General features: G+C 41.5%; 53 protein-coding genes, 1 other RNA gene and 2 pseudogenes (1 of these 56 running past the window's edge). 12 read left to right on the top strand and 44 right to left on the bottom strand.

Annotated elements, in window-relative coordinates; all coding sequences use genetic code 11:
- Positions 1-113: 113 nt before the first annotated feature.
- The 5 genes from K1I56_RS07240 to K1I56_RS07260 form a co-directional block, all read right to left on the bottom strand.
- Positions 114-1,538 carry a cell division site-positioning protein MapZ family protein gene (locus tag K1I56_RS07240; protein ID WP_195623620.1) on the bottom strand — a complete coding sequence of 475 codons (1,425 nt, stop codon included), beginning with the start codon at positions 1,536-1,538 and terminating at the stop codon, positions 114-116.
- An 11-nt stretch (positions 1,539-1,549) separates the two neighbouring features.
- Positions 1,550-2,707 carry a THUMP domain-containing class I SAM-dependent RNA methyltransferase gene (locus K1I56_RS07245; RefSeq protein ID WP_223325628.1) on the bottom strand — a complete coding sequence of 386 codons (1,158 nt, stop codon included), beginning with the start codon at positions 2,705-2,707 and terminating at the stop codon, positions 1,550-1,552.
- A gap of 66 nt (positions 2,708-2,773) precedes the next feature.
- An RNA gene (rnpB, locus tag K1I56_RS07250) (RNase P RNA component class B) lies at positions 2,774-3,139 on the bottom strand.
- Between the two features lie 16 nt (positions 3,140-3,155).
- Positions 3,156-3,497, bottom strand: coding sequence for a cell division regulator GpsB (gene gpsB, locus K1I56_RS07255; RefSeq protein WP_049496141.1), 342 nt, complete (start codon positions 3,495-3,497; stop codon positions 3,156-3,158).
- A gap of 69 nt (positions 3,498-3,566) precedes the next feature.
- Positions 3,567-4,094, bottom strand: a complete 528-nt coding sequence (locus K1I56_RS07260) for an SLOG family protein (protein WP_023920293.1) — start codon at positions 4,092-4,094, stop codon at positions 3,567-3,569.
- Between the two features lie 64 nt (positions 4,095-4,158).
- On the opposite strand from K1I56_RS07260, the gene recU reads away from it, so the two are divergent.
- Positions 4,159-4,752: a Holliday junction resolvase RecU gene (recU, locus tag K1I56_RS07265; RefSeq protein WP_003010355.1), complete on the top strand. Its 594-nt coding sequence runs from the start codon at positions 4,159-4,161 to the stop codon at positions 4,750-4,752.
- The gene (gene pbp1a / locus K1I56_RS07270) at positions 4,753-6,867 is read left to right on the top strand and encodes a penicillin-binding protein PBP1A (protein WP_021154545.1); all 2,115 of its coding nucleotides are present in this window, start codon (positions 4,753-4,755) and stop codon (positions 6,865-6,867) included.
- A 432-nt stretch (positions 6,868-7,299) separates the two neighbouring features.
- Here pbp1a and pepC read toward each other — a convergent pair whose 3' ends face one another.
- The 13 genes from pepC to rsmH all read right to left on the bottom strand — a co-directional run bounded on the left by pepC (position 7,300) and on the right by rsmH (position 20,900).
- Positions 7,300-8,634: an aminopeptidase C gene (pepC, locus tag K1I56_RS07275; RefSeq protein ID WP_223325629.1), complete on the bottom strand. Its 1,335-nt coding sequence runs from the start codon at positions 8,632-8,634 to the stop codon at positions 7,300-7,302.
- A 67-nt stretch (positions 8,635-8,701) separates the two neighbouring features.
- The gene (locus K1I56_RS07280; RefSeq protein WP_223325630.1) at positions 8,702-9,253 is read right to left on the bottom strand and encodes a GNAT family N-acetyltransferase; all 552 of its coding nucleotides are present in this window, start codon (positions 9,251-9,253) and stop codon (positions 8,702-8,704) included.
- 161 nt (positions 9,254-9,414) lie between these two features.
- Positions 9,415-10,239: an ammonia-dependent NAD(+) synthetase gene (gene nadE / locus K1I56_RS07285; RefSeq protein ID WP_223325631.1), complete on the bottom strand. Its 825-nt coding sequence runs from the start codon at positions 10,237-10,239 to the stop codon at positions 9,415-9,417.
- Positions 10,236-11,696, bottom strand: coding sequence for a nicotinate phosphoribosyltransferase (locus K1I56_RS07290; RefSeq protein ID WP_223325632.1), 1,461 nt, complete (start codon positions 11,694-11,696; stop codon positions 10,236-10,238). The genes nadE and K1I56_RS07290 overlap by 4 nt, the downstream gene beginning before the upstream one ends.
- A 140-nt stretch (positions 11,697-11,836) precedes the next feature.
- Positions 11,837-12,748, bottom strand: coding sequence for a thioredoxin-disulfide reductase (gene trxB, locus K1I56_RS07295; protein WP_049473361.1), 912 nt, complete (start codon positions 12,746-12,748; stop codon positions 11,837-11,839).
- A gap of 58 nt (positions 12,749-12,806) precedes the next feature.
- A complete protein-coding gene (locus K1I56_RS07300) occupies positions 12,807-13,034 on the bottom strand; it encodes a DUF4059 family protein (RefSeq protein WP_003003995.1) in 228 nt (75 codons plus the stop codon).
- A gap of 81 nt (positions 13,035-13,115) precedes the next feature.
- The gene (locus tag K1I56_RS07305) at positions 13,116-13,859 is read right to left on the bottom strand and encodes an amino acid ABC transporter ATP-binding protein (RefSeq protein WP_223325633.1); all 744 of its coding nucleotides are present in this window, start codon (positions 13,857-13,859) and stop codon (positions 13,116-13,118) included.
- On the bottom strand, positions 13,859-14,659 hold the full coding sequence (locus K1I56_RS07310) for an amino acid ABC transporter permease (protein WP_049498839.1): 801 nt from the start codon (positions 14,657-14,659) through the stop codon (positions 13,859-13,861). Before K1I56_RS07310 ends, K1I56_RS07305 begins: the two co-directional genes overlap by 1 nt.
- A gap of 196 nt (positions 14,660-14,855) precedes the next feature.
- Positions 14,856-16,199: a DEAD/DEAH box helicase gene (locus K1I56_RS07315; RefSeq protein WP_223325634.1), complete on the bottom strand. Its 1,344-nt coding sequence runs from the start codon at positions 16,197-16,199 to the stop codon at positions 14,856-14,858.
- A 134-nt stretch (positions 16,200-16,333) separates the two neighbouring features.
- Positions 16,334-17,326, bottom strand: a complete 993-nt coding sequence (mraY, locus tag K1I56_RS07320; protein ID WP_223325635.1) for a phospho-N-acetylmuramoyl-pentapeptide-transferase — start codon at positions 17,324-17,326, stop codon at positions 16,334-16,336.
- 1 nt (position 17,327) lies between these two features.
- Entirely contained in the window at positions 17,328-19,610 is a 2,283-nt protein-coding gene (pbp2x, locus tag K1I56_RS07325) for a penicillin-binding protein PBP2X (protein ID WP_223325636.1), read from the bottom strand.
- Positions 19,603-19,938 (bottom strand): cell division protein FtsL, encoded by a 336-nt coding sequence (ftsL, locus tag K1I56_RS07330; protein WP_003014937.1) that lies wholly within the window; start codon positions 19,936-19,938, stop codon positions 19,603-19,605. The genes pbp2x and ftsL overlap by 8 nt, the downstream gene beginning before the upstream one ends.
- 11 nt (positions 19,939-19,949) lie before the next feature.
- Positions 19,950-20,900: a 16S rRNA (cytosine(1402)-N(4))-methyltransferase RsmH gene (gene rsmH, locus K1I56_RS07335; RefSeq protein WP_223325637.1), complete on the bottom strand. Its 951-nt coding sequence runs from the start codon at positions 20,898-20,900 to the stop codon at positions 19,950-19,952.
- A 150-nt stretch (positions 20,901-21,050) separates the two neighbouring features.
- Between rsmH and K1I56_RS07340 the strand changes: the two genes are divergently transcribed.
- Positions 21,051-21,230 carry a hypothetical protein gene (locus tag K1I56_RS07340; RefSeq protein WP_003014929.1) on the top strand — a complete coding sequence of 60 codons (180 nt, stop codon included), beginning with the start codon at positions 21,051-21,053 and terminating at the stop codon, positions 21,228-21,230.
- Positions 21,231-21,334: 104 nt separating this feature from the next.
- Here K1I56_RS07340 and K1I56_RS07345 read toward each other — a convergent pair whose 3' ends face one another.
- The 21 genes and pseudogenes from K1I56_RS07345 to K1I56_RS07440 all read right to left on the bottom strand — a co-directional run bounded on the left by K1I56_RS07345 (position 21,335) and on the right by K1I56_RS07440 (position 45,226).
- On the bottom strand, positions 21,335-22,717 hold the full coding sequence (locus tag K1I56_RS07345; RefSeq protein WP_223325638.1) for an amino acid permease: 1,383 nt from the start codon (positions 22,715-22,717) through the stop codon (positions 21,335-21,337).
- A gap of 165 nt (positions 22,718-22,882) precedes the next feature.
- A complete protein-coding gene (locus tag K1I56_RS07350; protein WP_003012632.1) occupies positions 22,883-23,140 on the bottom strand; it encodes a DUF896 family protein in 258 nt (85 codons plus the stop codon).
- Positions 23,141-23,173: 33 nt separating this feature from the next.
- On the bottom strand, positions 23,174-25,210 hold the full coding sequence (gene glyS / locus K1I56_RS07355; RefSeq protein ID WP_223325639.1) for a glycine--tRNA ligase subunit beta: 2,037 nt from the start codon (positions 25,208-25,210) through the stop codon (positions 23,174-23,176).
- Positions 25,211-25,491: 281 nt separating this feature from the next.
- The gene (gene glyQ, locus K1I56_RS07360; protein ID WP_002886077.1) at positions 25,492-26,409 is read right to left on the bottom strand and encodes a glycine--tRNA ligase subunit alpha; all 918 of its coding nucleotides are present in this window, start codon (positions 26,407-26,409) and stop codon (positions 25,492-25,494) included.
- 35 nt (positions 26,410-26,444) lie between these two features.
- A complete protein-coding gene (locus tag K1I56_RS07365; protein WP_223325640.1) occupies positions 26,445-26,816 on the bottom strand; it encodes a GFA family protein in 372 nt (123 codons plus the stop codon).
- A 327-nt stretch (positions 26,817-27,143) separates the two neighbouring features.
- Positions 27,144-31,562: a S8 family serine peptidase gene (locus tag K1I56_RS07370; protein WP_223325641.1), complete on the bottom strand. Its 4,419-nt coding sequence runs from the start codon at positions 31,560-31,562 to the stop codon at positions 27,144-27,146.
- Between the two features lie 269 nt (positions 31,563-31,831).
- Complete coding sequence (locus K1I56_RS07375) at positions 31,832-32,674, bottom strand: aldo/keto reductase (RefSeq protein ID WP_223325642.1); 843 nt, start codon at positions 32,672-32,674, stop codon at positions 31,832-31,834.
- Positions 32,671-32,889 (bottom strand): hypothetical protein, encoded by a 219-nt coding sequence (locus tag K1I56_RS07380; protein WP_003018530.1) that lies wholly within the window; start codon positions 32,887-32,889, stop codon positions 32,671-32,673. Before K1I56_RS07380 ends, K1I56_RS07375 begins: the two co-directional genes overlap by 4 nt.
- A 172-nt stretch (positions 32,890-33,061) precedes the next feature.
- Positions 33,062-34,219 carry an N-acetylglucosamine-6-phosphate deacetylase gene (gene nagA, locus K1I56_RS07385; protein ID WP_223325643.1) on the bottom strand — a complete coding sequence of 386 codons (1,158 nt, stop codon included), beginning with the start codon at positions 34,217-34,219 and terminating at the stop codon, positions 33,062-33,064.
- Between the two features lie 152 nt (positions 34,220-34,371).
- Entirely contained in the window at positions 34,372-36,003 is a 1,632-nt protein-coding gene (locus K1I56_RS07390; RefSeq protein ID WP_223325644.1) for a Na/Pi cotransporter family protein, read from the bottom strand.
- Positions 36,004-36,452: 449 nt separating this feature from the next.
- Entirely contained in the window at positions 36,453-36,803 is a 351-nt protein-coding gene (gene rbfA / locus K1I56_RS07395) for a 30S ribosome-binding factor RbfA (protein WP_003003976.1), read from the bottom strand.
- A gap of 74 nt (positions 36,804-36,877) precedes the next feature.
- Positions 36,878-39,373 (bottom strand): annotated as a pseudogene (gene infB / locus K1I56_RS07400) (translation initiation factor IF-2); the annotation flags it as partial.
- 95 nt (positions 39,374-39,468) lie between these two features.
- Positions 39,469-39,592, bottom strand: a pseudogene (locus tag K1I56_RS10030) (translation initiation factor IF-2 N-terminal domain-containing protein); the annotation flags it as partial.
- 16 nt (positions 39,593-39,608) lie between these two features.
- Positions 39,609-39,908: a YlxQ-related RNA-binding protein gene (locus K1I56_RS07405; RefSeq protein ID WP_003010399.1), complete on the bottom strand. Its 300-nt coding sequence runs from the start codon at positions 39,906-39,908 to the stop codon at positions 39,609-39,611.
- The gene (gene rnpM / locus K1I56_RS07410) at positions 39,901-40,197 is read right to left on the bottom strand and encodes an RNase P modulator RnpM (protein ID WP_003010401.1); all 297 of its coding nucleotides are present in this window, start codon (positions 40,195-40,197) and stop codon (positions 39,901-39,903) included. The genes K1I56_RS07405 and rnpM overlap by 8 nt, the downstream gene beginning before the upstream one ends.
- A 14-nt stretch (positions 40,198-40,211) precedes the next feature.
- Positions 40,212-41,354, bottom strand: coding sequence for a transcription termination factor NusA (gene nusA / locus K1I56_RS07415; RefSeq protein WP_031575236.1), 1,143 nt, complete (start codon positions 41,352-41,354; stop codon positions 40,212-40,214).
- A gap of 44 nt (positions 41,355-41,398) precedes the next feature.
- Positions 41,399-41,878, bottom strand: coding sequence for a ribosome maturation factor RimP (rimP, locus tag K1I56_RS07420; protein WP_021154518.1), 480 nt, complete (start codon positions 41,876-41,878; stop codon positions 41,399-41,401).
- Between the two features lie 97 nt (positions 41,879-41,975).
- Positions 41,976-42,611 (bottom strand): tRNA (guanosine(46)-N7)-methyltransferase TrmB, encoded by a 636-nt coding sequence (trmB, locus tag K1I56_RS07425; protein ID WP_049474381.1) that lies wholly within the window; start codon positions 42,609-42,611, stop codon positions 41,976-41,978.
- Positions 42,608-43,402, bottom strand: coding sequence for a cell cycle regulator CcrZ (gene ccrZ, locus K1I56_RS07430; RefSeq protein WP_003003852.1), 795 nt, complete (start codon positions 43,400-43,402; stop codon positions 42,608-42,610). Before ccrZ ends, trmB begins: the two co-directional genes overlap by 4 nt.
- 40 nt (positions 43,403-43,442) lie before the next feature.
- Positions 43,443-44,498 carry an ABC transporter permease gene (locus tag K1I56_RS07435; protein WP_223325646.1) on the bottom strand — a complete coding sequence of 352 codons (1,056 nt, stop codon included), beginning with the start codon at positions 44,496-44,498 and terminating at the stop codon, positions 43,443-43,445.
- On the bottom strand, positions 44,495-45,226 hold the full coding sequence (locus K1I56_RS07440) for an ABC transporter ATP-binding protein (protein WP_223325647.1): 732 nt from the start codon (positions 45,224-45,226) through the stop codon (positions 44,495-44,497). The genes K1I56_RS07435 and K1I56_RS07440 overlap by 4 nt, the downstream gene beginning before the upstream one ends.
- A 67-nt stretch (positions 45,227-45,293) precedes the next feature.
- On the opposite strand from K1I56_RS07440, the gene K1I56_RS07445 reads away from it, so the two are divergent.
- Together K1I56_RS07445 and K1I56_RS07450 are read left to right on the top strand one after the other, a co-directional pair.
- Positions 45,294-45,707, top strand: a complete 414-nt coding sequence (locus K1I56_RS07445) for an HIT family protein (protein ID WP_223325648.1) — start codon at positions 45,294-45,296, stop codon at positions 45,705-45,707.
- Between the two features lie 11 nt (positions 45,708-45,718).
- Positions 45,719-46,009 carry a hypothetical protein gene (locus K1I56_RS07450; protein WP_223325649.1) on the top strand — a complete coding sequence of 97 codons (291 nt, stop codon included), beginning with the start codon at positions 45,719-45,721 and terminating at the stop codon, positions 46,007-46,009.
- 21 nt (positions 46,010-46,030) lie between these two features.
- Here the strand turns inward: K1I56_RS07450 and lytR are convergent, their stop codons facing one another.
- From lytR to K1I56_RS07470, 4 genes are all read right to left on the bottom strand, one after another.
- Positions 46,031-47,224: a glycopolymer--peptidoglycan transferase LytR gene (gene lytR / locus K1I56_RS07455; protein ID WP_223325650.1), complete on the bottom strand. Its 1,194-nt coding sequence runs from the start codon at positions 47,222-47,224 to the stop codon at positions 46,031-46,033.
- A gap of 13 nt (positions 47,225-47,237) precedes the next feature.
- Entirely contained in the window at positions 47,238-47,768 is a 531-nt protein-coding gene (locus K1I56_RS07460; protein ID WP_223325651.1) for a GNAT family N-acetyltransferase, read from the bottom strand.
- The gene (gene tsaE / locus K1I56_RS07465) at positions 47,761-48,216 is read right to left on the bottom strand and encodes a tRNA (adenosine(37)-N6)-threonylcarbamoyltransferase complex ATPase subunit type 1 TsaE (protein ID WP_151379217.1); all 456 of its coding nucleotides are present in this window, start codon (positions 48,214-48,216) and stop codon (positions 47,761-47,763) included. The genes K1I56_RS07460 and tsaE overlap by 8 nt, the downstream gene beginning before the upstream one ends.
- 178 nt (positions 48,217-48,394) lie before the next feature.
- Positions 48,395-49,816 carry an NCS2 family permease gene (locus K1I56_RS07470; protein ID WP_223325652.1) on the bottom strand — a complete coding sequence of 474 codons (1,422 nt, stop codon included), beginning with the start codon at positions 49,814-49,816 and terminating at the stop codon, positions 48,395-48,397.
- Positions 49,817-49,991: 175 nt separating this feature from the next.
- Between K1I56_RS07470 and K1I56_RS07475 the strand changes: the two genes are divergently transcribed.
- The 7 genes from K1I56_RS07475 to serS all read left to right on the top strand — a co-directional run bounded on the left by K1I56_RS07475 (position 49,992) and on the right by serS (position 57,086).
- Complete coding sequence (locus tag K1I56_RS07475) at positions 49,992-50,804, top strand: Cof-type HAD-IIB family hydrolase (protein WP_223325653.1); 813 nt, start codon at positions 49,992-49,994, stop codon at positions 50,802-50,804.
- A gap of 189 nt (positions 50,805-50,993) precedes the next feature.
- Positions 50,994-52,016, top strand: coding sequence for an alcohol dehydrogenase AdhP (gene adhP / locus K1I56_RS07480; protein ID WP_155170522.1), 1,023 nt, complete (start codon positions 50,994-50,996; stop codon positions 52,014-52,016).
- A 373-nt stretch (positions 52,017-52,389) separates the two neighbouring features.
- Positions 52,390-53,379, top strand: coding sequence for a PTS sugar transporter subunit IIB (locus tag K1I56_RS07485; protein ID WP_031575194.1), 990 nt, complete (start codon positions 52,390-52,392; stop codon positions 53,377-53,379).
- 27 nt (positions 53,380-53,406) lie between these two features.
- Positions 53,407-54,210 (top strand): PTS mannose/fructose/sorbose transporter subunit IIC, encoded by an 804-nt coding sequence (locus K1I56_RS07490; RefSeq protein ID WP_048789380.1) that lies wholly within the window; start codon positions 53,407-53,409, stop codon positions 54,208-54,210.
- Positions 54,211-54,228: 18 nt separating this feature from the next.
- Positions 54,229-55,140, top strand: a complete 912-nt coding sequence (locus K1I56_RS07495) for a PTS system mannose/fructose/sorbose family transporter subunit IID (protein WP_223325654.1) — start codon at positions 54,229-54,231, stop codon at positions 55,138-55,140.
- Between the two features lie 80 nt (positions 55,141-55,220).
- Positions 55,221-55,589, top strand: coding sequence for a DUF956 family protein (locus tag K1I56_RS07500; protein ID WP_003010437.1), 369 nt, complete (start codon positions 55,221-55,223; stop codon positions 55,587-55,589).
- Between the two features lie 219 nt (positions 55,590-55,808).
- Complete coding sequence (serS, locus tag K1I56_RS07505) at positions 55,809-57,086, top strand: serine--tRNA ligase (protein WP_223325655.1); 1,278 nt, start codon at positions 55,809-55,811, stop codon at positions 57,084-57,086.
- A 42-nt stretch (positions 57,087-57,128) separates the two neighbouring features.
- Here serS and K1I56_RS07510 read toward each other — a convergent pair whose 3' ends face one another.
- Positions 57,129-57,671, bottom strand: the 3' portion of a protein-coding gene (locus tag K1I56_RS07510) for an acetyl-CoA carboxylase carboxyl transferase subunit alpha (RefSeq protein ID WP_223325656.1). The gene runs 228 nt beyond the window's last position; the window shows 543 of its 771 coding nt (coding positions 229-771); its start codon lies off the right edge, out of view; it ends in the stop codon at positions 57,129-57,131.

Raw genomic sequence — 57,671 nt, forward strand, 5'->3', positions numbered from 1 at the left:
ACTCAACTGTGCGGAGGTGGGACGACGAAATCGAATTCTAACGAATTACCGATTTCTGTCCCACTCTCTTTTTTATTGTAATTTTTCCCAGAAAAGGGATGTCTGATCAAGCATTAATAATCCAGAGCATCTGAATGACCTTTTCCGTTTCCTACGAAATAACCAGTCTTGGCATTGATACTAAAGAGATAGGTTCCATCTGGTTTGAAGAGATTGTAATAGCCATTACCGTTAATGATATTGACACGCTCTAAAATGTATTGATTGCCAGTGATATGCCCACGTTTACGAGCAATATTCAATACTTTTTCAAGGATACCATCACCAAATACCCAAGCTGGGTTATTGACATCATTGATAGCTGCTTGGTTATATGGCACACGACTCAAGTTCCGCTGAAGCGGGACACCATCGCTTGGAAGACCGTACCCTGAATAGCCTGGACTTGTCGTTCCTGCACCACTTGTAGCAGCATTGACAGTTGGGGCCGTAGGCGTTGCTGCTTGAGCTGGGGCTGGAGTTGCATTAGAAGTATCTGTACCACCTGTTCCAGTCACTGGTGCCGGTGTCGCAACTTGTTGTGAACGTCCTTGCGCAACCGCCTCATTCAATAAGCTATCTAATTTTTCATTGCCTGTCTTTGTTTCTGCAAAGGTCGCATCACTTTTCGCTTTGGCAGTTGCATCAAGAACTCCATCTTTGATGACTGGAGAACTAAATTGAGAATTCACTTTTTGAATGGCAGAAACTTGCTTCACAAGGTCTTCATATTTTGTTTTAGCCGCATTATAATCACTGCTTCCTTCTAATTTGTCCAGCAGTTTCTTCAGATTTTCCAAGTCTCCGAATTTATCATTTTTAAGAGCACTTTTTGATTCATCTACAAAAAAGGCATCGTAGGCTTTGGTAAACTCTTCCAATTTTTGAGCTTGTGTTTCACTGCTACTTGATTTAGAAGTAGAAGATGACTTGCTAGATGAAGACGATACAACAGTTGTACCACCAGATTTTCCACGACTGTGCATCCAGTTATAGGTCACAAAAATGGCCGAACCGACAATCGCAAGACCTAATGCAGAGTATAGAACCGCTTTGATTCGTTTACCCGCATTGCTTGGTGTTTCCTCAGGAAGTTCCTCAGCTTCTACAATTGGTTCAGTTGGTGTGGGACCAAATTTAATCTTAGCAGGTAATTCAGTTGAGATAGCATCCATTTCAGGCCTTTGTTCCAAGACCGTTTCCGTCACTTCCGGCGCCTCCACTGCTTCAGCTACTTCAGCAACTGTTTCTGAAGCTGCCAACTCTTCAGCTTTAGCCAATTCTTCTTTGGCCAAAATTTTTGTATCGTATTTTTCAGCTTCAATTTCTGCTCGGTGTTGTTTGATGTATTTGTCTAAGACATTATCACCTTCCGTTACACCTGCTTCGATTTCTTCTGCCTTTCGATTGGCCTGCCCAATCGTCATCTCTTTAGCATCTTCAAAATCTAAAATTGATTCTGTTTCTTGCTCTAATGGCTTATTATCCTTCTCTGTCATAAAAATCCTTTCTATGCCTTTATCTGCCGTTTTACTCGTTCCCCAAAATATTGGTAGAGATCAACTTTTAGGGTTCCGTTATAAAGTTTTCGTTTTTTATCTGCTTTACTACCGAATTTAGATTCAAAACCTTCATCACTGGTTAGGATAAATTTACTCCAGGTTTTGAGAGGTGCAAATACGTGCCCCATTTCAGTATACAATTTCGTCACACCTTCATCATCAGATAAGCGTTCTCCATATGGAGGGTTGGAGATAATCACCCCGTTGATCTTATCTGAGTGAAGATCTTGGACTCGCATCTGTTTGAAAGTAATATCACTGCTAACGCCCGCTTTCTGTGCATTTTCTTTGGCAATCTCAACCATCCGTGAATCGATATCAGTTCCCATAATATCCAATTCGATCTCGCGATTGATTTTTCTGCTTGCTTCTTGACGGACTTCATGAATCAAGCGATCATCCATCCAGTTCCATTCTTCAAAAGAAAAGGTCCTACGTAAACCAGGTGCCATATTTCTCGCAATCATCGCCGCCTCAATACAAAACGTTCCAGAACCACATGTCGGGTCAATCAAGGGTTTATCTGGATACCAGTTTGACAGCAGAAGAATTGCTGCTGCCATATTTTCCTTAATAGGGGCTCCCCCTTTTTCAGTCCGATAACCACGTTTGAAGAGGCTACTACCAGTGGTGTCAATCAAGACAGTGGCTTGATCTTTAAGGATCGATACTTCAATCTTGAACTCTGCCCCATTTTCCATGAGAGGAACACCTTCTGGCCGGGCATAATGTTTTTGTAACTTTTTAACCACTGCTTTTTTCGAAATGGCCTGAACGCTAGGTTCATTATGAAGTTTTGATTTGACACATTTAGCCTTAGAAATAGGAAAACGTGCTCCTAAAGGCAAATAATTTTCCCAATCCAAAGCAAAGACACCTTGAAAGAGTTCTTCGAAGGTTTTGGCTGGAAAAGTCCCAACCACAATTTTCACTCGATCAGCCGCTCGCAACCAGAGGTTGGTTTCTATGATTGCTCGACGGTCTCCTTGAAATCGAACCCGTCCATTTTCAACCTGGCAATCGTAGCCAAGATCGCGTAGTTCTCGACCAACAACAGCCTCTATACCAGCAGCGGCCGTTGCAATCAATTCAAATTGTTTTTTCATCTTATTCCTATCACTTTAAAAAAGGAGGTTGAGATCTCTCTCCACCTCATCAACCTATATGCAATTTTCTATAAGCCATGTTTTGTTCCAGAAATGACTAGGTACCATTTCCTTTGATAATCATCTGTCTACTGTTTCCAGTCAGAATGCTATGTTCGTTTCCACGCATTCCATGCCCCGACCAAAGTTTGGGTTGCTAGCTTGAGGGGTTTACCGCGTTCCACTTTTTAGGTTTCCCTAAAAACTACGTCACTGTGGCACTTTCAGAGTTACTAGAGCTTATCCTTAGACTTAGCTCCTTCACTCGCCGTAACTTGAATACCAAGTCCCTAGGCTTATGGATTCACCTAGCACAAACACTACAGGCATCACAGCCTGTGCTAGCATGGACTTTCCTCATGAGAATATTCTCTCACGCGATTATCCAAAAATTGCACGATCTATGGGATTAATAATCGCGATCTACGATCTGTTTCCCAAAAACTTCTTTTTCCAAACGATTGAGACGTTTGAGAATATCAAAGTTCGTCGCTGTTGTCACTTGCGGGTATTCTTGCGTAGCAGTGCTAGCAATCGGAGATGTTTGTGGTGTTTCCTGTGCTTTTTGGGCAAGTTCTTCACGAAGGCGTGCGTTTTCTTCACGCAATTCCTTCACCAAAGCAGCATAGGTTTCATAGTCTTTTATGACATCATCCAAAAATTCATTTACTTCATCTTTATTATAACCACGAACTTCTCGTTTGAAATCTTGATCAAAAATATCTTTCGCAGTAAAAATAATACTCGCCATTACTCTCTCCAATCTAGTTCATCATCTCAATTATATAAAAAAATGGTAAGAAAAATCAAGGTATAACACTTAGTTTTCGTAAAAATTTTCAGCAAGTTCATTTAAGTCATCAAAACTTAATTGTTTGACATAAAATGGTTCTTTTTCTACCATCATTTTGTAAAGATATTTTAAATTGGTTTCATTTTCTGGATCATAAAAAACATAAGCTCCATCCGCGTTATCTATCAAAAACTGATTGTATTCTTTTAGTTGACCCGGATTGCTATAGTGTGGATAGGCATATTTCACGAAATCCACCTGTTTGAAGCGTGCTAATAATTCCTGATTGCTTTCATTCCAATTTTCGCCAACATTCTCAAATAGGAAGATCGTCGCCATTTGAAAATCGTAATCTTTTTTTAATGCAAAGGCGACCTCTAGTACCCAAGCCTCAAATCCCAAATTACCAGAAAAGACCAGCCATTTCACTCCTTCTTCAAATAGACGACGAAGATCTCTTTCAATGGCTTTTTTGATAATGGTCAGTCGAGGGTCTTTATTGGAAAAGACTCCCACATCAAAACTCTTATAACCTGCAACAAGTATGGTATTCATTTTTTCCTCATTATTCTAATTTATGATATAATAGAGTGATGTAATTGTACCAATAAGGAGAACTATGGTCAACTATCCACATAAAGTAGCCAAAAAAACCTTGGTCTCTACACAAAGGAAACATCCAGTCGACTTTGCGAATCGTGGGATGACATTTGAAAAAATGATCAATGAAAGCAATCAATACTATCTTTCTCGAGGTCTAGCAGTCATCCATAAAAAACCAACACCGATTCAAATCGTGAAAGTGGATTATCCACGTCGCAGTCGGGCAAAGATTGTTGAAGCCTATTTCAGGCAAGCCTCAACGACGGACTATTCTGGAGTATACAAGGGACGCTATATCGATTTTGAAGCGAAGGAAACACAGCAAAAGCAATCCATGCCGATGAAAAATTTTCATCAACATCAAATCGATCATATGGAGGCAGTTGTTCAGCAAGGCGGTATCTGTTTCGTTCTCTTGCATTTTGCAAAGTTGAGTGAAACCTACTTACTTCCTGCTCCTGCATTAATTCACTATTACAACATCGATCATGGTAGTAAATCCATGCCCCTCTCCTATATTCAGGAGCACGGCTTTCTAGTAGATAAGAATCGTCTTCCAAGCGTTCCTTATCTTGATATTATCGAACAGAAACTTCTAGGCGGTATTTAAATGAATAAACAAACAGTCATTCAATGGTTGAAATATGTTGCCATCGCAGCCATTTCATTTTTCTTACTTTTATTTGTCCTCGGTGGACTGATATTTAGTTACTATGCTATGAAAGCACCAACCTTGTCTGAAAAAGATTTGGTTGCAACAACATCTAGTAAGATCTATGACAACCAAAATAACTTGATCGCGGATTTGGGAGCTGAGAAACGAATCAATGTCACAGCCAATGAAATCCCTACTGATTTGGTCAATGCTATCGTTGCGATTGAAGACCACCGTTTCTTCAATCACCGTGGGGTCGACATCATTCGGATCGGCGGTTCCTTCCTTCACAACTTACGAGGAGGAAGTCAAGGTGGGTCAACCTTGACGCAACAATTGATCAAGTTAACCTATTTCTCCACTTCAGCCTCTGACCGTACCCTCTCTCGTAAGATCCAAGAAGCTTGGTTAGCAACCCAACTAGAAAAGAAAGCAACCAAACAAGAAATCTTGACCTATTACGTCAATAAAGTATTTATGGCGAATGGGAACTACGGAATGCAGACAGCTGCGAAAAGTTATTACGGAAAAGATCTAAAAGATCTTTCGCTCCCTCAATTGGCACTCCTTGCGGGGATGCCCCAAGCACCAAACCAATACGATCCATACTCCCATCCTGAAGCAGCGCAACAGCGCCGAAACTTAGTATTAAAAGAAATGCTCGATATGAAGACCATTTCTAACAAACAATACGAAGCAGCGGTCAATACACCTGTTACAGATGGTCTGCAAAGTCTTAGTTCTTCAAGCAGTTACCCAGCCTATATGGATAATTACCTGAAAGAAGTGATCGAGCAGGTCGAAGAAGAAACAGGCTACAATTTGTTGACAACCGGAATGGATGTCTATACAAACGTGGATACAGAAGCTCAAAAGAAATTGTGGGACATCTACAATACAGATGAATATGTCAATTACCCGGATGATGAAATGCAAGTAGCTTCTACCGTTATTGATGTCAATACTGGTAAAGTCATTGCTCAGCTGGGTTCTCGTCACCAATCCAGCAATGTTTCCTTTGGTACAAACCAAGCGGTTGAAACGAACCGTGACTGGGGTTCAACAATGAAACCAATCACAGATTACGCACCAGCTCTTGAACATGAGGAATATACCTCTACAGCAGCTACTACAACAGATGCGCCATACAACTTCCCTCATTCATCAACGCCTGTCTACAACTGGGACCGTTCATACTATGGTAGCATGTCCATTACCTACGCAATTCAACAATCTCGTAACGTGCCTGCGGTGAAGGCCCTGGAAAAAGTTGGTCTTAAACAAGCCAAGAAATTCCTCAATGGATTAGGGATCGATTACCCAGAAATGGTTTACGCCAACGCTATCTCGAGTAACACTAGCGATTCTAGCAACAAATACGGAGCCAGCAGTGAGAAAATGGCAGCTGCCTATGCTGCTTTTGCCAATGGCGGTACCTATTACAAACCATCCTATGTTAGTCGGGTTGTCTTTAGTGATGGCACAACCAAGGAATTTGAGTCCGAAGGAACTCGTGCAATGAAAGCAACAACTGCCTACATGATGACAGATATGATGAAGACAGTTCTCTTGTCTGGTACCGGTACAAATGCTGCCATTTCGGGAATCTACCAAGCTGGTAAGACAGGTACATCAAACTATGCTGATAACGAAATCGGTAAATTGACAAAAAATGCTTATTCAAATATTGTAACACCGGATGAATTGTTTGTAGGCTACACTCCTGAATATGCCATGGCAGTATGGACAGGTTATTCCAATCGCTTTACACCAGTATTGGATAATGGAATACAGGTCGCAACGGATGTCTACCGTCAAATGATGCTCTATCTTGCTAATAATAATAACTCTGGTCATACGGATTGGACGCAACCAAGTGGACTGTATCGAAGTGGTTCTTATCTCTACTTAAACAATGGTAAGAACAACTACAATAACTACTACTATGAGCCAAGTTATTCCACTGATCAGTATTCGTATGAAGAACCATCGTCTAGCTCTTCGAACGAAGAAAATCAATCTAAACCATCTGAGCCTTCTTCGCAAGACTCTAACAATCATAACGAATAATAGAATGGAGAAGTCGGGCTTTTGCCCGGCTTTTTTTAAAACAATGGTTAAAAAACCAGAACGAATAAAATCTGATTTATTTAGTTAGACTTCCCAGCTTTTTTATTTTTGAGTATATAAAAAAAAGAGCCTTTCGGCTCTTATTAGAATGTAGACAAACTATTTTAAAGCAAAATAAGTTAAGTGATTCTGCAAAAAACAAAATTGAGTTCCAATATTTAAATCGATTTAAGAAAATACTGAAACTTTCCGCTGTGAGAAAAGTGCTTGAAACGTTATTGTTTCAGGCACTCGGAATTATTGAGACCTTAGACTCAATAATTAGTCATGGAACTTTAAAGAAGTTCGCTGACGTCCGTACTCACCTAAGGAAAGTTTTTAAGATATTTTGTCTTCAATCTGAAAAGAGCCTTTCGGCTCTTTTCTATATCATTATTTTGCTAAAGCTCCCATTGGATCCCACGGTGCTAGGACAATTGGTTCTGCTTCATAGGCTGCTAATTCGTCTGAGGTTAATAATTCTTTTCGAACCACGATTTGGTAGGTATATTCATCCATCCATGCATCAGAGGCCACAAAGTAACCATCTGTACCGACCTTGTCTCCCCATGAATTTTCAACCTTCCATTTACGAGACTGACCTGCTTCGTCTAAATCAACTCCTGTCAAGACCATAGCATGTGTCATGAGGCTTTCTGCATAGTCCAAGCGACCCGCCTTGTCTTGTGTCAAATGAATATCCATGCCCGCTTCAAAGTCGTAGACATCAGTTGCTAAGATTCCCGCTTTACGGTTGCTGACTTGGCCTACATCTGAACCAAACCAGACAGTTTCTCCCGCTTTCATTTGAGCAATGGCTAGTTCTTTCAATCGATCCATTGGAACATTTAGGTAGCGGACTGGACGACTACCAACAACATTCCCCAACATCTCAACTGTGTAAGATTTTCCATATGGCTTATCTGCAGTTGGGGCATTGATAATAGAAACGTAATCGTCTAATTGAAGGTCTACATATTTTTTGTAGAAACTTTGCGGAGTTAAGCCACTTTCGCTATGGAATTGGTTGTCCTTATCGCGGTATGAAAAGTCAAATTCACGTGGAGGCAATCCTAAAGACATGGCCAAGAAGTTAAAAATTTCTTGCAACAACGCTTGTTTCTTGGTCGCAACCGCCTCATTATCTGCGTCTGAGTGAATCAAGTCACGCAAGATTTGCGCATCTTGACGCAAGAGTTTATTGAGGTAGGTGTTCAATTCTCGGCTATTGCTTGAAGAAATCGATTCTGGATAAACTGATTTTGGAACCACTCCGTATTTCTCAAAGAGAGATACCACCATATCCCATTGACCGCCATCTTGTTGAGGGGTTTGTAGGAGAAAAGCCACCTTACGGCTGGTTAATTCTTGGTCTGCTGTAGCAATCACTTGCTCCAAAAACCAGTTTGCTTTTTCATACTTATCCCAAAAGAAAGTATGTGCTTGAGACAATTCAAAATCCTCCAATTGGAAGCTTGAGATCATCTTGTGACGGAAGGTATTTAAAGCCGCAAACATCCAACAACGCCCAGATGCTTTTTGGTTTGTAACCTTGTCCTTGGTCAAATCAAGTGAAAAGACTGGTGTATGTTCTACTGCACTCTTGCGCGTTTCAAGCGATGCATGAATCCCATTGTGAGTAACAGCATTTTCAAGGGCCGCATATTTCACGTTTGCTTCATAATTGGCATAGAGCTGGTCTGTAAATTCTTTAGTTAATTCTGACATAGCAATCTCCTTTTTTCGTTATCTACTATTATAATCCTTTGAGCAGAATCTTCAAGTAAAAATCACCCTATAAAGAGGGTTTCTGTATGGAATAAATAATTTTATCCCCGCAATATCCTTTGCGTTGAATGGCATGAGGGATAGTTTCTACATACTGCATTCCTGCCTTTTCCATGACTTTCCCTGAAGCAGGATTTAAACTGACATAAGTGGCTTTGATTTCTTTAATGCCGACTTCATTCAATAAGAAATCTAAAACAGCTATGACGGCCTCTGTCATGAATCCCTTCCCCCAGAATTTCTTGCCAAGGATATAACCCAGCTCGCAAGATTGACTTTCCTGGTCTTGGGAAACCACACTAATATCTCCAATTACCTGATCCGGTGATGTTTTGAAACAGATCGCCCATTTATAAGTATCTGGTTTTTGATACTGTTCGACCCATCTTTTGATTGATTCTCTGGTCCTCTCAGGTGACGTATGGGCATCCCAGGTGACATATTTCAGATTTTCAGGATCAGAAGCCCAATTTTCATACATCCCTGGTGCATCTTCCAAAACGAAAGGCCTCAAGTATAAATGTTCTGTCTTCATGACAAGACTACCAAGATGATTCATATGTTGTCTCCCTTCATTTTTTCATACGACTTGAATTCTGCAATTTTTTTACTTTAATCTAGAAGAAAAGGACGGATGAAACCGCCCTTCTTTTTGATGTTTTTCACAACATAATATGGTAAGACTACGAAATCGAACTCTACGAGTTACCGATTTCTGTCTCACTCCCAGAAATGATCAAATACTGTGATTGGCAAGTGGCGTTTGTGTTGGCCTTTGTACCACCATTTTTCAATAGTTGCTTGAGCTTCTGGGCTTACTTGTTTGCCTTCTAGGTAATCATCGATTTCATTATAGGTGACACCCAGCGCTACTTCATCAGCAACACCTGGTTTTTCTTCTTCCAAATCTGCAGTTGGGATTTTCTCATAGAGAGCAGGATCAGCTCCCAAGGCTTTAAGCAATTGTTTTCCTTGGCGCTTGTTCAAACGGAATAGAGGTAGAATATCTGCACCACCATCTCCAAATTTTGTGAAGAAGCCAGTAATATTTTCCGCAGCATGATCCGTCCCAATCACTGCTCCGCTATGTGCTCCTGCTAGAGCATACTGAGCAATCATGCGGCTACGTGCCTTGATATTGCCCTTGTTGAAGTCGGAGATATCCGTTCCTGTTGCTTCGACAGCGCGTTCCATGGCATCAACCGATTCCTTGATGTTAACGACTAGGCTGACATCTGGCTGGATGAAGGCCAAAGCTTTTTGGGCATCTTCTTCATCTGCCTGTACCCCATAAGGAAGGCGAACAGCAATAAATTGATAGGAGGCATCTCCTGTCTCTGCGCGCATTTCTTCCATGGCTAATTGAGCTAACCGTCCAGCAAGAGTCGAATCTTGTCCTCCTGAGATCCCTAATACAAATGTTTTCAAGAAGGGATGTTTTTTTAGATATCTTTTTAAGAAATCAACCGAGCGGCGAATCTCTTCCTGAGGATCAATGCTAGGCTTGACACTCAATTGTTGGATAATCTCTTCTTGCAAACTCATTTTGCTTCTCCTTCTCCATTGGCCTTGTTACGCATTTCCTCGATTAGATCCATCTTATCCTGCCAAATATCTTTTGCCAAGTCAACTGGGTAATGCTGTGGATTGAGGACACGCTTGTATTCATCCCACAATTGATCGTAATTTTTACGAGCATATTCTTGAATTTCTGATAATGGTGGTAGTTGATAAACCAATTGCCCCTCTTTAAAAATATCCACTAAAAGAGGAATAGCCTCAAAGTTTCGGACCGTTTTATTGATGTAGGTATAAGTCGGATGGAACATTTTAAGTTCTGTCAGTTGTGAAACATCTACTCCATCATAAGTGATGTAGTCCCCTTCTGACTTACCTTTTTCACGACTCGTAATCCGCCAGACTTGCTTTTTACCTGGAGTAGAAACTTTCTCTGCATTATTAGAAAGCTTGATGGTATTGATCATCTCTCCTGCTTCGTTTTCAACAGAAACAATTTTGTATACCGCCCCAAGTGCTGGTTGATCGTAAGCCGTAATGAGCTTGGTTCCCACACCCCATACATCAATTTTTGCTTTTTGCATTTTTAAGTTGAGGATGGTATTTTCATCCAAGTCGTTAGAAGCGTAGATTTTAGCATTTGTAAACCCAGCCTCATCTAATTGCTGGCGAACCTTTTTAGAAATATAGGCAATATCTCCTGAGTCAATCCGTACGCCTAGGAAATTGATCTTCTCTCCCATTTCACGCGCTACCTGAATAGCTGCAGGAACCCCAATACGAAGAGTATCATAGGTATCGACGAGGAAGACACAATCTTTATGGGTTTCCGCGTAGGCCTTAAAGGCTTGGTAGTCATTTCCATATACCTGTACAAGAGAATGGGCATGGGTTCCTAAAACAGGGATTCCAAAGAGTTTTCCTGCCCGAACATTACTAGTCCCATTAGCACCTCCGATGACTGCCGCACGAGTTCCCCAAATCGCAGCATCCATTTCTTGCGCGCGGCGTGTCCCAAATTCCATCAAAGGCTCATCTTCAATGACCGAACGAATGCGTGCAGCCTTAGTCGCAATTAAGGTTTGAAAGTTGATGATATTCAATAGGGCTGTTTCCACCAATTGACACTGAGCCAGAGGACCTTCTACCTGAACAATTGGTTCATTCGCAAAGACTAAATCTCCTTCTTGAGCCGAGCGTACCGTCAATTCCAACTTGAGATCACGGAGATATTCCAAAAAGGCCCCATGATAACCAAGTGACTCTAAATAGGCAATATCGCTCTCAGAAAAGCGCAAGTTTTCCAAGTATTTCACAATTCTCTCTAAGCCAGCAAATACTGCGTAGCCGTTTTTAAAAGGCTGTTGACGAAAATACACTTCAAATACGGCATGCTTATTGTGGATACCTTGATCAAAATAGACTTGCATCATGTTGATTTGGTATAAATCAGTATGCAAGGTTAAACTGTCATCTGGATACATATGTATACCTCTTTTTTATTGATTTGTTCTATGAATTCCTACCATAAAATTAGTACCATTATAGCACATTTCAGCTCTATTGAATACTGAAAGGAAAGCATGAAAAAAATCTGAGACACAAACCTCAGATTTTTAAAAGATTAAAAGTTTTCTGTGATATATTTATAAACTTCTTGGCCAGCAATCGCACCGTCTCCGACGGCTGTCGTCACTTGACGTAGGTCTTTTTGACGAACATCACCAACCGCAAAAATACCTGGGACTGTGGTTCTCATATGATCATCCGTCACCACCCAGCCATTTTCATCTAAAATACCAAGTTCCGTCGCAAAATCACTGACAGGATCTAAACCGACATAGATAAAGACACCACCAAAGGCCTGCTCTCTAACCTCTCCTGTCTTCACATCTTTTAAAAGGACAGACGTTACTTTTGGTTCCCCCTTAATTTCTTCAACAACCGTATTCCAAGCAAAGTGAATTTTATCATTGGCAAAGGCACGGTCTTGAAGAACTTTTTGGGCACGCAACTGATCACGACGATGGGCAATGGTCACTGTTTTTGCAAACTGAGTCAAAAAGACAGCTTCTTCTACCGCAGAATCGCCACCACCAACGACCAAGAGATCCTCGTCTCTAAAGAAAGCACCATCACAAACAGCACAGTAGGAAACCCCTCTACTATTCAGCTCCTCTTCGCCAGGGACATTCAATGGACGGTGGTTAGACCCTGTTGCAATCACCACGGTTTTAGCTTCAAATTCCCCATCATCTGTGACAATCTTTTTGGTTGCTCCGAGGTCTTCGATGCGCTCTACCTGACCAAACAAATGTTCCACACCAAGATTTTCTAAAGGCTCAAACATTTTTTCAGCCAAGTCTGGGCCACTAATATTCGCATAGCCAGGATAGTTTTCAATGTCAGACGTATTGTTCATTTGACCGCCTGGAATTCCTCTCTCAATCAATGCGACTTTTAAATTGCTTCGTGCTGCATAAAGGGCAGCAGTCATCCCTGCAGGACCTGCTCCAATAATCACTGTATCAAACATACTCAACCTCTTTCTGTTTCGTTGTAATCATTATAATTCTAACACGGTCTTTTTGCAATTATCGTGCTTGAAAGATAAACAAAATCCCTATGACCGCAAAGGTTAAAATAGGAATCGTCATGATATCAATTAAAAGGATATCATACAAATGGGCTTGTCGTTGCTTGGCTGTTTTATCTTTCTTCTTAAGGGCACGGTAGCCAATCCAAATACAAGAAGCGATCCCAACTAAAATCGTTGTCGTCACTAAGCTTTGTAAATATAAGGACAATAATTTATTTAACATCACAACTCCAAATATTTTTACATTTTCAGAAAACAAACCCAGCTAGCGTCGCCAGCTGAGTCTTACCTCTCCTCTATTATATCAAACATAGGTCCGTTTGTAACTAGCAAAGAATTCTTTTGTCCGTTCTTCTTTTGGATACTGCATGATTTCCTCTGGTGTTCCAGATTCAATAATCCGTCCTTTATCCAAAAATAGGACCTTATCTGCTACTTGCGCTACAAAAGACATATCATGGCTGACCAGTACCATGGTTTGTCCTGATTTTGCTGCATTGGCAATGGATTTTTCAACTTCTCCAACCAATTCTGGATCCAAGGCTGAAGTCGGTTCATCCAGCAAAAGAACTTCTGGTTTCATAGCCAAGGCACGAGCCAAAGCCACACGTTGTTTTTGTCCACCTGAGAGGTGACGAGGATAGTGATTTTCACGATCCGATAAACCGACTTTTGCCAGTTCTTCTCGAGCAATTTTCGTTGCTTCTTGATCGGATAACCCCTTCACAACAATGAGCCCTTCTTTCACATTTTCAAGAGCTGTTTTTCTACCAAACAAATTAAACTGTTGGAACACCATGGCCAATTTTCTTCTTAAGGTTAAGATTTGATCTTGGGTAATGTGTTCAAAATCAACTTCGAAATCATCAATCTTAATTCTACCGCTATCTGGTGCTTCCAAATAGTTTAAACTGCGTAAGAAGGTTGATTTACCAGCTCCCGAAGACCCGATTAGGGCCACGACTTCCCCTTTTTGAATTTCCAAACTTAGATTATTTAAAACCTTTTGACCTGAAAATGTCTTTGATAATTCTGAAATATAAATCATTAGATCCGGACCTCCTGATCTGGTAAATCAATTGCTACGGGAGTCTCAATATCCAGTCGACGTTCAATGTGACGGCCTAGTATTTCAATGAGAATGTTCACAATCCAGTAAACAATCGATACCGTGATAAAGCGTTCAAAGTACTTCAAATCGCTCCCCCCAATAATCCGTGCTTGGGCAAAAATTTCAACCACACTGGCACTAAAGGCTAGCGAGGTTCCCTTGGTTAAGCCGATGAGAGAGTTGATTAAAGTAGGAGTTGCAACGACTGCTGCATTGGGAATAATAATCCGGCGATAAACTTGACGGTTGGTCATCCCAAGACTACGCGCTGCCTCAATTTCACCAGGATCCACTGATAAAATGGCTGCCCGTATGGTTTCACTCGCATAAGCTGCCTCATTAAAGGCAAGAGCCACAATTGCAAATAACTCAGCTGGAATGGCATTAATATTAAAAGCTGTTCCATAGGACTGATTGATCGCTTTTAAAATAAGAGGAATCCCATAATAGGTCAACATCAACTGAACCAACAAAGGAGTCCCACGTAAAAAACTGACAAAAACAGCTTGAATCGGGTAAAGAATTCGTACACGATTAATTTTGACCAGAGCAAAAATCATGGCAAAAATAATCCCAAAAAATGCGCCTCCTAGGGCTAATAAAATCGTCACAGGCAATTTCCCAATGACTGCCGGAAATGCATCCAATACGGCTCTCAAACTAAACAGCTTGCTATCTGGAACGTGTTTTAAAAAGTCAGCATACCAGTTGGCAGTTAAAAGATTAGTTGTAAACATTTTTGTTACTTCCTTTCTCGAACATAAACATTCTATCACATTCACTATCGGAATTCCAAAAATTGCTACAGAAATAGAAAAATGATAGACTACTCAAATTTAGTCTATCATAATTTTAGACAAGTTCCTAATAGTTTTTCTTTATGGAGTTCATAAAGAAAATCTATGTTTTCTTCTGAACATTTGAAAGAAGGGGTTAGAAAGTTTGGCGTTTGGCCTTTCGTTCTGCCCGACCACGCGCACGGTTTTCAGCTCGTTTTGCTTTTCTCCGCTTTTCATCAACTGCCCATTTGATTTTTTTCTTGTAGCCTGGTTTGATTTTTTTCTTTTTCTTCTTCACCAGACCAATCATTTCGATATCAAGTTTCTCTTGCTTCTTCTCACGATTCACCCGTCTATCCCGATCATAGGTATCTTCAATAACCCCATTTTTCAACACTTTCGGTACGAAACGAATGCCCATTTTTTCTAGTTCACGGATATCTGAATCATCACTCGGTTGATAAAGAGTAATGGCTACACCTGGTAGGCCATTGCGACCTGTCCGGCCAACACGGTGAACGAAGAAGGAAAGATCTTGTGGAATGGCATCGTTGATGACATGGCTCACTCCTTCGATATCAATTCCACGAGCCGCCAAATCGGTGGCCACAATATACTCAAAATCAAGATTTTTAACCTGATTCATGATCCGTTTCCGTTCACGTGGTGGGATATCTCCGTGAATCTTCGCCACTTTCAATCCTTGGGCTACTAGATAAGCATGGAGATCATCTGCTCTCGTTTTGGTATTAACGAAAATCATGGCCAAATAAGGTTGCAAGGTCTTGGTCAATTGGTAAATTTGCTCATTTTTATCCCGACCCTTGGTCGAAACCAGCCAATTATCGATGGTATCTGAAATCACCGTCTTGGTCTTAATTTGCTCCATGACTGGGTTTGAGAGATATTTTTTCAAGAAAGGCTGCAATTTTTGCGGAATGGTGGCTGAAAAAACTAAAAATTGCAGTTGTTGCGGAAGCCTTGAAGCAATCTTATCCACAGTAGACAAGAATCCCATGTCCAGTGTCATATCTGCCTCGTCTACTACAAAAGTATGGGCCTTATGAATAGCCAGATCACCAGATGCAACCAGATCATAGATCCGGCCTGGAGTTCCAATCACGATATGTGGTTGTTTGACCTGCAGTTTTTCAATCTGACGGCTTTTATCCGTTCCTCCAACATAATTCACAATCCGAATCTCTTTTTCAGAATGACTAGCGATTTGACGAGCAGCTTGGTAAATTTGCGTCGCCAACTCCCGACTAGGCGCCGTGATGACCGCTTCAACTTGTTGGCTGTCTTCATTTAACGTTTGAAAAATCGGCAAGAGGAACGTATGGGTTTTCCCAGAACCAGTCTTTGATTCTCCTACTAAATCATTTCCAGCTAGGACAATCGGAATTAGTTTTTCCTGTACTTCGGTTGCTTCTCTAAAATTGATTTCTTTCAGTACCTCTTGAATATAGGGCTTAAAATTAAACTCTGTAAATTTCATTTTCTCAGTTCCTTTCATGATCTCTATTATTATATCAGAAAAGCTGTCTTCGCGCTTCTCTTTTAGTTGTTTTTCCTCGTGTCAAGTCTCTCCCTTGTGCCGATTAAAAAACGATGGGCAAGCCCACCGTCGTTTTATAGATAGAGAAGGACAAGAGTGATACCGCTTGTCACCAAGGCAATGGTCCACATAAAAGCATCCACTTTCCATTCTGACCAATTTTGGCCATTGCCAGAAAGGCCACCCAGTTCTAAATGATGGTGGAAAGGAGTCATTCTGAAAATCCGTCGCCCTTCCCCGTAGCGTTTCTTGGTCCATTTGAAATAGGTCACTTGTAGCATCACTGAACCTGTTTCAATGACATAGACCAGACCAATCAGGAGTAGCGTCCACTCGACATGCATAGCCATTGACAAAGCTGCAAGCATCCCTCCAAGAGCAAGACTACCGACATCTCCCATAAAGATTTTAGCCGGCTTGTGATTGAAGACAAAGAATCCAAGCAAGGCCCCAATCATACTCAAGGTGACAAAGAGAATATCCCATTTTCCTTGCATATAGGCAATAAAGGAATAGGCACTCAGGCTAATGGCAACGGAAATGCTGGCTAATCCATCAATCCCATCTGTCAAATTGACCGCATTTGAAAAACCAACCAACCAAAATAAAGCAAAGAGAATGTAGAAATGTCCCAAGTAAAGATCGTAACCAAAGACATTCAAAAGGCTTCCTGCACCGTGGCGCTCAGAAAAAATATAGAAGATGATTCCACCAACGAGTTGAAGAGCTAATTTTTGCTTTGGATTGAGCCCTTCATTAATCTTACGAAAAACTTTTAAAAAGTCATCCAAAAATCCAACAATTCCATATAGAATCAAGATAAATAGAGTAAGTTGAACAGGGCGCGTGAAATTTCCAGTCAATACGGTAACGACAAAACTAACTAGAACGGCTGTAATGAGAAATACAACTCCACCCATTGTCGGAGTGCCAGCTTTTGCTTTGTGTTGTTTCACATCTTCGTGCATTTGTTGCCCAGAAATATGAGCACGATGGTAAAATCGAATAAAGGCTGGAATTGCAGCCACTGTTAATAGAAACGATACAAGGATCGTAGCAATATACATCTTAGTCTCCTAATGTTAACGTAATCTTTTTAGTTTTATTGAGTGAGGTGTTCATTTTGACACTTTGTTTGGTTACTTTCTTTCCACTACCTTTATAGGTAATCTCAATTCCAGTCCATTCTCCAAAGATGTCTGCATTTTTCTTAGTCCAACCATACATATCTGGAACCGCATCAAAGTCTTCTGTCAATAACAATACTTGCTGATTGGCTTTGACTTTAGAGCCTATATCCACAGACATTTTGCGGATATTTTCCCCGGTTCCTAGGACAATTGGTTGCACCAAATTGCGACGCAATTCCTCTGAATAAGCACCTGGGCTCAAATTTTGTTTCAGATTCAACTCCTTAGAGAGAGTTTCTACTGAAGGGATTTTGTAGGTCGTTTCTTTGGTCACACCATCCAACGTTGGTGCCTCTGATGTCAAATGCAATTCGTCTTTTAAAGCAACTGCATCTTCCAAAATAGGATTGACCAGCTCTTCCCAGCTGGTCGCTGAGAATTTCACTTCTGGTTGTTGGACCGTCACATACATGATGAATTCAGGATCTTCTGCAGGTGTCATGGCTACAACCGAGTTGATATAATCATTTTCTCCTTGTAAGTATCCTTGATCTGTCGCCATTTGGGCAGTCCCTGATTTCACCGCAACGTTTTGACCTGGTACCTGAATGATGGGTCCATCGCTGTACAAGGTTCCATACTCTGGATCTGTTCCGACGGTGATCATATAGTTCCGTGTCTGTTGCGCAGCTGATCCTGAAACTGGTTTTCCAACAACTTCTTTTTTTGATTTGCGGGCTGTGTCTGATTTTTTATCGTAAATAGCACTAATAAATTTCGGCTCCAACATTTGCCCATCATTAGCGATGGCGCTAAAGGCCCGTAACATTTGGGTTTGACTGACGGAAATCCCTTGACCAAAGGCAGATTGTGCCTGACTGACATAGTTATCCCCTGGAAGACCCCCGTAAGCTTCATTTCCCATTCCAAAACGGGTCGGAAGACCGAATTTAAAGCGGGTTAGGTAGTCCATCCAGACAGCATTTCCCATCTTTTGCTCTAAGCGAGTCATCCCCACGTTACTTGAGTAAGCAAAGCCCTGTGCGATATTCATATAGCGACCTTCAGACAGCCCCATATTGACATCCCAGTCACGGATCGTCGCATCTTTTACTTGTAGTTCGTTATTGTAGTATCCTTCATTATAGGCTGGGAAAGTTCCATGATCAATCGCCGAAGCTAATAACATGACCTTCATCGTTGAACCCGGTTCATATTGATCTTGATAAAGGATGGTATTCCAGGTTTTCAAGTTTTTCAGATCCAACCCTTGTTTGGTATCCGCATTATAGGATGGACGTTGCGTTGTAGCCAGGATTTCTCCAGTTTTTGCACTCACAAGAGTCGCACTAACATACTTTCCTTTTACTTTTTCTTGGAAAACATCCATTCGCGTCTCAAGGTAGGTTTGTAATTCTGCTGAAATGGTCGTATAGACATCTTTTCCATCTTCTGTTTTGACAGAAACCTTATCTGAACCAGGAACGATATTGCCGTTTCGGTCTTTGTCATAGGTGATAACCCCATTTTGACCAGCGAGAATACGATCGAGGGATTTCTCCATCCCTGATTGCCCCTTCAGAGTTTTATTCCCCTCTTTATCTTCTTGAAGAGAGGCCTGACCTATAAATTGAGAAGCAAAAACTCCATTTTTATAGCTTCGATTTGGACTGGTTGTAAAGGCAACCCCTTCAATCTTCGCCGCTTCCATGGCCTCACGGATGGCTGTCATATTACTATAAGTTATGCCGTTTCCGTTCGAGCCAAAAGAAACCTGTTTCAATTTCTTTTGCGACAACTGTTGAATGACGTAATCCTCATCCATCCCTAAGTACTGCTTAAAGATTTCTGCTACTTTTTTAAATTGGCTCTCTTCTACATAGAGGATTTTCCCAGTTGCTGATTTGTACTTTTTATCAATAATAGCATAAACGTTATAGGTCGTAGCATCTTCAGCAATTACTGCTCCATTTCGGTCGTAGATCGTTCCACGTTTTGCAGGAACAATGACCGTCTGCTCATGGACTTTTTTGGCTTGATCCGATAAGGTTACACCAAATTTTTTGTCAGTCCCAATGATCATTGCAAAATTAATCAGAAAGAGAAAAAAGAGGAAAATCGCCAGTACACTGAGATTTTTCCCAACTTGTTTTCGATTCTGATCCGGCAAGCGACGTTTCTTTATCGAATACCCGATCAAAAATTTTTTGAATTTATTCATCACTACTTGCACTCACTGTTTTTCGATTTTCTTTTTGCAGCTTCATTCCTTGGGAGCTAGCCAACTGTGATAAGCGGTCATAACGTGTTAATTCATTGACCTCTTGACGAACATCTGCTAATTCCGTCTTTTTGGCTTCTAGTTCCGTATTCAAATCAGTCAATTCACTCTGAACTTGTAAAATCCGTGTCTGCATAAAGACGATACTAATGGCTAAAATAACAGCTGTTAGGACAATCGACCCATAAAAAGCCTTTTCTACTCTAGAGAAACGGCGAAAGCGGTCTTGCAGTAGCTGTGTTCTTGTTCTCTCATCTCTTGCTGCCATATCAATTCCTCTTACTTGTGTATTTTTCGAGCAACCCGTAGTTTTGCTGAATGGGATCGATTATTATCCTCAAGCTCTTCTTCACTTGGCAAAATAGGTTTCCGGTTGACCAACTCCATCTTTGGTTTCAAATCATCTGGAATAAAGGGAAGCCCCTTTGGAACCTCAACTGTCGAAGCTTCTTTAAACAATTGTTTGGTCAATCGATCCTCTAACGAATGAAAGGTAATCACAGAAATACGACCATCGAGGGCCAACAAATCCATGGCTTGCTGAATTGATTCATCTGCAGCTCCCAGTTCATCATTGACTTCGATACGAATGGCTTGGAAAATCTGTTTAGCAGGATGGCCCTTTTTCTTGAGCTCCTTAGCTGGTTTAGCAGATTTAATAATCTCTGCTAATTCAGTCGTTGTTTCAATCGGTTTAATTGCTCGTGCTTGCTCAATTTTCCGCGCAATTTGCTTGGAAAATTTGTCCTCTCCATATTTGAAAAAAATACGGACTAGATCATGGTAATCGTAGTTATTTACAACCTCATAGGCCGTCAAAGAAGCTTCTTGATTCATCCGCATGTCCAGTGGCGCATCTTTCTTGTAAGAAAATCCGCGTTCCCGTTCATCTAACTGAGGACTAGAGACACCTAGGTCATAACAGATCCCATCAATTTCAGTCACACCCAATTCGTTTAGACGTTCCTTCAAATGACGAAAGTTATCCTTAATGAAGGTCACCATGCCTTTCTCGATGAATGGAGCTAAACGAATCTTAGCATTCTCAATTGCATGCTGATCTTGGTCAAAGGCATAAAGATGGCCCGATTCATTTAATTTTGTTAACAAATATTCGCTGTGGCCTGCCCCACCCAATGTGGCGTCTACATAGATCCCATCTGGCTTAACATCCAGCATATCGATCGTTTCATGAAGCAAAACCGTTACATGATGAAATTCTTTACTCATATCTTTACTATTTTACCACAAATGGGACCAAGATGCACTCCTGAAAGAAAATTCACTAACTAACCCTATCGGATCTTTTCAGATCCTACAAAATACTTAGAAAGGCTTGATTTCATTTGTTTCCTCTAGGATTTATGATACAATATTCTTATGAAAATAAGAAAACAGATTCTCATCCCACTTTTATTGGTCGATGCTATCGCTCTCTACTTTTTTCTAACCACTATTGAGGCTTGGATTTTTTGGCTTGCTGCTCTGATCCTAGTCGGCTCACTTTGGTGGCTCAAAAAAGCTATTCAAGGACAAAAAACAGAGATGGAAGAAAAATAATTTCTCCCACCTCTGTTTTTCTTTTAACCACTCCAAGAAACCTCTTAAAAAAAGCAAACTAGCTCTGAAATAATAAAAACTCACCGTTTGGTGAGTTTTGCAGTTTATTTATTATGTTTCCAATTGCTGTAAATCCCAAAAAGAATGATCCAGATAGTTGCTCCAATCGCTCCAATGTATGTTGATTCTTGCAAGAAGAGACAAACGAATACAAAGAGGAAGAAAACAATGGTCAATGGATTCAACACTTTATAGGCTGGCATGACAAAACCATCTGGCATAAATTCTTTCGATTTACGGTACTTAAGATGGGCAAGCATGGTCAAAATGTAAATAGCAATGTAGACACCAGAAGAAGATGCCGTAATCAAGGCAAAGGCATCTGAGACACCTGGCAAGATATTGATAAAGGCTGAAACAGCAACCACAATCGCAGAAAAAATAATCGCGCGACTTGGAATCCCCATACGAGATAAGCTATTCAGTTTCAAACGATTCATCACTTTGCTGTTTGGTGTTTCTTTTGCAATCTGGTACAAGTGACGCCCTGTTGAATAGAGGGTGGAATTCAAGGAAGATGCAGCAGCTGTCAGTACAACAAAATTAATCAATCCAGCTGCCCACTTGATTCCTACCATCTGAAAGACCGTTACAAACGGTGACTTATTGACAGGAAGCTGTTGCCAAGGGAAAATAGCCATAATCGCCAACAAAGCTCCTACATAAAAGATTACAATTCGGATTGGAATTTCTTTAATAGCTTTTGGCAATACTTGTCGGGGATTAGCTGTTTCAGAAGTAGTAATTCCAACAAATTCGATTGCTTGGTAAGCAAAGAAGACCATTTGGAAGGCCATGACGAACTTGACCCAACCATTTGGAAACATTTGAAAACCATTGGTAATGTTACTTAAGCTAGCGTGTCCAGCTGGTGTTTCAAAATTCGTCGTCACCATAAAGATTCCTGTTGCGATCAAGGCTAAAATCGTGACAATCTTGATCATTCCAAACCAGAATTCAACCTCTCCAAAAACCTTCACAGCGATCAAGTTTACACAACTTAAGAGCGCTAAAAAGATAATTTGAATCTGCCAGGCTGGCCAATTTGGAAACCAAAGCTGGACATAGTTGGAAACAGCGGTGATCTCTGCCATTCCCAAAAATACCAAGGAGACCCAATAGGACCATCCTGAAAAATAACCCCAACCTTTTCCTATATACTTGGTGATAAAGTTGATAAAGGTGTGTTGATCAGGGTCCATATAGAGCATTTCTCCGATTGCCCGCATCATCAGGTACATGAAGGCGCCAGTCAGCATATAGACTAAAATAATAGAGGGACCTGTCAAAGAAAGGGAACGACCGGCTCCAAGAAAGAGTCCTGTCCCGATGGTTCCTGCAATAGCGATCAGCTGAACATGCCGATTTTGCAGACCACGAACCATCCCATTTTCGGTTTCTTCACCAGGATGATGTTTTTTTGACATATGATTACTCCAATTCTTTTTCTGTACATTTTCAGAAAAGTATACTTCAAATTTTCATACAATCTACTATACCATGTTTTTAAAAATTGGTCAATCCGGTCCAGAATATTCTGAATTTTATAGATCAAAAAGAGTGCTGGAGTCTCTTCCAGCACTCTTTTTTGATTATGAATTAGGGTCATCGAGACTACGGCCATGCAAACCTTTTTCCCGTTGCACTTGGCGTAGTTTCTCAGGTGTTACATCATTTCCTTCTTCATCCACAATTTTAATACCTTCGATGTGGTGACGAACCGAACGACGATAACCTTCAATGTATTCTTCACGAAGTTTTGCTTGTTCCACTGCTTCTTCTGGAGTCAAACCTTCTGTTTTTTTCTTTTTTGCAAGCTCATTGATCCGAGCGATTTTTTCAGGTGTCATCATCAGACCTACTTTCTACCTGTCATCAGGTACTTATTTTGTGTTCAATTGGTTGAAAGCTGCAACAGCGTTAGCTTTCGCAACCAGACCTGCAAGAAGGGCCAAACGGTTGTTTTTAACAGCCTCATCTTCTGCCATAACCATAGTATTGTCAAAGAAGGCATCAATGACTGGGCTAAGAGCGAAAAGTTGAGCCAATTTGTCGCTAGCTGAACCTGTCAATTCAAGACTTTCTGCTGCTTGAGCCAAGGCTTTTTCTTGATCATTTTCAAAGAGACTAGCATCGACTGCTACTGAAGCATCTGCTTTTTCTGCCAAGTTAAAGGCACGTGAGAGTGATTCAACAGCTGCCTTGTAACCATCAGTCTTCGCAGCTTCTGAAAGAGCTTCAGCTGCTTCCAGCATATCAGCCACGACAAAGTTTGAACCAGCAAGCACAGCGTCTTTGATATCTTTTGGTGTGCGTCCCATCATCTTGTCCACACGCGCCTTGATGAAGTTGAGCACTTCTGCTTGATTGTCATAAGAAAGACTATCAAACGACAGACCGTAAAGGCTGTCAATCAACTCATCCATAGGGATATGCCAACCAAAGGCATCCAAGATACGAACAATCCCTTGTGTTGCACGACGAAGTGCATAAGGGTCATTGGAACCTGATGGAATCAAGCCAACTGAGAAGAAGGAAAGAAGGGTATCCAATTTATCTGCAAGGGCAAGAATGGCACCAACCTTAGTCTCTGGAAGGGCTCCGTCTGCTGAATCAGGAAGGTAGTGCTCACGGATAGCTGTCGCAACCGCAGCATCTTCACCAGCAAGGAGGGCGTATTTTTCACCCATAATTCCTTGCAATTCATCGAACTCTCCGACCATACCCGTCAAGAGGTCAAATTTGTAGATTTCAGCTGCACGAGCGACGGCTGCCGTTTCTTCAGCAGTCAAACCAGCTTGCTCAGCTAGTGACGCTGCAATAACACCAGCACGCGCCATGTGTTCTGAAAGAGAACCAATTTTTTCATGGAAGGTCACGTTCGCCAATTTAGCAACGAGGTCTTCGATCTTAAGTTTTTGGTCTTCACGCCAGAAGAATTCACCATCTTCAAGACGCGCCACCAAGACTTTTTCATTTCCTCGGATAACATTTTCCAAGTGCTCAGCGTTCCCATTACGGACGGAGATAAAGTTTGGTTTGAGATTACCATCAAGGTCACGTACAACAAAGTACCGTTGGTGCGTTTCCATTGAGGTCACCAAGACTTCTTCTGGAACATCCAAATATTTAGTGTCAAAACTTCCCATAAAGGCAGTTGGGTATTCGACCAAGTTCAAGACTTCGTTCAAAAGTCCTTCTTCGATTTGAACTTGAACACCTTGTTCTGCTTCGATGGCCTTGATTTGCTCACGGATCATGTTTTCACGTTCTTTGCTATCCGCAATCACGTAAACCGTGCGAAGGTCTTCTTCATAAGAATCCGCATTGGTAATTTCCACTTCATGTCCAAGGAAACGGTGGCCACGACTAACACGACCTGACTGGATATCCAAGAAATCAAGGTCAAGCGCTTCGTCGCCCAAAAGAACGATCAAGGTGTGAACTGGGCGAATGTATTCAAATGTGTTGTTAGCCCAGTGCATGCTAACAGGGAAGGTCAATGAAGCAAGCACTTCTGGAACGCCAGCCAAGACTTCTTTGGCAGGTTTTCCAGCTTCGTGTTTCGTGACATAAACGTACTCTTCACCCTTGACTTCACGAAATTCGATATCATCAACGGTCAAGCCTTTTCCACGAACGAATCCTTGAGCCGCTTTTGAGAAGTTTCCGTCTGCATCCAAGGCGATTTTCTTAGAAGGTCCTTTAAAATCTTCGGTCAAATCCGATTGTTGATCCGCCAAACCAATCACACGTACAGCCAAACGGCGTGGCGTTGAGAAGGTTTGAATGCTTTCGTATGAAAGACGGTTGTCATCCAAGAAGGCTGCCATTTTCTCACCCAGTTGTTTTTCACTTGGTGTGACAACGTAGGCTGGCAACTCTTCAAGTCCAAGTTCTACTAATAAGTTTTTTGTCATGTTTTTTCCTTTACAAAATTCTTCTTTTTGATAGGCACCTTAGGTACTGGGGACGTCGCTAACTAACTTTGTGAGACTGTTGGAAATCTTCTGTCTCCTTGACATCGATTTCCAACAGTCTCATCAAAGTGGATTTAGCCAACTGATTTTTGAACCTAACGTTTCAAAAATCCCCATATAGCAGTACAGCGGTGCCTATCCCTTTAGCAAGTCTCCGACTTGCCTCTGGGTAGCCGTACGGGCTCACTTTGTTTGCCCATTTTCCATTCTTGTAACTCTTTTTATTCTTCCTCTTCTGCTAGGAGTTTGGCGCGTGTGGCTTCGTCAAGAAGTGGGTAACCGAGTTTCTTGCGTTCTGCGACGAAGGTTTTGGCTACGACACGGGCCAAGTTACGGATGCGGGCAATATAGCCGGCACGTTCTGTAACGGATACTGCTCCACGAGCATCAAGCAAATTGAAGGTATGTGAACATTTCAAAACGTAGTCATAGGCTGGGTGAACAAGGCCCAATTCCAAAGCACGTCCTGCTTCTTTTTCAAATTTTTCGAAATTTTCAAGAAGCATATCTTGGTCAGAAACTTCAAAGCTGTATTTTGAGTGTTCATATTCTGGTTGAAGGAAGATTTCTCCGTATTTAACGCCTGGAGCCCACTCAATATCGTAAACAGAATCGACTTCTTGGATGTAAGAAGCCAAACGTTCCAATCCGTAAGTGACCTCAGAAGTTACCGGACCAGTTGCCAATCCACCAACTTGTTGGAAGTAGGTAAACTGAGTGATTTCCATACCGTCCAACCAAACTTCCCAACCAAGACCAGCTGAACCAGTTGATGGGTTTTCCCAGTTATCTTCAACGAAACGGATATCGTGTTCCAAAGGATTGATCCCCAATTTTTCCAATGACTCAAGGTAGAGCTCTTGGATGTTTGATGGAGAAGGTTTCATAACCACTTGGAATTGGTGGTGTTGGTAAAGGCGGTTTGGGTTTTCCCCATAACGACCATCTGCTGGACGACGAGATGGCTCTACATAAGCCGCATTCCATGGTTCAGGACCAATGGCACGGAGGAAGGTGTAAGGACTCATGGTTCCCGCACCTTTTTCGTTATCATAAGCCTGCATCAGCATACAACCCTGGTCATTCCAGTATTGTTGCAAAGTAAGGATAATTTCCTGGAAGGTTAGTTTTTTAGACATTATTTACTCCTTTAATTTATATTATCTTTTTTGGTTTATTTATCAAGCAACCAAGAAAAAGCTGGATCCTGAAAAATATGACGTTTAGGAATAGTTTGTAAATTCTGATCGCATTCGTCTATTGTACCTAATTTCAAAGCACAGACTTCTGGTATATTTTCTTGAACAGTGAAAATTTGACTATGACAGTTCTGGCAGTAATAACGCTGTTTTCCTGGAGAAGAACTATAGGAAACAAGCTTTTCTTTTCCATGCAATACTAGCTTTTCACTGCTAACTTTAGCATTAACTGTATAGGCAGACGCAGTTGCTTTCCGACAAAATGAGCAATGACAAAAAACTAATTCCGATAATACCTCATCTAGAGTGTAGGTCACTGCTTTACATAAACAAGATCCTTTAAGCATTGTACTCCTTTCTACTTAGGCATTAGAAGAATTCAAAAAGAACCGAATTTCAACACCCAAGCCTTGCGACTAGGGGCGTCAGAAACGCGGTTCCACCCTAATTTATTACTTCATTTTATTTTACTTTACTCAGCTTTTACTGAGAGAAAGCGCCACTTGCTTACTTTGCTCTACTTGGCTCTCACTATCCCAAGCTCGCTAGAAAAACGCCGTAAGCCCTTCTTTCTTGACTAGTATTATAGCAGATTTTTAGGTACTTGTAAATTAAAATCCGCATGAAACAATCGTTTCATACGGATTTTAGGCTAACAAACAAGGTTGTTTTTCTTATGGACGTCTTGCAGCTTTTGGTTTTTTACCATGAAGTTTTTTCTTGGCATTCTTCAAGGCTGTCAAAGCATCTTTCACATCTTGTTGGCTTGCTCCTGGATTTGAAAGGATGGTTTGTGCATCCTTGAAGGCTACTAGGTAAGCTTCTTTTTCTTCATTTCCAGCATAGATGAATTTAGCATTCTTTTCTTGGAACTTCAATTCTTCCTTGATGTATTTTTCAAGACTTGAAAAATCAGTTGCTTTCCCGTTTAATTTTCCTTCTGCACGGCTAAGCTCAGCAAGTGCTTGATTGATTTGTTCTTGTTTCACAGTTGGATCAACTGCAAGCAAGGCTACTGTTTGGAAAGCACGATCGTAGTCGCGACGTACTTTTTCTTTGGCATTGGCATAACGACCAGTTTTTGTCGTAGCATCGTAAGCCTGCATAGCTTCTTTCAAGGCCGCAACGTTTGAATCTTTCCCATCCAAAGCTTGGCTGGCAGCTTCAAGACTAGCTAGAGCTTGGTTGACTTGCTCTTGACTAACCTTGTTGGTCAAGGCTGCTTGGGCCGCTTGCAAGGCTTGATCATAGGCTTCCTTCTTATCCGCACTGGCATTGAAGTATTGCGCTGTCTTTGTAACATCTGCTTGGTTGTTCAAAGCAGCTAAGAGATCCACTTTTGAGATCACTCCAATACGGTAATTGTTGTTGCGCCCTGCGACAACTGAAATCACTGGTGCTTCCTCAGCTAGTTCATAGCCTGTAGGAAGAGTTGCAACCAAGGTATATTGACCAGTTGCTACAGATTTACCAAAGCCATTTTTACCATATTTTTCAGCAGGCAAGACAAAGTTTTCACCATCTGCCCCTTTTAATACAATCGTAGCCGCTTTTGAAACCGGTTGATCAAAGTTGATGCTAACTGGTGCATATTCTAAAGTATTGGCAAGAAAAGCGATCGTTTGGAAACTATTATCCTCTGTCAAATCAAATTCTTGCGTCAAGCTGCTGACAAATTTCACTTCTGTACGATCATACGTAAAGATTTCTGCAGTATAATGACCAAAGTTCAAGAAGTTAATATCTTTTGTCTTATCAACTGATACGTATTGACCATTGCTATCTTTGATTCGGTAAACATACATAGTATCCAAATCTTTGTTCGTTTTAGCGTCACGAACTGCAATTTGAACCCGACCACTATTTTGATCCCGAACTAAATCAGCTAGTGAAACATAATCTACGTTACCCGCAAAGTCTTCTACATAGTAGTAGATATTCTTCTTATCGATGTTTTCAGGAAGATCGAAGCTACCATCTGCATTGGCCTTGATCACATGGTAATTTTCAAGCGCACGTGTACCATTCTTATCTTCACTGGTTTGGACCATTGTCCCCTGATCATCGAATGGAGTCACGTAGACGAGTTTTTCAGTTAAGATACCACCATCGCCAACATCTTTGGCTTTACGTGCTATAAACTGTTGAGCCCCATCTTTGAAACGGATATATCCAGATGTGATCACTGGTTTTTGAGTATCGACTTGAACCTTGAAGGTTGTTGATTGCTCCTCAGCTCCAGGAACCATTGGGGTGTAACGAATGACATAATCATATACACCATCTGCTACTGCTTTTCCATTTGCATCGGTACCATTCCAAGCAGTGTTATCCAGTGTGTAGCTGCGTGGGTTCTTTTCATTGCCATCAAAGAAGTTCTTACGATGATCAGATGGAGTTCCTTCCCACAGTGGATTTTTATGTTCCGTATCACTTGCTGCATAGACAGTTGCATGAAGGTTTTCAATGTTTCTAAGAGCAACTGTTTTGTATTCAACAAGGTCTTTATTCCCATCTTCATTTGGTGAAATGGCAATGCGAACATTTCCATTCTCATCTAGTTGAAGAGAGTGAGTTCCTTCTGCATTTTCTTCAATACCAAGAACTGTAATCCGACGACCATCTCGTTTCCCTTGTGTAAGGAGAAGGTCATTTTGCAGGGTGACGAGCGCAGAAACATTGGCACTAGATGAGATATTCAAATTTTTTGGAACATGATAGTAGAAGCCATCTTTTCCTTCACGAACCAAATCATAGATTGATTTTTCAACTGCTGGAAGGTTTTGAAATTCTCCCTTGAATCCCATAAATGGCAAGCTAACTACATCCCCATCATCTGCTGGATCGACAAAACGAACAAATCCTTCAAGGAAATAGCCATTTGGCATTTCTTTGCTCAACTCTTCTGTGAATTTACTTGTATCGACTTTCACCGTAACCGTTTCAGAGCTATGAGCTTTCACAGTGACTTCAGGCCAAGCTGTTTCAGTCAATTTACGTGGACGAAGAGTAAATTTACCATCTTTTACTTCATCTGTGTCAGTATTCACCAACATTTTCAAGGTACGATCGGTATCTGAAATATTGTGAACCGTCACATTAAATGTAAAGCTATCTCCAACGTTACCAAGAGTGACGCTTGGATAGTTGTTTTCACCAGTCACATACAAGTCTGTTGAAACAGCTGCGGCTGTGTCGACAACCCCTGCTCCTTGTTGACGTGGAGACGTATAGACACCGGTTTCTTTGTTAACATGCGGTTTAGCCGTAGACATAATCAAGGCCTTGACAGTTGCAGAAACTTGTTCTGGAGTCAATTCTGGATGGTTCTTCACAAGGTATTCTTTAACCAAGGCTGCAACACCTGCTACGTGAGGTGAGGCCATACTAGTACCACTCATATCCCCGTAGGTATTGTCATTCAAAGAAGAGAAGATATTCCCACCAGGTGCTGTGACATCTGGTTTCAACTGACCATCTGTTGTCACACCCCAGCTTGAGAAATCAGACAATTGGTCTGCTTCTGGAGATGGACGGTTAGCCATGGTATTGTTAAAGACAACTTTGTAAGATCCAGCTTTCAGAGCTTCCCCATAGCGTTTTGAAATGAAGACAGATGGAATTTTCTTAGCATCTCCATCAATTGCCATTCCAAGATTCGATCCTTCCACATTATTGTAGACCAAAGCTCCTGCTGCACCATGATGGAAGGCATTGGCAATCTTTTCTGAGAATGGAATTTCCCCGCGTTGGATAAGCGCCAATTTACCGGTAAGATCTAGATCTTTGAAATCATCTTCTTTCCCAAGACCAACTGATACATACTCATATTCTTTACCTTTTTCAAAGTCTGTATCTGTTGCAGATTTACTGTAGTCAAACTTCCCGTTATCTACTTCTGCATTACCTTCCAAACCTTTGACTTCGAAAACCTCTGTGGTAATGATTTTATTATTGATTGAAGCAACAGAAATAGAGTCCTCTACTGTTGATGGGTTTCCGACCAAGCCGTAATCTGGATTTTCTGCAGCTGGTCTTGAATAGCCATTCCCAAAAGTATTGCTATTTCCTGCAGAGATTAGGACAGATACACCTTTAGCACGCGCCCGTTTGATGGCGTCAATGATATCTGAACCTGCATTGACCGTAGAACCAGTAGAAGATCCAAGACTCATATTGATGGTATCTGCACCAAGAGCTACAGCATCATCAATTGCTTTTACATAAAGAGCAGAACCCGTTGTTTTTTGACGATCTGAAAAGACACGCATAAACATAACTTGCGCTTCTGGTGCTACACCATAGATCTTTTCTCCGTTTCCTGCTTCTTTATCAGGATTCCCTGTTGCAATCCCTGTAACGTGCATCCCATGAGAATCTCTTTCGGCCTCTTTGATATTGTCGGTCCCATCAAAGTAGTCATAAGCGTAGACAACCTTGTCGTTGTACCATTTACCATAATCGATTCCTGCCGCTTTCTTAGCAGCTTCGATTTCTTCTTGGTTTTTAAACTTAGCTTTTGAAGGATCGGTAATCCGAAGAACCTCGTGGTTCACATCCAAGCCAGAGTCGATGACGGCGACAACCATCCCTTCCCCTTTATAGCCTTGCTTCCAGGTTTGGGGAACTGTAATAATTTCGTCACTTTCGATGCTTTGAGGTTTTTCAGCTGCCTCATGGCGATTCGTTGTTTCCGAACTTGTCGCAGTAGCCACTTCTGTTGCTTTTTCTACAGGTTTTTCCGCTACTTCCTGTTTTGTTTCTGGAACAGTAGCTGCTTCTTTCGGAGCTTCTGTTTTTTCAACATGAGCTGCTTCTGTTGCATTCGTTGTCTTTTCAGCAACTGTTGCTTCTTTTGCAACTGCTACTTTCTCACTAGCAACTGCTGTACTTGCTTCTGTTGCTTGTGAATGCTCTTCTTCAGCAGGTGCCTGTTGAGTAGTGGCTACAAGCTGTGTTCCAGCACTCGTTTGGCTGGCCGCCTGTTCTTCAGCACTCGCTTGTGCAGATCCAAATACCAAAACAGCCCCTAATAAAACTGAGGCTACACCAAATTTGTATTTTCTTAATGAAAAACGTTCTTGTCTATTCATAGAAACTCCCCTTTTATTTTAATAGTAACTATTATAACGCAAAATTATCTGAAAATTCATTCAAAAAACAAAATGTAACACAAATGTAACATTTACGAATGTTACTAACTATTAGTTTATTTTCGTTCGGAAAAATGTAAATTAGTATAGGAAAGTATTATAGAACATCTGTTTTTGTTGGAATTTTAAAATTATTTAATCATTGAAAGGATTTTAAAAACCGAGAACGAAACTGTCCTCGGTTTTCATTAATGAATAGAAATTCTCTTTTAAAAATCTTTGGTGTCCGGATCTGGTGCACCTGCTTCAACCGGAAGATGGCGAAGGAGTTCCATATCATCTGCCGCCAATTCAAAATCAAAGCAATTTAAATTACTCGCAATCCGCTCAGGCGTAACCGATTTTGGCAGTGGAAGGAAACCTTCTTGCAAACTCCAAGCTAGGGCTAGTTGAGCGACGGTTTTCCCATATTTAGTAGCCATTTCTTTTACTTGTTCATTTTGGAACAATTCTCCTTGGCCAAAAGGTCCCCAAGCTTCTAGTAAAATGCCATGCTTGCGACTTGCTGCAATGGCTTCACTTTGGTACACCCCAGGTGCTAGACGAATTTGGTTCACAGCCGGAATGACCCGAGCTGTTTCAAGGAGGGCTTCCAAATGATGAGGCAGAAAATTGCTAATACCAATAGCTCGAACCTTGCCAGCAGCTAGCATATCTTCCATTGCTCGCCAAACCTCAGCATTTCGTTGTTTCCAAGCATCATTTTCTCGAAGGGGTTTTGGATTTGGCCAATGAATCAAATAAAGATCCACATAGTCCAAGCCTAGTTTTTCAAGAGACTCTTCCAAAGCAGCTTGAGCGTCTTCATAGGTGTGATGAGTATTCCAAAGTTTGGTGGTAATAAACAGGTCTTCGCGCGCAAGACCACTGTCTTTAATGGCCCGACCCACACTCTCTTCATTCTGATAAATCGCAGCTGTATCGATATGGCGATAACCTGCTTTTAAAGCAGCTAAGACAGCTTGATAGGCTTCTTCTCCATCCGCTGCTTTCCAGGTTCCAAATCCCAATACAGGAATCTCCACCCCATTATTTAAACGATAATTGTTCATTTTTTCTTTCCTTTCTTCGATTTCGGTTTCTTAGGCCCTCGAAGCTTGAGCTCTGGCTTAAAAATATTCTTCTTGGTTGGCTCCATCTTCTTGCTATAAAAACTATAGAGTAAAAATGCCCCACCAACAATCACAATAAAGATATTTTTTCTTACAATCCCATAGAGCAAGAAAAAAATTCCCATTAATAAAAAACGTATATCAATTGCCTTCATAAGCTACCTCACATTTCAATTCCCATTATAGCATGAAAAGACAGCATTCACAAAATTGTACTACCATCGGTAAATAAAAAGCCCCTCAAGACTGTTTAACCCCATGAATACGTCACAAAAACCTCTCTAGGTATGACCTAGAGAGGAAGTATTCTATCTGCGATTCTTGAATCTAGTTCATAGCTTGGTATCGTTTGACCCCATCGAGATAGGTCGCCACCAGATCCAAATTTTGATCAAGCACAATGAAGTCCGCATCATAACCTTCTCGAATTTGACCACAAACATCATCAATATGGACTGATTTTGCCGGATTGAGACTAGCCATCATCACTGCTTCGTAAGGGTTGGCAATCCCCCACTCTACAACATTTTTTAATCCATCTTTCAATTTCAAGATTGAGCCAGCCAGATTACCAGTTGATTTCAAGCGAGCAGTCCCTCCAGCGACCACGACTGGAAATTCCCCAAGCATGTAGTCCCCGTCTTCTAATCCCCCAGCTGTCATACAGTCAGTAATCAAGGCAACATTTTCTTTTCCTTTTTGTTTCATCAGGATATCACAAGCTAGCGGATCCACATGGTGCCCATCACAGATCAACTCTGCTGTAGTATGAGGCAACTCATACATAGCTCCAACCATACCGAGTTCACGGTGAGTCAAACCACGCATACCATTATAGGCATGCACCCAGACACTCGCACCTGCATCAACTGCTTTTTTAGCTTCTTCAAAAGTAGCATTGGAGTGTCCCAGGGCGACTGTCACTCCTTCTCCTGTAATGGTCCGAACAAAGTCTTCTACCCCTTCACGCTCAGGAGCAAGGGCAATCTTATTCAACAGACCATTAGCCGCTTTTTGCCAAGCACGGAATTCTTCCATACTTGGATCTTTCATATAAGCTGGATTTTGAGCTCCCTTGTATTTTTCTGTAAAATAAGGTCCTTCAAAATAAATACCGCGAATCTTAGCGCCTGTTGCTTCTTTGTATCGTGCACCAATATTTTCAGTTACCGCCAAAAGTTGTTCGTAAGAGGAAGTCAAAGTCGTAGGCAAAAAGCTTGTGACCCCGGTACTCAAGAGACCTTCACTCATGGTATGGAGAGTGCCTTCGATATTATTATCCATAACATCTACTCCACCAAAACCGTGAATATGGGTATCCACCAAGCCCGGAGCAATACTGTAACCTGAATAATCCAGCACATCTGCTCCTTCTGGTAAGCTTTCCACATGTTTTCCAAACTTGCCATTGACGAGCTCCAAATAACCTCCACGACGAACCCCATGTGGGTAATAAAATTGATCTGCTTTAATATATGTAGACATAAAATCGTCCTTTCCATTGTAGGAACTGTGTTCCATTTATATTCATACATATTATAACGCTTTCACTTCCATTTGTAAATGGTCTAGACCTATTTTTAGATAGAATCATACAAAAACAGAGCAAGCTTCCTACTTACTCTGTTTGACATTCATTAAATTTGCTCGATTTGTACTTTTTCAGCTAGATTCATGGCATGGTCTGCAACACGTGTATAGTGAGAAATGATATCAATAAAGTTCACTCCGGCTTGTGGCGTACATTCACCTTGGTTCAACCGACGAATATGAGTTTTCCGAAGTCTTTTCTCCAATTTTTCAATTGCCTCGTGACGTGCTACTAGTTGATTTGCAAGACTCACATCATTGTTCTCGATAGATTTCAAAGCATCCTCTACAAATTGATGGGTTTGGTTGTAAATATCTTCCAATTCGGCCAAGGCTGATTCTGAAAAAACGACTTTCTTACGAATTAAATAATCGGTTAGATTAATTAAGGCTTCCGCATGATCTCCAATCCGCTCCAAATCCCGAGAAGAATCTAAGATATTGGTGAGAACTTCACTTTCTCTCGGACTCAAGGCTTCACTTGACAAACGAATCAAGTAGCGAGTCAAATCATCATCAATGGTATTGATGGCTTCTTCTGTCTTATGGCCCTTTTCAGCTGTTTTTTCATTTTGATGAACAATATAATCATAAGAGAGGCTAAAGGCTTTATCTGCATACCCACCTAAATGAAGCAACTCTTTTTTCGCATTCCCAAGAGCAATCGAAGGCGCTTGAGTGATCAAGTTTTCATCCAAGTAGAGCGGTTCATATTTGACAACCTCATCCTCACCAGGAATCAGCTTGGTCACAAAGTAAGCCAAAGCTCCAATGAATGGGAATTGAATAATGGTGTTGGTCACGTTGAAGGCACCGTGAGAAAAAGCAATCGTCATTTCCGGAGACAAATGCAAGAGGCCTTGGAAGTATTCAATCATGGCTGTAAAAGGTGTCAGCAAGATCAAACAAAGGATTGTTCCGATCAAGTTAAAGAGCACGTGGGTTGCTGCAACACGCTTGGCAGAAACATTGGCCCCCATAGCTGCAATGATAACCGTCAAGGTCGTTCCAATATTATCCCCAAAAAGGATAGGAAGCGAACCACGAAGATCTAAGAAACCACCTGAATATAAACCTTGTAGGATCCCAATGGTAGCTGAAGAAGCTTGAATCAAAACGGTGATGATGGCTCCCGCTAAAACACCCAGAATTGGATTTTTCCCTAGGGTGATCATATACTGACTAAATTCTGGCAATTCTTTTAAAGGGCTCATTCCCGCACTAATCAGGTTTAAAGCGTAGAAAATTCCTCCAACCCCAAAGAGAATCCGACCAATATTATTAGCCATTCGATTCTTGGTAAAGAAAAGTAAGACCGTTCCAAGAAACATAATTGGAAGGGCATAAGTCCCCAGTTTAAACCCAATAATGAATGAGGTGACCGTGGTCCCAATATTAGCTCCCATGATGATTCCAATGGCTTGGCGCAGGGTCAAGAGACCCGCACTGACCAGACCAACGGTAATCACCGTTACCCCAGTACTAGACTGAATGAGGGCTGTCACAACAATCCCTACTAAGACTCCAAAGAAAGGATTGCTTGTATATTTATCAATATAGTAGCGAAGACGGTCCCCTGCGGCTTGTTGCAGTCCTTCTCCCATGGTTTTAATACTATAGAGAAAGAGACCCAACCCTCCCAAAAAGTTAAACAAAATTTCCTGCCAGTTAATGGACATGATCATTCCTCCAAATATGAGATCAGAAATAAAACTCCTCTCCTATTGTAAAGGATAATTTCCAATCACACAAGAGATTTCTGTAAATTTCTATTATTTTTTGAAACCGTTTTTTTCTTTCTGTTTTATTTTCCTCATTTTAGGAGCCAAAAAAGAGGTTGGAAATTTCCAACCCGAGACTGTAGACAAACTATTCTTTTTTATAAATCTAATAAATTCTATAAAAAGAAATGTTACTCGTTAGAGTGATTCAATCATCTACTGAAACTTTTCGTCGTGAGAAAAGTACCTGAAACTTAATAGTTTCAGGTACTCGGAATTATTGAGACCTTAGGCTCAATAATTAGTCATGGAACTTCGAAGAAGTTCGCTGACGTCCGTACTCACCTAAGGAAAGTTTCTAAGAAGACTTTGTCTTTCAATCTGGGCGTGGAAAATTTCCAACCTCTCTAGTCTTTGTTCAAATTGCGCAACATCTCATCGATCTTATTTCCGTATTCGATGGATTCGTCTTTCACAAAAGTAAGATCTGGAATCTTGTACAATTTCAGATTCCGACCTAATTCACGCTTGATGGTTCCTGTTGCTTTTTCAAGGCCTGTCTGAGCCTTTTGATTGTCTGAAGCCAAATCACTCATAATTGAATAATACACTTTGGCCATAGACAAATCACCTAGCATTTGAACATCCGTAATGGTGACGCCTTGAACACGCGGGTCACGGACTTTCTTTTGTAAAATCTCATTGACTTCCCGCTTGATTTCCATCCCTACTCGGTCTGTCCGAAAATGACTTGCCATAGGAACTCCTTTCTGCTCTGTGTTTAAAAACTAGGAAATCAGAGGATCCCCCTCTTTTTTCCTAGTCAGCTTGCTTATTTTTTAATTTCTTCCATGATGTAGGCTTCGATGGTATCATCTGTCTTGATATCATTGTAACCTTCAATCATCAATCCACCTTCACGACCATTTGTGATCTCTTTGACATCATCTTTGAAGTGTTTCAAGCTTGCAAGAGCTCCGTCATAGATCACGACACCGTCACGAATGACACGAACTTTGGAATCACGTGTAACCTTACCACTGAGGACCATAAATCCACCGATGGTACCCACTTTAGAGACTTTAAAGGTTTCACGAATAACTGCTTCCCCGATGACTTTCTCTTCGAACTCAGGATCCAACATACCCTTCATGGCATCTTCCATTTCTTCAATCACTTTGTAGATGATTGAGTGAAGACGGATTTCTACCTCATCAGCTTCTGCTTGTTGACGTGCTTGTGGAGTAGGGCGGACGTTAAATCCGATGATGAAGGCATTTGAAGCTTCTGCGAGGGTCACGTCTGATTCGTTGATGGCACCAACTGCTGAGTGAACGATGGTCACTTTCACACCTTCCACTTCAATCTTTTGAAGGGAAGCAGCAAGAGCTTCAACCGAACCTTGTACATCGGCCTTGATGATGACATTAACAGATTTCACTTCCCCAGCCTTCAAAGTATCAAAGAGATTTTCAAGACTGACGCGGTTGGTTGCTTGACGTTGTTTCATCAGCGCACGTTTGGCACGTTCTTCACCGGCTGCACGCGCAGATTTTTCATCTTCATAAACCGCAAAGTGGTCACCCGCCATTGGCGCTTCGTTCAAACCAGTGATAGAAACTGGAGTAGATGGTCCTGCCACCTTCACACGACGGCCAAGGTCATTGGTCATGGCACGGACACGTCCAAAGGTATTACCAACAACGATTGGGTCTTGGACATTCAAAGTACCTTGTTGAACCAGAAGGGTTGCGACCGCACCTTTTCCTTTATCCAAACGAGCTTCGATAACAGTACCGATGGCACGAACAGTTGGATCTGCCTTGAGTTCTTGGATTTCAGCTACAAGAAGGACCGTTTCCAAGAGTTCATCAATATTTTGGTTGAACTTGGCTGAGATTTCTACAAACTCAGAATCTCCACCCCAGGCAGTTGACATCACTCCATGCTCTGCCAATTCACCGATGACACGTTCTGGGTTGGCACCTGGTTTATCGATCTTGTTGATGGCCACAATGATTGGAACATTGGCAGCTTTTGAGTGGTTGATGGCTTCGATAGTCTGAGGCATTACCCCGTCATCTGCCGCTACGACCAAGATGGTAATATCCGTAACAGAGGCACCACGCGCCCGCATAGAAGTAAAAGCCGCGTGTCCTGGTGTATCCAAGAAGGTAATCTTCTTGCCATTTTCCACGATTTGATAAGCCCCGATGTGCTGAGTGATTCCTCCCGCTTCACCTGTTGCTACACGTGAATTACGAAGGGTATCCAAAAGGGTCGTTTTACCGTGGTCAACGTGTCCCATGATGGTGACAACTGGTGGACGCTCTACCAACTCATCTGGATTCAAATAACCATCTTCAACGAAGAAGCGTTCGATATCGGCATTGTCCACTTCAACCTTTTTCTTGGCTTCAATTCCATAATCCACCATCAAGAGTTCAATCGTATCTCCATCCAGCGATTGGTTTTGAGTCGCCATGACTCCCATCATAAAGAGTTTCTTGACGATTTCAGCCGGTTCACGCTTGATGCGTTTTGCGATTTCTGCAACCGTCATTCCATCCGTATACTCAAATTCACTTGGTAATTCATGGAATTTACGCTCTGTTACTGGTTTTGGAGCATCATTACGGTTATTCTTTCCTTTTTTATTTTTCTTATTGTTATTCCAGTTACTATTTCTCTGATTTCTCACTTGATTTTGACTATTTCGATTCCTTTGTTGTTTTCTTGGACCATCTTCTTCACGATCAAAATCATCGCGTTTCTTATCTGGTCGCGCTTGTTTCTTCCGACGTGTATCGACTTGAGCTGGAGCAGCAGCAACAGCTGGTTTTGTATGGTTCTCAACAGCTGGCTCCTGTACAGGTGCTTTCACTTCTGGTACTTCTACCCGTTTCCGGCGCTGTTGACGTTCTTGTTCTGCTTTTGCAGCTTGTTGTTTGTAGCGATCTTCACTTCCACGTGCGTATTCAGCATTTTGTTCAGCTTTCAGTGCTGCTGCACGCGCTTTGAAATCAACTTTTGGTGCTACTTGGGGTTGTTCACCACGTCTTTGATCCGGTCGGTTATTGCGACGATCAGAACCTTGATTTCGTTGTTCATTTCGCTCTTGTGGTCGTTGATTTCGGTTGTCACCATGACGCTGATTGTCCTTGCGATCGCGTTTTGGACGATTGTCTTGTTGTTTCCTACGTTCAGCCTGCTCTTTTGCACGCGCTTCTCGTTCCGCTTTAAAGTTACGACTCTTTGGTTTAGCAGCTGGCGTTACTGATTTTGTCTCAGTTGCCCCTTCTTTTTTGACAGGCGCTGCTTCTTTTTTCTCTGCGACAGCCGTTGTCTTGGCAGCCACTTCTGCTACTTTCTTTTCGACTGTTTCTTTTTTCGCTGCAAAGCTCTTGATCAACTTTTCAGCAACATCAGTATCGACACTAGATGCATGACTCTTGACGTCAAAACCTAATTCTTTCGCACGAGTGACGACTTCCTTACTTTCCTTGCCCAATTCTTTGGCAATTTCGTATAATCTTTTCTTAGACAATTGCTGTCCTCCTCTTCTATTCCATAAGAGACCTCATTTTCTTTGAAAATCCAGCATCTACAACAGCGACGACCTTACGGGCACGTCCAATTGCAGTGCTTAATTCTAGTGTTGAAAACACGGTAGATACTTGAACCTCATAATAGTGACCCTTATCTGTCACCTTTTTTGTCAGGTTACTAGCTGCATCATTTGCCAGAAAAACTAATTTAGCTTTTTCTTCCTGGATGGCTTTGATCACAAGTTCCTCTCCAGAAATGAGTTTTCCTGCTCTTTGCGCTAAGCCCAACAAATTACTTATCTTTTGCTTATTCAAGGCCTAACTCTCTTCTCTTCACCTTATGATCTACATAAGCGATCAATTCATCATAGAAAGCTTCTTCCACTTCCATATTAAAGCTACGATTAAAAACTTTCTTTTTCTTAGCAAGTGCCGCTTCTTCATTGTCTAGCTTGATATAAGCACCTCGACCATTGGCTTTGCCAGTTGGATCGATAAAGACTTGTCCTTCTTTATTTTTGACAATGCGGAGCAAATCGCGCTTATCAATAATTTCATTTGAAACGACAGATTTTCTTAAAGGGATTTTTCTTGTTTTTACCATTTTCCCTTCCTCTCTTAATCGACTTGCTCTTCGTCACTTTCTACTTGGTCTTCAAAAGTTTCCTGAGCTGCTTCCATTTCTTCGAACTCACTAGCAGATTTGATATCGATGCGGTAACCAGTCAAATGAGCTGCTAAACGAACGTTTTGACCACGACGACCGATGGCAAGAGATAATTTGTTGTCTGGGACCACAACGAGAGCATGTTTGCTATCTTCATCATCAAAAATAACTTGGTCCACTTCTGCAGGAGCGATCGCATTGTAGATAAATTCAGCTGGATCTGGAACCCATTCAATGACATCGATGTTTTCTTCTGTTGGAACCATACGGTCTAATTTTTGATCGTATCGAGCTGGGTGGAACTTGCTGGTAATCTTTTTAATATTCGATCCACCACGACCAACGATAGTCCCAATCGCATCTACGTTTGGATTATGGCTGCGAACCGCAACTTTTGTACGATCTCCAGCTTCACGCGCTACACTCATAATCTCAACAGTTCCATCATAGACTTCAGGAATTTCTTGTTCCATCAAACGTTTGATCATTTCAGGATGGCTTCGACTAACAAAGACATTGACACCACGTGGATTATCTTCTACCTTGTAGACAAAGACTTCAATCCGATCATGAGATTGGAACACTTCTCCTGGAATTTGGTCTTGCTTAGACAATTGAGCTTCGATCGAACCAAGATTGACATAGATAAATCGATTGTCAAAGCGCTCCACCGTTCCACTCATGATTTCATTTTCATGTTCTTTATAAGTGTTATAGGTGATGGTGCGCGTTTGCTTACGCATTTTTTCCATGATCGTTTGTTTAGCAGATTGAGCTGCTACACGACCAAATTCAGCTGGTGCTTCTTCAAACTTGATCTTATCCCCCAACTCATAAGCAGAACTAATGGCCAAGGCATCCTTCAAGCTGATTTCTAAACGGCTATCAAAGACTTCATCCACCACTTCACGAACCGTATAAACACGGAAATCTCCAGTTTTTTCATTGAATTCAATCGCTGCACTTTCTGATTGTCCATAACGACGGCGATAAGCTGAACGCAATGATTCTGTGACGGCTTCGATGATATCTTCTTTTTTGATCCCTTTGTCTTCTTCCAAAATGCGGAAGGCTTCTAGCATTTCTTTACTCATGTTTTTCTTGCCTCTACTATAAAGGCATCCTTTCTTTCATTCTGTTACAATTTTACAGCCAACCTTGCTTTGGACACAAGGTTATAAGGAATTTCTACAGTTTTCTTTCGTGTTTTATCCATATACTCAATGGTCAAAACATCCTCTTCAAAACCTACCAAGTTTCCCTCAAAAACCTTTTGCTTTTCAACAGCCTTATACAAGCTGATATTGACATACTTGCCAACAGCTCCCTCGAGTGCTTCCTTGGTTTTCAAAGGTCTCTCCAAGCCAGGACTGGTGACTTCTAAAAAGTACTGTTCTGGAAATGGGTCTGGTTTGATTTGATCCAATAGCGGGCTAATGATTTCTGTCAAATCCGCTGTATCATTCAGTGTGATTCCTTCTGGTTTGTCTACGAAAATGCTTAAGACGTAGTCACCACCCATTTTGCCATATTCAACATCGACCAATTCAAATGGTTCCTTTATAGCTGGCTGAATCACTTCTGTTACTAAGTCAACAATCGTTGCGATGGTTGCCACCTCCTCATAGATAAGAGGCGAAGATATTTCCCCGCCTCTCCTTTTCTATTCATTTAAGGTATTATAACACGATTCCCCAACGATTGCAAGGAATATGCTAAAACTGTGCTTCTACACGGTAAATGACCTGGCCTTTACTGGAGAACTTTTTCTCATATTCCGTCATGACATTGCCCTCAAAATCACTAGCATGAAGGTCCAACCAGACTCCCTTCAAAGTCATTCCGTATTGAGAAAAGCTCACCAAACTGTATTCAAATAGACCTCGATTATCTGTTTTAAAGTGAATCTCCCCATGTTCTGGAAGAATTTGCTTGAAGGTATCCAAGAAAGTCTTGTAAGTCAAGCGACGCTTCTCATGACGTTTCTTAGGCCAAGGATCTGAAAAATTCAGATAGAGTCGATCGATTTCTCCATCTTCAAAATAGTTGGTCAAGCTATCTCCGTCTACCCAAAGCAATTTAATGTTAGGAACATCAGCTTCTAAGACCTTATCTAAAGCATAACTCAAGACCGATTTTTGAATATCAATTCCGATGTAGTTGATCTCTGGATTGGCCTTGGCCATCCCAGTAATAAAGGCCCCTTTCCCGCTACCCACTTCGATATGAATAGGATGGTCATTCCCGAAAATTTCATGCCACTTTCCCTTGGCATCTTCTGGATTTAGGACCACATATTGCGGGTTCGCTTCTAATAATTCAGTCGCTCCCTTGCGATTTCTAACTCTCATATTTCCTTTCCATATTTCAACCGGAAATTGCGCAGAGCATAGATCTCGCGATTGACATTTTCTAAATCATTATTTTCATAGTATTTAGCAATTTGGCACAAGAAAGAGTATTGACCAAACCAATAGAGTTTATCAAATACTTTTTGATTGTACTTGTAGCCATAATAGCCTAACCAATCGCGCCAATTAGAATCTGGGATATAGTGACTCAAGATATGCGCCACATCCAACATCCGGTCTGTCAAACGAACAGAGTCCCAATCGACTAGATAAATCAAGCCGCTCTCTGTCTCAATCCAGTTACTATGACGAACATCTCCGTGGACGATCGTCGCATAATCCTCCCGAAAGGCAGGCACTGTCTTACGTAAATTCTTTACAACTGATTGGATATAGTGGTTCTGACGTAGGGCAATTGGCAACCGGTTGCTCCAAGAATTGAGCAATTCTAATGGAGATTCCACAGGATAGCCAAGTTTTTTCAATTGGGTCATCAAAGGTCTAGAACGGTGCAATCTCGTTAAAATATTGACCACTTGTTTTTTTGACATCCCATTTGGCGTGAGAATTTCCCCATTCAACCATTCTTGGGCACTCATCACATTTCCATCTGGCAATCGTCGACTCCATAACAATTGAGGAGCAATCTGTTCTTTTGCTAGACCCGCAAGGATTGGGGTCGTATTCATTTTTACAAAAACGCGCCCACCATCTGGGTAGGTCCCCATGTAGGCCTTCCCACTCTTCCCAGGAATTGGGGTGAGGCTTAGCTCTTTTTCATTCGAGTCCATCTTTTCCTCCGTAAAAAGTTTCCAATCTATTTTACTAATTTTAACGACTTTCGTCAACCAAGCGCGCCATCTTAAATGGAAGATAGAGTAGGATTAAAGCAACTGTATAAGCCAGTAAGCCTAACAACAGGACTTTATCTGAAATAAAGGCCAGGCCAATCCCCCCTTCTATCACCGTTATCATCCCCATGACCAGCTGAATCGTTTTGTTCAACCCTGCCTTTTTACTGCCCTTTTTCATCGGGAAAAGGAGGGTCAAGGGTTGGTAATCAAAAGCACTGTAAAGCCCCAGTAATTGAAAAATAACCAAGTAATTGAGCAAGGCTACAAGGGCAATCACTACGAGAGGTTGGGGAATAAAGATGATAGCGAGAATGGAAAGAGCCAAGAGTCGGAGAGTCATAGAGAAAAGATCTCCATTCCGTAGGAAGGAGCGCGTATATAAGTGAAGCCACGTATTGCCATGTGTTTTGGGAAGAAGCCCTAAGAAACCATCCAAGTAGGCTCTTCTTTTGACACTGTTAGTAATACCTTTCACCGTTGTAAACAAGGCAAAGAAGCGAAGAATCAATTGTTTCCTTGCATTCTCACGAGCAATGGCCAAGTTCCAATTCAAATTTCCATCCTGGTAAAAGCGCGCTTCCTTCCAGCTAAAAACAGCCCCTTTAGCCACCCCTAAGACAAGGATATAAGCTACAATAGCAAGTTTATCCAGCCCAGTTGCCAGAAGAAGAGGCACAAATAATAGAAGGACAAAACTTTGAATCAAAAACCAAAACACAAAAGACTTCTTGGCCTGCCCTTTGATATAACGTTTCACTTCCTCTTCCTTTACTAAAAGGAATAAAGCATCGGGTTTCTCTAAGTAGGTCGCAATGGAGCCAATCGGAACCAATAGGAGCAAACCAATCATGAGACTCCAGCGGATCAGGCTTGTATCTTTGGGGAGATCTTGCAAGAATTGGCTGTATTGAACCGCCAAAAATCCTATGAAAATCAGCATAAAGAGGACGAAATGATCATTGAGAACATAGCGGCTATATTTTACACATTGAGTTCGAAACGTTTCTTGCCGTTTTTTCATCAACTCTTTCATGCTGTTTCCTCTTCTGTCAAGGTCATGTAGATATCATTTAGACTTGCTTTCTCATCCCCAAAAGTTGAACGCAGCTCGTCCAAGGTCCCTTGTGCTCGGACCTGACCCTTATGGAGGATCACAAAACCATCACACATCTTTTCAGCCGAATCCAGAACGTGGGTACTCATCAAAATCGATTTTCCTTTTGCTTTCTCATCTGCCAATAACTGAATCAAATCTGCAATCGCAACAGGATCCAATCCCAAAAAGGGTTCATCGACAATATAAAGACTTGGCTCCACTGCATAGGCACAAATAATCATGACCTTTTGCTTCATCCCTTTTGAAAACTGGGTCGGGAACCAATCTAATTTTTCAGCCAAACGGAATCGTTCCAACAAAGGCTGGACGCGCACCATGACCTGATCCATGTCTAAATCATAGGCCATAGCTACGGTCTCGATATGCTCTCGCAAGGTTAATTCTTCATATAGACTAGGGGTTTCTGGAATATAGCCGATTTTTTTACGATAGTCAGTTGGAGCTTCTGGAAGGCTCAGGCCATCAATCCGTACTTCCCCAGCATAAGGATGCAGGAGACCAATAATTTCATTAATCGTGGTTGACTTCCCAGCTCCATTTAGTCCAATCAAACCAATCAGTTGGCCATCCGGAACTGAAAAACTCACCTCTTTCAGGACAGGGATGTTGACATAGCCCCCTGTCAACTTGTTGATTTCTAACATATTTTCTCCGATTTCTGGTATAATGTTCTTATATTATAACAAAATTTAGTCTAAATGAGGTGTATTTATGGTTGACGATTGTATTTTTTGTAAGATTATAGCTGGCGACATTCCTTCCTCCAAAGTCTATGAGGACGAGGAAGTCCTCGCATTTTTAGACATCTCTCAGGTTACACCAGGTCATACGTTAGTGGTTCCAAAAAAACATGCTCGCAATCTATTAGAGATGGACGAAACCGCCACAGCTCAACTATTTGCACGTGTCTCTAAAGTTGCAAAAAAAGTAGAAGCTGCTACCCAAGCTAAGGGAATGAATATCATCAGCAACATGGAAGAAGTTTCTGGACAAACCGTATTTCACACACATGTCCACATTATCCCTCGCTATTCCGATCAAGATGAGCTTGCCATTTCATTTACTGAACACGAGCCTAATTTTGAACAACTAACAGTTCTCGCAGAAACCATCCAAAACAGCTAAAAGGAGACCATATGAAACTCAAAAATCTCTTTTGGTTTGCAACTGGGGCTAGTATTAGTTACCAATTAGTTAAAAACCGCAAAGAAATAAAAACAGAGGTGACTGAATCCAGTCAATTGATCAAGGGAATCCAAGATAACCTAGCAAAAATCCAACGCAATCTGGATATTATCCAAGACCAAAAGACCAATCTTCAAGAATTGGTAACGGATTTCCAATACAAGACCAAACTATTTAGTCAACAAGCAACAGCCTCTCTAAAAGAAATTCAAGACATCTGGCAACCAAGTAAAAACGATTGAGAAAACTCAATCGTTTTTTTCTTATTCTGAAGGTACCGTAGGTGTCACACTGCTCGACTCTGTAGCTGCAGGAGCAACTGGTGTCACTGGTGCAACAGAACTTTGAGGCGTCACCACTCCCGTATCCTGGGTTGATGGTACAACTGGTAGTTGGTTAAACTCTTGGTAAACAGGTGCTTCCTCAGATGATGCCGCTGGCGTATCATTTTGAGAAGAAGTATTCTTCAACTCTTCATCTCCATCTAATAGGTAAGCATTGGTTTTCAATGTTTTAATTTCTTTCAGACCCAAAGCTTTGCGGATGATATTTTGAATTTTCAAGAGATGTTTTGAAGTGACAATCTGATAACTTCCGCCATCTGCTAAGGTGGCATCTTCTCCTTTCAACTGGTACTGATGAATCGTTGAAAGGGCATCTTTATAGCCTAGTAATTGAAGAAGACTGTTGCTATCGAGTGAAATGTTGGTTTGCATATTGTCACTAACAGACTCAATGATCCCTTTGTAGTGACTCAAACTATTGAGGCTTAAAACTTTCTCAACAATCTTTTTGATCACTTCACGTTGGCGTTTTTGACGTCCATAGTCTCCTTCTGGGTCTTGGTAGCGCATGCGTGAATAAACGAGAGCTTGGTCCCCATTAATCTCCTGACGTCCTGGTGCGATCTTAGCCGTATATTCTGGCTCATTTTCCTCGATCGAGATATCGAAGTCAAATGGATTGTTGACCGTGATGCCACCAACCTTATCCACTAATTGAACCAATCCCTTCATATTGATCATGACATAGCGGTCAATATGGATATTCAAAAGATCTTGAATAGTCTTAATGGCTAACTTGGCACCGCCTTGAGCATAAGCCGAATTCAATTTTGCTTGGACTGTTTCGCCATCTGAAGTAATATTGGTTAGGATATCTCTTTCCAAGCTCGTCATGGTTGTTTCTTTTGTTTGAGGATTGACAGTCACCAAAATCATGGTATCACTATTTCCGGCCCAAGGATCTTCCCGAGAACCGCTACCTGTATCAACCCCCATCAAAAGGATGGTCATCGGCTTGTTTTCTGCAATAACATTGGTCTCATTTCCAAAGCCTTTATAGGTCTTACTGAGAGTCCCAGTCGTTTGGTTTAGGATGGTAAGGCCGTAGGCCCCGATCCCAATCACTGTTACCGTCAATAAGCTCAAAAACATCAAAATAATTTTTTTAACCATATAGAATCTCTCTCTAATCTATCAGTTTCCCCATAAGGTAAACATCTAAGAATTCTCCTTCAGCTGAACAAGCTCCACGAGCTTGGCAACCTTCGATCTCAAAACCTAATTTTTTATACAGGTGAACCGCCCGCTCATTGCGCACTTGGACATTCAAGACTAGTTTCCTAAGAACACCGGTCGAGTGCGCCCACTCGATCCCTTCTTCCAACAAGATCTGTCCAAGTCCTTGATTCCAATAAACTTTTTGAACCACAATAAAGACATCACCAATATGCTGAACAGACCGTTGAGAAGCCGCAGTGATATTTAACAAAGCTGCCAGTTCCTGATCTAGAAATAGCAAGAGGCAAATCCGGTTTTCCGCCATCTCTTGCACCATCAGAAATTGCTCCATGTCTGCTGGAGACATGCCAATTCCAGCTTCATCTAGCGTCATGTAATCTGACTCTTTCCCGACTCGATTTAAGAAATCAACGACAAGAGCCGCGTCTGCACTGTCAGCTTGCCGAATTTCTACTGTCACTTCCTTTTCCTTAGTCATCCGTTTTTTCCACCTGCTCAAAGGATGCCAGCAAAGCTTCTGCACGCGCTCCATGAGCTTCAAAAGCTAACTCTCGACCATCTTCTAATTTTCGGATAAAAATTTTAAGATAAGCATCCGAGAGACTCGGCTCAATCAGCTCTCCCCATTCAATAATGGCCGCCCCATCTCCAAATAGAAAATCATCTAAATCAATAGAATCTGGATCATTCCCAATCCGGTAAACATCCAAATGGTATAAAGGCAAGCGACCTTCGTATTCACGAACAATGGTATAGGTCGGGCTTTTAATCATCTGATCAATCCCTAACCCCTTTGCAATTCCCTTGGTAAAAGTCGTTTTCCCTGCTCCTAGATCACCTGATAAGATAATCACGTCTTGCTTTTCTAAGAGTTTTCCTAGTTGTTTTCCTAGAGCGATCAGCTCCGTTTCATTGTGACTAATCATTTCTCTATTATACCAAACTTTTTAAAAATCTGCTCTTTCTTTTAGAAATTGTTCGACTTTGGTTTGCTTTTGAGAAAAAGGAATCAAAGAAAACAGGAAACTCTCCCATTCATTCCCTCGATCCATCTAAAAAGGAATGGGAGACAACTCCCATTCCTTTTTGGCACTTTCCTGATGCTTAATTCAAGGCCATGCTAACGTAGTTTAAAATAAAGAGAACATCTAGAATCCAAATCATGCTGTGCACTTCTTTGGCTTCTCCTTTAACCACTTTCACTAAGCTATAGGTGATAAATCCAGCAGCGATCCCTTGTGTAATCGAGTAGCTGAAGCCCATAAAGATAGAGGTGAAGAAAGCAGGAACTGCTTCTGACATATCTTCCCAATGGATATTTTTCAAGCCACTCAACATCATGATCCCAACAACAATCAAAATTGGAGCTGTAGCAGCGGTCGGTACAATCGCCAACAAAGGACTAAAGAGACTTGAAATAGCAAAACAGATCGCTACAACCAAGGCTGTCAAACCAGTTCGTCCACCCGCTCCAATACCGGCTGCAGATTCAACATAGGTCGTTACATTCGATGTCCCTGCAATAGCTCCAACTGAAGTCGCTACGAGGTCTGAATAGAGGGCTTTATCTAATTTCGCTGATTGATGGTTTTCCCCATTCGTCGCAACAATCCCAACTTTTTCACCCGTACCGATCAAAGTTCCAATTGTATCAAAAATATCGGTCAAGGAGAAGGCTAAGATTGCCATTAAGGTTTCAGGCAAACGAGACGTATTGGAAATCAACGAACCCAATCCTTTCGATCCTAAAGCTTGACCAAAGATCGTGCCTAAATCATTAAAGGCAGCTCCTAGATGGTTACTTGCAAAGTCGATTTTACTGATATCAACAACATGGATGAGAATTCCAAGAACAGTCGTTGCTAAGATGGAAAGGATAATCCCTCCCTTAATCCCTTTGACAACAAAGAAAATGGTAATCGCAAGACCAACAAGGGCCAAGAGGACGGCTGGATTGTTAAAATCAACCAAACCAGGAACAGCAGATGCATTGGCTGAAATCGTTGCATTCGCCTTATCTGCTCCTTCTCCGACCACTGTATAGGTATGAGGGTCAATCGTAAATTTCAAAAATCCTGCATTCTTAATCCCAACATAGGCCAAGAAAATCCCAATCCCCGCTGAAATAGCAGAGCGTAGGGCTGTCGGAATCGATTCGATGATCATCTTCCGAACATTTGTCAATGTGATGATCAATGAAATCACACCACAAATGAAGACCATTCCCAAAGCTTCCTGCCATGAGTAGCCCATACCAAATACAACGGTAAAGGTAAAGAAGGCATTCAAGCCCATTCCTGGTGCTTGTGCATAGGGTAAATTGGCATAAAAAGCCATCATCAAGGTTCCGACCACAGATCCAATAATCGTTGCAAGGAAGACCCCTTGAGCTGGCATACCTGTTTGTGACAACATTTGAGGATTTACGAAGAGGATATAACTCATCGCAAAAAAGGTTGTCAGACCAGCAAGAACCTCTGTCCGAACAGTGGTTCCATGTTCTGAAAGTTTAAAAAACTTATCCATTTCAGAATAAACTCCTTTTTCATCATTCTCGCTCCCAATCAATTTGCGAACGTTATATCTATTCTACCAAAAGATCTTTCGTCTTTCAAGAAATCCCGCTTCGCTTCTCGATTTTTGAGCGCTTTTCCGATTTTTCTGATATAATGGTCTCATTCTTCTCGAAAGGAACTGAAATATGCATAAAAAGATGATCGCTCTAGATCTAGACGGAACCCTCTTAAATTCCGAAAGCAAATTGAGCGACTTTACCATTGATACCATTAAAAAAATTAGCGCTCTTGGCCATAAAATCATTATTACAACAGGACGTCCCTACCGTATGGCCCATACCTATTACAAACAACTAGAGCTTGATACTCCGATGATCAATTTCAATGGCTCCCTCACCCATCTGCCTGAGAAAAAATGGGCAGATGAACAATGTTTAACTTTAGATAAAAAATACCTCCTAGATATGGTCGCCAACCGGGATACCATCCAAGCGGACTTTATAGCTGGCGAATACCGCAATAAATTCTATATTACCGATCCAAATGAGCAAGTCGCAGACCCTAAATTATTCGGTATCGAGGCTTTCCAACCAGAAAATCAATTTAATCCAGAACGGGTAACAAGTGACCCAAACTGTATCCTTTTTCAAACGAAAGCGGAAGACAAATATGCTCTGGCAGATGAAATGAATCGGCATTATGACTACAATCTGTCTATTAATACTTGGGGTGGTCCTTTAAATATTCTGGAATGCAATCCCAAAAATGTAACCAAAGCATCCGCTCTGACCTACCTTCTGGATAAACTCAATATGGATCAGAAAGATTTGATTGCCTTTGGAGACGAGCACAATGATACTGAGATGCTAGCTCTAGCTGGTTATGGATACGCTATGAAAAATGCCAGCTCCATCCTTCTCCCCTATGCAGACTCCATCACTGATTTCACGAATAATGAAGATGGTGTCGCGCGTCAACTCATTCAATTATTCTTATAATAGGAACAGACATGAGCTATCCCCTCATGTCTTTTTCTGCGCTAAATCCTTAATCGGTTAATCAATACCCTTCTTTTTTTCCATTTTTTTATTGTTCAATAGATAAGTTTGTGATATTATTAACATAGTTATTAAAGAAGCGCTTTCAAAAATTCTAAATCGCTTCTCGTTCACTTAAGGAGGAACAAAATGAAAGCTGTTGTTGTAAATCCAGAAGGTACTGGTGTTGAAATCGTTGCAAACAAAGACATGCGTCCACTTGAAACAGGGGAAGCTCTTGTTCAAATCGAATACTGTGGTGTCTGCCACACTGACTTGCACGTCGCTCACGGAGACTTCGGTAAAGTGCCAGGCCGTGTTCTTGGACACGAAGGAATCGGAATTGTGAAAGAAGTCGCTCCAGATGTCAAGAGCCTAAAAGTTGGAGATCGTGTCAGTGTCGCATGGTTTTTCGAAGGATGTGGAACTTGTGAATACTGTACAACCGGTCGCGAAACCCTTTGCCGTACTGTAAAAAATGCTGGTTATTCTGTTGACGGAGGAATGGCTGAGCAATGTATCGTTACTGCAGATTACGCAGTGAAAGTACCTGAAGGATTAGATCCAGCCCAAGCTTCTTCTATCACTTGTGCAGGTGTTACAACTTACAAAGCCATCAAAGAAGCCAAAGCAGAACCAGGACAATGGATCGTTATCTACGGAGCTGGTGGATTGGGTAACTTGGCTGTTCAATATGCCAAGAAAGTCTTCAACGCACATGTCATCGCTGTTGATATCAACAATGACAAACTGGAATTGGCGAAAGAAGTTGGTGCAGACTTTGTCATCAACGGTCGCGAAGTCGAAGATGTCCCAGGATTGATCAAAGAAAAAACAAATGGTGGAGCTCACTCTGCTGTCGTAACAGCTGTTTCTAAAGTAGCTTTCAACCAAGCAGTAGATTCTGTTCGTGCAGGTGGCCGCATTGTCGCAGTTGGTCTTCCTTCTGAAATGATGGACCTCAGCATTGTGAAAACTGTATTAGATGGTATCCAAGTCATTGGTTCTCTTGTAGGAACTCGTAAAGACTTGGAAGAAGCCTTCCAATTTGGCGCAGAAGGTTTGGTAGTGCCAGTCGTTCAAAAACGTCCAGTAGAAGATGCTGTCAAAGTCTTTGACGAAATGGAAGCTGGAACCATTCAAGGACGTATGGTACTTGACTTTACAAACTAAACAACTGAACCTACAGGACTAGCCCAGTTGGGCTAGTCTTTTTGAGTGCTCTCAATCACTCTTATTTACAATTTATTATATATTTATTTTTGTTTTCGAGAATATCGTTTGATTCTCGGAATCTTTTCATTGAGAACAAAATCCTATAAAACATATCTATTATTGATTTTTTAAGCATCAACAAGTAATAAACAAAATTCATTCAAGAGCATTCTTTTTCTATCTAACGATAATTTAATATAATAAATCGATGTTTTTACATCGAGATTTTGATAGAAAAATTGACTTAAGTGTGGAAACGATTTATAATAAAGTAGCTTAAAGTTTTCTTAAACTGAAAGTCAAACAAATTTTATAAGGAGGAATGTCAATAATGAGTATTGGTATCATTATTGCTAGCCACGGTGAATTTGCAGCTGGAATCCACCAATCCGGCTCGATGATCTTTGGGGATCAAGAGAAAGTTCAAGTGGTTACGTTCATGCCAAGCGAAGGCCCGGATGATCTCTATGCTAAATTTAATGCAGCTGTTGCCGCATTTGATGCAGAAGATGAAGTCTTGGTTTTGGCTGACCTTTGGAGTGGTTCTCCATTTAACCAAGCAAGTCGCGTCATGGGAGAAAATCCAGATCGTAAATTTGCGATCATTACAGGATTAAACCTTCCGATGTTGATTCAAGCTTATACAGAACGTTTGATGGATGCAAATGCCGGCGTTGATAAAGTCGCTGCAAACATCATTAAGGAAGCAAAAGACGGTGTCAAAGCTCTTCCAGAAGAATTGAATCCTGTTGAAGAAGCTAGTACAGCCGCTGCTGCTCCTGTAGCCCAAGCTGCTATTCCAGAAGGAACAGTTATCGGAGATGGAAAACTCAAGATTAACCTTGCCCGCTTAGATACACGTCTTCTTCATGGACAAGTCGCAACTGCTTGGACACCTGATTCAAAAGCCGATCGGATCATTGTTGCTTCAGATTCTGTTGCCAAAGATGAACTCCGTAAGGAATTGATCAAACAAGCGGCACCAAATGGTGTGAAAGCAAACGTTGTCCCAATTCAAAAATTGATCGACGTTGCAAAAGATCCACGTTTTGGAAATACCCATGCTTTGATCTTATTTGAAACACCTCAAGATGCTCTTCGCGCCATCGAAGGTGGTGTTCCGATTAAAACCTTGAACGTTGGTTCAATGGCCCACTCAACTGGTAAAACCATGGTTAACAATGTGTTGTCAATGGATAAAGATGACGTGGCTACATTTGAAAAAATGCGTGATCTTGGAGTTGAATTTGACGTTCGTAAAGTGCCAAATGACTCTAAGAAAGATTTGTTTGACTTAATTAACAAAGCTAACGTTCAATAATCGATTACTTACGAAAGGATTTTAAACATGTCTATTATTTCTATGGTATTAGTGGTCGTTGTTGCCTTCTTAGCAGGTCTTGAAGGTATCCTTGACCAATTCCAATTCCACCAACCCCTTGTTGCTTGTACCTTAATCGGTTTGGTAACAGGTAACTTGACTGCTGGCATTATGCTTGGTGGTTCACTTCAATTTATTGCACTTGGCTGGGCAAACATTGGTGCCGCAGTTGCACCCGATGCTGCCCTTGCATCTGTCGCTGCTGCCATCATCATGGTACTTGGGGGAGACTTCAGTACAAAAGGAATCGCTGTCGCTCAAGGTGTCGCTATTCCACTTGCAGTTGCTGGTCTTTTCTTGACCATGATCGTCCGTACCCTTTCCGTTGGTTTGGTTCACACTGCCGACGCTGCTGCTAGAAAAGGGGATATCAAAGGTGTAGAACGCGCTCACTTTGTGGCCCTTCTTCTTCAAGGTCTTCGTATCGCCATTCCTGCAGCCCTCTTGTTGATGATTCCTGCTGAAACTGTCAAAACTGCTCTTGAACAAATGCCAAAATGGCTCTCTGATGGAATGCAAATCGGTGGTGGTATGGTTGTAGCCGTTGGTTATGCCATGGTTATCAACATGATGGCGAGCCGTGAAGTATGGCCATTCTTTGCCATCGGTTTTGCTCTTGCAGCCGTTAGCCAATTAACTTTGATCGCTCTTGGAGCAATTGGTGTTGCCCTTGCCTTGATCTACCTTACTCTTTCTAAGAAAGGTGGCAATGGAGGTGGCGGTGCCGCTACTTCTAACGATCCAATTGGCGACATTCTCGAAGACTATTAAGAAAGGTGTGACACTATCATGACTGAAAAATTACAATTATCTAAATCAGATCGTCAAAAAGTTTGGTGGCGTTCAACCTTCTTGCAAGGTTCTTGGAACTATGAACGGATGCAAAACTTGGGTTGGGCATACTCATTGATCCCAGCTATCAAAAAACTCTACACAAAGAAAGAAGACCAAGCGGCTGCTCTTGAGCGTCACATGGAATTCTTTAACACTCACCCATACGTTGCCGCTCCTATCATCGGGGTAACGCTTGCTCTTGAAGAAGAAAGAGCAAACGGTGCTGCTATTGACGATGCTGCTATCCAAGGGGTTAAAATTGGTATGATGGGTCCTTTGGCGGGTATCGGAGATCCAGTCTTCTGGTTTACAGTACGTCCAATTCTTGGGGCTCTTGGTGCATCACTTGCTGCGTCTGGTAACATCCTTGGCCCACTCATCTTCTTTATCGCATGGAATGCGATTCGTATGACCTTCTTGTGGTACACGCAAGAACTTGGCTACAAAGCAGGTTCTGAAATTACCAAAGATATGTCTGGTGGGATCTTGCAAGACATCACTAAAGGGGCTTCTATCCTTGGGATGTTCATCCTCGCTGTCTTGGTAGAACGTTGGGTATCTATTAAATTTATCTTTAATGTTTCTTCTGTCAAATTAGACGACAAAGCTTATATCCACTGGGATAAACTTCCTGAAGGATACAAGGGTATCCAAGAAGCCTTCGCTCAAGTTGGTTCAGGTCTATCTCAAACACCTGAAAAAGTTACAACTTTCCAACAAAACTTGGATTCATTGATTCCTGGTTTGATGGGATTGCTTCTTACTTTCGCTTGTATGTGGTTGCTTAAGAAGAAAGTATCTCCAATCACTATCATCATCGCCCTCTTTGTAATCGGTGTCTTGGCACACGTTGCTGGCTTGATGTAAGCAAAGATCAACAAAAAAGAAGGTTTCGACCTTCTTTTTATTATGATATAATGGAATGAACAGCAATACAGGAGGATCTCATGGCCCAATCATTGAATAAAACCGTTGAATTCCATACTACAGGAGTTTCTTACCTGGGAGTGGGGGGAAAGGTTGGAAAAATCCTTGTCGGGAATGCCGCTTTTGAATTTTATGCGGATGCAAATGTAGAAGACTACATCCAAATTCCCTGGCAAGAAATCGAACAAATCGGAGCCAATGTATCCGGACGTAAAATTAGCCGCCATTTTGAAATCTATACCAGAGAATCAAAATTTCTCTTTGCTTCAAAAGACTCTGGAAAAATTTTAAAGATTGCTCGAGAACATTTAGGAAATGATAAAATTGTCAAACTTCCTACGTTGATCCAAACCATCACGGCTAAAATTAAAAATCTATTTGCAAAATAGGATCTTTTCTTGTATAATAGACGCAAACGGATAAGTAAGTTAAGAGGCTCTTTCAGAAAGTCTGCGGTTGCTGTGAGCAGATAGAAACCTTAATTGAAATTCTACCGTTTAGTTAAAATACAATATTGAATCAAGTGCACACCTGTGAAGTTGGATGGAACCGTGGCTCTGCCACTCCAACGCTTTGTCAGGTGTGCTTTTTCATATAAAGGAGTTCTTATGTTAGATATTAAACGGATTCGTACAGACTTTGATACAGTTGCTGAAAAATTAGCGACACGTGGTGTCGATGCGGCTATTTTGAATGAAATGAAAGAAATCGATGCCAAACGTCGAGACATCTTAGTCAAAGTAGAAAATCTCAAAGCAGAGCGCAACACGGTATCTGCGGAAATCGCTCAAGCCAAACGCAACAAGGAAAATGCCGACGACAAGATTGCTGCCATGCAAACCCTATCTGCTGAGGTCAAAGCGCTAGATGCCGAATTAGCGAAAATCGATGCTAAATTGACAGAATTTGCTACAACCCTTCCAAACATCCCGGCTGACAGTGTTCCTATTGGGGCTGACGAAGACGATAATGTTGAAGTTCGCCGTTGGGGAACACCTCGCGAATTTGGCTTTGAACCAAAAGCTCACTGGGATTTAGGAGAAGACCTTGATATCCTTGACTGGGAACGCGGGGCTAAAGTCACTGGTGCTCGCTTCCTCTTCTACAAAGGACTTGGAGCTCGCTTAGAACGTGCTATCTACAACTTTATGTTGGATGAGCACGGAAAAGAAGGTTACACTGAAGTCATCACACCTTACATGGTCAACCATGATTCTATGTTTGGTACTGGTCAGTATCCAAAATTCAAGGAAGACACTTTTGAACTTAGCGATACTAATTATGTCCTCATTCCAACTGCTGAAGTTCCTTTGACAAACTACTACCGCGATGAAATTCTTGATGGGAAAGACCTTCCAATCTACTTCACCGCTATGAGTCCATCATTCCGTTCAGAAGCTGGTTCAGCTGGTCGTGATACTCGTGGATTGATCCGTTTGCACCAATTCCATAAGGTTGAAATGGTGAAATTTGCCAAACCAGAAGATTCATATGATGAATTGGAAAAAATGGTTGTCAATGCTGAAAATATCCTTCAAAAACTGAACCTTCCATACCGTGTAGTAGCTCTCTCAACGGGAGACATGGGCTTCTCAGCTGCTAAGACTTATGACTTGGAAGTATGGATTCCAGCACAAAATACCTACCGTGAAATCTCCAGCTGTTCCAATACAGAAGATTTCCAAGCTCGCCGTGCGCAAATCCGCTACCGTGATGAAGCAGATGGCAAGGTAAAACTCCTTCACACTTTGAACGGTTCTGGATTGGCAGTCGGACGTACCGTCGCTGCTATTCTTGAAAACTACCAAAACGAAGACGGTTCTGTGACCATTCCAGAAGTCCTTCGCCCATACATGGGTGGCGCAGAAGTTATCGCACCAAAATAAAGTTTAAAAAAACTGAGTCTTGCAAATTGCAAGCTCAGTTTTTTAATATTTACGAAAACGTTGGTAGCGTTGCTCCAGAAGCTCTTCGAGAGGTAAAGCTTGTAAAACCTTTAACTCTTCCTGTAATTCCTCCTTCACTTGAGCCAGTAGCTCTCCATTTGAAAATCCATGCTCGGGAATCACCTTATCGACAATCTCCATATTTAACAATTCGTGAGAAGTAATCTTCATCAACTCTGCTGCTTCCATGGCACGACTTCCATCTTTCCAAAGAATAGAGGCGAAACCTTCTGGACTCAAGACTGCATAGATGGAGTTCTCAAGCATCCAGACCTTATCTGCTACAGCAAGAGCTAAGGCACCACCAGAACCACCTTCTCCGATGATAATCGCGATAATCGGAACTTTTAAATCACTCATTTCCATGAGGTTGCGAGCAATGGCTTCACCTTGTCCTCGTTCTTCAGCACCAACACCAGGATAAGCACCCGCTGTATTGATAAAGGTCACAACTGGACGGCCAAATTTCTCTGCTTGCTTCATGAGGCGCAAAGCTTTTCGATAGCCTTCTGGATGTGGTTGCCC

This window comes from Streptococcus parasanguinis (assembly GCF_019929185.1).
Classification (GTDB): Bacteria; Bacillota; Bacilli; order Lactobacillales; family Streptococcaceae; genus Streptococcus; species Streptococcus parasanguinis_O.

Excerpts from the sequence above, each read along its gene's own strand:
- K1I56_RS07475 (WP_223325653.1), top strand. The coding sequence starts at position 49,992 with ATGCATAAAAAGATGATCGCTCTAGATCTAGACGGAACCCTCTTAAAT.
- pbp1a (WP_021154545.1), top strand. The coding sequence starts at position 4,753 with ATGAATAAACAAACAGTCATTCAATGGTTGAAATATGTTGCCATCGCA.
- K1I56_RS07310 (WP_049498839.1), bottom strand. The coding sequence starts at position 14,659 with ATGTTTACAACTAATCTTTTAACTGCCAACTGGTATGCTGACTTTTTA.
- K1I56_RS07300 (WP_003003995.1), bottom strand. The coding sequence starts at position 13,034 with ATGTTAAATAAATTATTGTCCTTATATTTACAAAGCTTAGTGACGACA.
- glyQ (WP_002886077.1), bottom strand. The coding sequence starts at position 26,409 with ATGTCTAAAAAACTAACCTTCCAGGAAATTATCCTTACTTTGCAACAA.
- nadE (WP_223325631.1), bottom strand. The coding sequence starts at position 10,239 with ATGAGTTTGCAAGAAGAGATTATCCAACAATTGAGTGTCAAGCCTAGC.
- K1I56_RS07450 (WP_223325649.1), top strand. The coding sequence starts at position 45,719 with ATGAAACTCAAAAATCTCTTTTGGTTTGCAACTGGGGCTAGTATTAGT.
- K1I56_RS07260 (WP_023920293.1), bottom strand. The coding sequence starts at position 4,094 with ATGAATACCATACTTGTTGCAGGTTATAAGAGTTTTGATGTGGGAGTC.
- K1I56_RS07370 (WP_223325641.1), bottom strand. The coding sequence starts at position 31,562 with ATGAATAGACAAGAACGTTTTTCATTAAGAAAATACAAATTTGGTGTA.
- K1I56_RS07380 (WP_003018530.1), bottom strand. The coding sequence starts at position 32,889 with ATGAAGGCAATTGATATACGTTTTTTATTAATGGGAATTTTTTTCTTG.
- serS (WP_223325655.1), top strand. The coding sequence starts at position 55,809 with ATGTTAGATATTAAACGGATTCGTACAGACTTTGATACAGTTGCTGAA.
- K1I56_RS07290 (WP_223325632.1), bottom strand. The coding sequence starts at position 11,696 with ATGTATCCAGATGACAGTTTAACCTTGCATACTGATTTATACCAAATC.
- gpsB (WP_049496141.1), bottom strand. The coding sequence starts at position 3,497 with ATGGCGAGTATTATTTTTACTGCGAAAGATATTTTTGATCAAGATTTC.
- trxB (WP_049473361.1), bottom strand. The coding sequence starts at position 12,748 with ATGTTTGATACAGTGATTATTGGAGCAGGTCCTGCAGGGATGACTGCT.
- K1I56_RS07350 (WP_003012632.1), bottom strand. The coding sequence starts at position 23,140 with ATGACACCTGAAAAAATCGCTCGGATCAATGAGCTTGCAAAAAAGAAA.
- nagA (WP_223325643.1), bottom strand. The coding sequence starts at position 34,219 with ATGTCTACATATATTAAAGCAGATCAATTTTATTACCCACATGGGGTT.
- recU (WP_003010355.1), top strand. The coding sequence starts at position 4,159 with ATGGTCAACTATCCACATAAAGTAGCCAAAAAAACCTTGGTCTCTACA.
- K1I56_RS07245 (WP_223325628.1), bottom strand. The coding sequence starts at position 2,707 with ATGAAAAAACAATTTGAATTGATTGCAACGGCCGCTGCTGGTATAGAG.
- pepC (WP_223325629.1), bottom strand. The coding sequence starts at position 8,634 with ATGTCAGAATTAACTAAAGAATTTACAGACCAGCTCTATGCCAATTAT.
- K1I56_RS07240 (WP_195623620.1), bottom strand. The coding sequence starts at position 1,538 with ATGACAGAGAAGGATAATAAGCCATTAGAGCAAGAAACAGAATCAATT.
- K1I56_RS07495 (WP_223325654.1), top strand. The coding sequence starts at position 54,229 with ATGACTGAAAAATTACAATTATCTAAATCAGATCGTCAAAAAGTTTGG.
- rnpM (WP_003010401.1), bottom strand. The coding sequence starts at position 40,197 with ATGGTAAAAACAAGAAAAATCCCTTTAAGAAAATCTGTCGTTTCAAAT.
- K1I56_RS07490 (WP_048789380.1), top strand. The coding sequence starts at position 53,407 with ATGTCTATTATTTCTATGGTATTAGTGGTCGTTGTTGCCTTCTTAGCA.
- K1I56_RS07500 (WP_003010437.1), top strand. The coding sequence starts at position 55,221 with ATGGCCCAATCATTGAATAAAACCGTTGAATTCCATACTACAGGAGTT.
- K1I56_RS07280 (WP_223325630.1), bottom strand. The coding sequence starts at position 9,253 with ATGAATCATCTTGGTAGTCTTGTCATGAAGACAGAACATTTATACTTG.
- K1I56_RS07440 (WP_223325647.1), bottom strand. The coding sequence starts at position 45,226 with ATGTTAGAAATCAACAAGTTGACAGGGGGCTATGTCAACATCCCTGTC.
- pbp2x (WP_223325636.1), bottom strand. The coding sequence starts at position 19,610 with ATGAATAAATTCAAAAAATTTTTGATCGGGTATTCGATAAAGAAACGT.
- K1I56_RS07485 (WP_031575194.1), top strand. The coding sequence starts at position 52,390 with ATGAGTATTGGTATCATTATTGCTAGCCACGGTGAATTTGCAGCTGGA.
- K1I56_RS07340 (WP_003014929.1), top strand. The coding sequence starts at position 21,051 with ATGAAAATAAGAAAACAGATTCTCATCCCACTTTTATTGGTCGATGCT.
- K1I56_RS07305 (WP_223325633.1), bottom strand. The coding sequence starts at position 13,859 with ATGATTTATATTTCAGAATTATCAAAGACATTTTCAGGTCAAAAGGTT.
- K1I56_RS07470 (WP_223325652.1), bottom strand. The coding sequence starts at position 49,816 with ATGGATAAGTTTTTTAAACTTTCAGAACATGGAACCACTGTTCGGACA.
- mraY (WP_223325635.1), bottom strand. The coding sequence starts at position 17,326 with ATGTATATTGCTACGATCCTTGTATCGTTTCTATTAACAGTGGCTGCA.
- ccrZ (WP_003003852.1), bottom strand. The coding sequence starts at position 43,402 with ATGGACTCGAATGAAAAAGAGCTAAGCCTCACCCCAATTCCTGGGAAG.
- tsaE (WP_151379217.1), bottom strand. The coding sequence starts at position 48,216 with ATGATTAGTCACAATGAAACGGAGCTGATCGCTCTAGGAAAACAACTA.
- K1I56_RS07345 (WP_223325638.1), bottom strand. The coding sequence starts at position 22,717 with ATGTCAAAAAAACATCATCCTGGTGAAGAAACCGAAAATGGGATGGTT.
- trmB (WP_049474381.1), bottom strand. The coding sequence starts at position 42,611 with ATGAGAGTTAGAAATCGCAAGGGAGCGACTGAATTATTAGAAGCGAAC.
- lytR (WP_223325650.1), bottom strand. The coding sequence starts at position 47,224 with ATGGTTAAAAAAATTATTTTGATGTTTTTGAGCTTATTGACGGTAACA.
- K1I56_RS07375 (WP_223325642.1), bottom strand. The coding sequence starts at position 32,674 with ATGAACAATTATCGTTTAAATAATGGGGTGGAGATTCCTGTATTGGGA.
- adhP (WP_155170522.1), top strand. The coding sequence starts at position 50,994 with ATGAAAGCTGTTGTTGTAAATCCAGAAGGTACTGGTGTTGAAATCGTT.
- nusA (WP_031575236.1), bottom strand. The coding sequence starts at position 41,354 with ATGAGTAAAGAAATGCTAGAAGCCTTCCGCATTTTGGAAGAAGACAAA.
- K1I56_RS07460 (WP_223325651.1), bottom strand. The coding sequence starts at position 47,768 with ATGACTAAGGAAAAGGAAGTGACAGTAGAAATTCGGCAAGCTGACAGT.
- K1I56_RS07445 (WP_223325648.1), top strand. The coding sequence starts at position 45,294 with ATGGTTGACGATTGTATTTTTTGTAAGATTATAGCTGGCGACATTCCT.
- glyS (WP_223325639.1), bottom strand. The coding sequence starts at position 25,210 with ATGACAAAAAACTTATTAGTAGAACTTGGACTTGAAGAGTTGCCAGCC.
- rsmH (WP_223325637.1), bottom strand. The coding sequence starts at position 20,900 with ATGAGTAAAGAATTTCATCATGTAACGGTTTTGCTTCATGAAACGATC.
- K1I56_RS07435 (WP_223325646.1), bottom strand. The coding sequence starts at position 44,498 with ATGAAAGAGTTGATGAAAAAACGGCAAGAAACGTTTCGAACTCAATGT.
- ftsL (WP_003014937.1), bottom strand. The coding sequence starts at position 19,938 with ATGGCAGCAAGAGATGAGAGAACAAGAACACAGCTACTGCAAGACCGC.
- K1I56_RS07390 (WP_223325644.1), bottom strand. The coding sequence starts at position 36,003 with ATGTCCATTAACTGGCAGGAAATTTTGTTTAACTTTTTGGGAGGGTTG.
- K1I56_RS07315 (WP_223325634.1), bottom strand. The coding sequence starts at position 16,199 with ATGAAATTTACAGAGTTTAATTTTAAGCCCTATATTCAAGAGGTACTG.
- K1I56_RS07365 (WP_223325640.1), bottom strand. The coding sequence starts at position 26,816 with ATGCTTAAAGGATCTTGTTTATGTAAAGCAGTGACCTACACTCTAGAT.
- rbfA (WP_003003976.1), bottom strand. The coding sequence starts at position 36,803 with ATGGCAAGTCATTTTCGGACAGACCGAGTAGGGATGGAAATCAAGCGG.